Genomic DNA, 45,894 nt, shown 5'->3' with positions numbered 1-45,894 from the left:
AAACAGAATTTAGAAAAGGAAATTAAAGATGGCTGCTAAAGACGTTAAATTTGGTAACGATGCACGTATTAAAATGCTAGAAGGCGTTAATATTCTAGCCGATGCAGTAAAAGTCACCCTTGGCCCTAAAGGCCGTAACGTTGTGATAGATAAATCGTTTGGTTCACCTATTATCACCAAAGATGGTGTCACTGTTGCGCGTGAAATTGAACTGGAAGACAAATTCCAGAACATGGGTGCACAAATGGTGAAAGAAGTTGCTTCTCAAGCTAACGATGCAGCGGGTGACGGAACGACAACCGCAACGGTATTAGCGCAAGCGATCATCACTGAAGGCTTGAAAGCTGTAGCAGCGGGTATGAACCCAATGGATCTTAAGCGTGGCATCGACAAAGCTGTCGTGGCGGCGGTTGAAGCGTTGAAAGAGCTTTCAGTACCTTGTTCAGACACTAAAGCGATTGCGCAAGTGGGTACTATTTCTGCAAACTCGGATTCAAGCGTGGGTAACATCATTGCTGAAGCGATGGAAAAAGTGGGCCGAGATGGCGTTATCACTGTTGAAGAAGGCCAAGCACTGCAAGATGAACTCGATGTAGTGGAAGGTATGCAGTTTGATCGTGGTTACCTATCTCCTTACTTCATTAATAACCAAGAAGCGGGCAGTGTTGATCTAGATAGCCCATTCATCCTATTGGTTGATAAGAAAATTTCTAACATTCGCGAACTGCTTCCTGCACTTGAAGCGGTAGCAAAAGCTTCTCGTCCACTACTGATTGTGGCGGAAGATGTTGAAGGTGAAGCATTGGCGACGCTAGTTGTGAACAATATGCGTGGTATTGTAAAAGTTGCTGCCGTGAAAGCACCTGGTTTTGGTGATCGCCGTAAAGCGATGCTACAAGACATTGCTACCCTAACGGGCGGTACTGTGATTTCTGAAGAGATCGGTCTTGAGCTTGAAAAAGTGACCTTGGAAGATCTAGGCCAAGCGAAGCGCATCTCTATCACTAAAGAAAACACCACCATCATTGATGGTGCAGGTGAAGAGCAAGCCATTAAAGGTCGCGTTGCACAAATTCGTCAACAAATTGAAGACGCAACTTCAGATTACGACAAAGAAAAACTACAAGAACGCGTGGCCAAACTGGCAGGTGGCGTTGCAGTGATCAAAGTCGGTGCAACCACTGAAGTTGAAATGAAAGAGAAGAAAGATCGTGTAGAAGATGCACTGCATGCAACTCGCGCAGCCGTTGAAGAAGGCGTGGTTGCGGGTGGTGGTGTTGCACTGATCCGTGCGGCTGCTAAAGTTGCGGGCCTTGAAGGTGACAACGAAGAGCAAAACGTAGGTATTCGTGTTGCACTACGTGCGATGGAAGCACCAATTCGTCAAATCGTGAAAAACGCGGGCGAAGAGGATTCTGTTGTGGCTAACAATGTTCGCGCTGGTGAAGGTAACTATGGTTACAACGCTGCGACGGGTGAATATGGCGATATGATCGACATGGGTATTTTGGATCCAACCAAAGTGACTCGTAGTGCACTACAGTTCGCAGCTTCAGTCGCGGGCCTCATGATCACCACAGAAGCTATGGTGACTGAGCTACCGAAGAAAGAAGCGGCAATGCCTGATATGGGCGGCATGGGCGGTATGGGAGGGATGATGTAATCATCCTCTCTCAATAAGAAACCGGAGCTTGCCTCCGGTTTTTTTTCGCATAATTAGCTCAATCCTGACGTTTGAGTGATCCGACTCTTCTAGACTTCGTCTCTTCACTGATCACAATTTGGTGATGATGTGAGTGAAATAGCGTGAACAAACCCAATATTAACGGTTTCATTGGTCAATGGAGATCTTTATGAAAAAAGTACTTTCAGCACTAGCCGTAGTGGCTGCGTTATCTTCTTCTGTTGCGATGGCTGGCACTCCAGTTATGTTTTCTTCCATTAATAACTTCAATGCGCCGGATGAAAATGCGGTATCAGGTGTTCGTGTTGCGGCTCTTTACGGTAAAGTGAATGAAGTTAAAGGCTTAGATCTCGCCGTTGTTGGATTATCTGAAACTGACTCTACGACGGGTGTAAATTTAGGTCTTTTAGGGGCATCGAAAGTCAATCAAGAGATGACTGGTGCTTCACTCGGTTTGTTAAACTGGAATACAGGGCAAACCGTGGGTGCTAACGTGGGTGTAGTGAATCTGACCAACAATGTACAAGGTGCTAACGTCAGTCTAGTGAACTACTCTGAAGGTAATACCATGGTTGATGTTGGTGCAGCAAACTTCTCTGATACATCGAAAGTGCAAGTGGGTTTGTTCAACAAAACCACAAAAATTGAAGGTGTTCAGGTCGGTCTAATTAACTGTGCGGATAACGGTTTCTTTAAGTGTTTTCCTATCATCAACTTTGCTAAATAGCCGATGAATTGAAATCGAAAGAGCAGCATCAAGCTGCTCTTTTTTCACCTTATGTACGACGACGAAAGCGTTGATGGACACCACGGCGCAAACTTTGAAAGCTATTTTCTACCTTATCCACGCCATACAACACACACAATGCTAATACCGTGATAATGATGGATTGCTGTAAGTAACCAAGACCGATCATCAATCCCAGTGATGCCAGTACCCAAATAACAGCGGCTGAAGTGACGCCATGGATTTTCCCATCTTGAGTCATCATCACGCCTGCGCCTAAAAAACCAACCCCAGTAATAATTTGTCCAAGCACGCGAGCTTGATCTAAGGTGTTAGGGGACAGTGATACGGCCATCGCTAGAAAGAGATAAGTCCCTGAGATGATTAATATTGATGTGCGAATGCCCACAGGTTTACCACGGGTTTGGCGTTCAACGCCAATCAGTAACCCATTGATAGCACAGCACAATAATGCAGACCAACTGAATGGACTAAGATCAAGAAATTGTCCGAGAGATTGCATGATGGTTTTCCCAAAAGTATGAAGGTAAGAGTTCGTTGATTGACACCGAACCGCTCTTTTGAAGTTCTGTAATTACTCAAGATGCAGATCGAGTGGCGTTTTACTGGCTCTGCCACCGATTTCTCGAGTTAGCTTAGCAACAAGATAGCCCGAGACTCGCTCAATGACACCTGCCATTATTTCTTTTGCTTTTTGATCACTAACAAAAAAGTGCGCTGCGCCTTGCACTTTATCCAGCACATGCAAGTAATAAGGCAAAATTCCTGCATCAAATAAGGTTTCGCTGAGCGCGACTTGCGCGTCAACGCTATCATTAACACCTTTTAACAATACACCTTGGTTGAGTAAGGTAACATTGATGGCGCGCAGACGACTCATCTGCTGTTTGAATTCTAGATTGATTTCATTGGCATGGTTAATGTGCGTCACCAAAATGACTTGTAAGCGAGTTTCACGCAGCAGATCACACAATGCATCGGTGATTCGAGCGGGGATCACCACGGGTAAGCGCGAGTGAATACGCAACCGTTTAATATGAGGCACGCTGCTGATTGCATCGATGAGCCAACGCAGTTCTTCATCTTTTGCCATTAACGGATCACCGCCCGATAAAATGACCTCATTGAGTTCGGGATGCGCGGCAATATAGTCGACACTTTGCTGCCACACCTGCTTTGAGCCTTTATTCTCTTGGTAGGGGAAATGACGACGAAAGCAGTAACGGCAGTTAATCGCACAACCACCTTTGACTATCATTAGCACTCGGTTGCGGTATTTATGCAGCAATCCCGGAATGGCATTGTTTTGTTCATCAAGCGGATCATTTGAGTACCCATCATGCCATTCAAACTCTTCATTGAGTGGTAAAACTTGACGCAACAGGGGATCGTAAGGGTTTCCTTTTTCCATGCGATCGACAAAACTTTGTGGCACTCGTAGTGCGAAGAGTTTGCGTGCGGCAAACCCGTTTTGCCAAAGTGCAGGATCAATCTCTAACTGCTGGAGAAGCTCGGCAGGGTTTGAGATCGCATTCGTTAATTGTTGAAGCCAGTTTTGCTCAACAGAATCAAGTTTTCGGGTTATTATATGCGGCATTGAATTTAACTCGAAGAATGGTAAGAGGAAAAAATGGCTACTGTTAGCACGAATGAATTTAAAGGCGGTCTCAAAATTATGCTTGATAATGAGCCTTGTGTCATTCTCGAAAATGAATATGTGAAACCAGGTAAAGGCCAAGCCTTCAACCGTGTCAAAATCCGTAAACTTCTTTCTGGCAAAGTGTTGGAAAAAACATTTAAGTCAGGTGATTCAGTAGAAACGGCTGACGTAATGGATATCGATCTTGATTATCTCTATAACGACGGCGAATTCTACCACTTTATGAATAATGAAACATTCGAGCAAATTGCGGCGGATAATAAAGCGGTGGGTGAAAGCGCAAAATGGCTAGTGGAAAACAACACCTGCATGTTGACGCTTTGGAACGGTAACCCAATTGCGGTAACGCCACCAAACTTTGTTGAACTTGAAGTGGCTGAAACTGATCCAGGCTTGAAAGGCGATACGCAAGGTACGGGTGGTAAACCCGCTACGTTGGTCACAGGTGCTGTGGTACGTGTGCCACTGTTCATCTCTATCGGTGAAGTGATCAAAGTGGATACCCGCTCTGGTGAATACGTAGGTCGAGTCAAATAATCACCTTAAAGTAAGTAAGAAGGTCGCTCGGTAAGCGGCCTTTTTTATTGCTCCAAAGCTGAGTGAGTGCCGTAATAAAAAAGAGCTGCCGAGGCAGCTCTTTGATGTCATCACTTTTCTATCTTTAAATCATAAAGATAAAAACGACTGCGAGCGCGGAAATCAGCCCAGCAAACGCATAACAAGCGATTTTACCCACTAAACCGGTGTGGAATTTTAGGTCATGCATACCGTGATGGACACGGTGCATGGCATGCCACATCGGTAAGGCTAATGTGCCAATGATGAACAGCGCGCCGATGATGCTAGTCGCAAAACTCGAAACGCGTTCATAACTCATTGCTTCAGCATCGATAATGCCTAATGGTGCTAAAATACCCAACACGAGAATGGTGATCGGGGTAATCATCGCAAACCATGTTCCACCGGCACCAAACAGCCCCCACCAGATAGGTTCATCAGAACGTTTTGGCGTGCGATTTACCTTATAATTGTTGTTCATGACTATAAGCTCCTACACCACGATGAGAACAATCAGTGAGATAAACGCAACCGCTGCCCACTGAGTTAATACGATGATTTTCTTGTCGATTAGCTTACCCTTCAAGCGGATTGGCATCACTTGCGGCATCATGCTAAAGAAGGTTTGTGCATGCAGCAAACTCCCCGCCAACGCGACAATATTGATTGCGACCACAATTGGGTTTGCCATAAAGCTTAGCCAGCCTTCCCATGCTTCAGGGCCTTTAACCAAGCAGCCCAAGCCAAAGGTAAGGAATAAGGTAAAGAATATCAGTGGCAGTACCGTGGCTTCACGCAACATGTAGAAGCGGTAGAATGGGTGATCTTTCCACCAAGTACGTGTCATTTCACGAACGTAAGGTTTACGGTTACTCATCCTTATCCCTCCACTTTCTTTGGTGAACCGTCAGGTTTTAGCATGGCAATCACGAAGTCCATTGAAGATTCAACTTTGCCTTGGTTGACGGCTGCCGCTGGGTCAACGTGTTTTGGACACACTTCAGAGCAGTAACCAACAAAGGTACAACCCCAAGCACCGTTATCACCATTGATAAGCTTCATACGCTCGGCTTTACCATGGTCACGGCTATCTAAGTTGTAGCGGTGAGCAAGGGTTAATGCTGCGGGGCCAATAAACTCAGGGTTCAAACCAAACTGAGGGCAGGCCGCGTAGCAAAGACCGCAGTTAATACAACCAGCAAATTGTTTGTATTTGGCCATTTGCTCTGGCGTTTGTAAGTTGGTGCCATCTTCAGGTTTGCGATCGTTGCCAATGATGTAGGGTTTAATGGCTTCAAGACGCTCGATAAACGAAGTCATATCCACGATCAAATCTTTTTCAATTGGAAAGTTGGCTAAAGGTTCAATTTTCACGCCATTAGGGTAATCGCGCAGGAAGCTTTTACAAGCCAATTTAGGTACGCCATTAACCATCACACCACACGAACCGCAGATCGCCATACGGCAAGACCAGCGATAAGAGAGATCCTTATCGAGGTTATCTTTGATGTAGCCAATTGCGTCGAGCACTGACATGGTGTCATCAAAAGGAACTTCAAACGCTTGCAGGTGTGGCTTAGCATCTTTTTCTGGGTCGTAGCGCAAAATGTCTACTTTTTGAATGCGATTTGCTGACATTATTTTTGCTCCTCTGCGCTTTTCTCTTCTGCCGCTTTTTCCGCAGCGGCAGCCTGTTCTGCCGCTTCACCATAGAGACGAGCTTTCGGCTGAGATTTCGTGATCTTAACCGCGCTGTAGTCGATACTTGGAGCGGCATCAGGTTGATAGAAAGCTAAAGAGTGCTTGAGGTAGTTCACATCATCACGCTCAGTACAACCTTCGTCTAAACGCTGATGCGCACCGCGAGATTCTTTACGCAAGATAGCTGAGTGAACCATAGCTTCAGCCACTTCAAGGCCATAACCGACTTCGATAGCGTACAGAAGGTCGGTGTTGAACACTTTGCCTTTATCTTTAATGCTAATGTTCTTGTAGCGTGCTTTTAGCTCGGTGATTTTATCAATCGTCGCTTGCATTAAATCTTCTTGGCGGTAGATACCACAACCCGCTTCCATGGTGTGACCCATCTCAGTGCGAATGGTGGCCCAGTTTTCATCACCTTCTTGGTTCATTAACGCTGCAATACGCTCTTCTACGGCTTTGACTTGTTTGGCGATAGATTCATCGTTCCAACCTTTGAATTCCGCTGCGCGTTTCACTGCACTTTCACCCGCAACGCGGCCAAAGACCACAAATTCAGCTAACGAGTTAGAACCCAAACGGTTTGCACCATGCAAGCCAACCGAGGCACATTCGCCGACAGCAAACAGACCTTTGATGCGCGTTTCACATTGTCCATCCGTTTCGATACCACCCATGGTGTAGTGTACGGTTGGACGAATTGGGATCGGCTCTTTTGCTGGATCAACGTTGACGTAAGCTTTCGCCAATTCGCAGATAAACGGCAAACGCTCTTGTAAGTACTCTTCACCGAGGTGGCGAAGATCAAGCAGCACCACATCACCAAGCGGATGTTTGATGGTGTTGCCTTTCTGTTGTTCATGCCAGAAAGCTTGAGAAACTTTGTCGCGAGGACCGAGTTCCATGTATTTGTTTTTAGGCTGACCCACCGGAGTTTCTGGGCCCATACCGTAATCTTGCAGATAACGATAGCCATTTTTATTGACGATGATACCACCTTCACCGCGGCAGCCTTCCGTCATCAAAATACCCGTGCCAGGTAGGCCAGTTGGGTGGTATTGCACGAACTCCATATCGCGTAGAGGGACGCCATGACGATAAGCCATCGCCATACCATCGCCGGTTACAATGCCGCCGTTGGTGTTGCAGTGGTACACACGGCCGGCGCCACCAGTGGCTAATACCACTGATTTCGCTTTGATGGTTACTAGCTCACCTTCGGACATATGAATCGCGATAAGCCCTTGAACTTCGCCATCTTCAACAAGTAGATCCACCACGAAATACTCATCAAATCGATTGATTTGTGGGTACTTCATTGAAGTTTGGAAGAGGGTGTGCAGCATATGGAAGCCTGTTTTGTCAGCCGCAAACCAAGTACGCTCGACTTTCATGCCACCAAAACGGCGTACGTTGACTTCGCCATTTTCTTTACGGCTCCATGGGCAACCCCACTGTTCCATTTGCACCATCTCGCGGGTCGAGTTGGCCACAAAATATTCAACAACATCCTGTTCACATAGCCAATCTCCACCACCAACGGTATCGTTGAAGTGGTTGTCAAGGCTATCTTCTTCCTTGATAACTGCTGCTGAGCCTCCTTCCGCTGCAACCGTATGAGATCGCATAGGATAAACTTTAGAAATCAGAGCAACTTCTAAATCAGGGTTTGCTTCAGCGGCTGCAATTGCAGTGCGAAGACCAGCGCCGCCTGCGCCGATGACTGCGATATCTGTGGTGATAATTTGCACAGTTATCCTCCGGTGTGTGATGCGGAAAATCCGCTTGTTATAGTTAAAGGTTCGTAAGCCTTAAGTGGTACGGGTAGTGTAGAAGAGCTGTGTAAGGAAAAAATTGATTCTGTTAGGTTTTTGCTTCGGAAGTGCAAGCGCGAGCATACTTATTTTTCTTTGTGTGATAATAATCACGTTAGAATTTGGAATTACGCTTTAAGTCAGTAAAATTCATATCATCCAAACTTATGTGTGCGAGAACATGAATAGAAAAAACTGGATGCCAACCGCATCAATATCACAACTCAAACAGCGTGCTCAGTTACTCAAGCAGATCCGCCATTTCTTTGAACTACGAGATGTATTGGAAGTCGACACACCAGCCATGAGTCATGCCACGGTAACCGACATTCATTTGCAAACCTTCCAAACCCAGTTTGTTGGCCCAGGCTATGCTGATGGCCGTCAACTCTATTTAATGACTAGCCCAGAGTTTCATATGAAACGACTTTTGGCGGCGGGGAGTGGTTCGATTTATCAGATCAATAAAGCGTTTCGCAACGAGGAAAATGGCCGCTATCACAACCCAGAATTTACGATGTTAGAGTGGTATCGGGTTGGTTTTACTCACCATGATTTAATGGATGAGATGGATCAATTGCTGCAACTTATTTTGCGGTGTGGAGCGGCGCAGAAGATGAGTTACCAACAAGCATTTTTGCAGGTACTTGGGGTTTGTCCGTTAGAAGGCTCAATGAACGAGTTAAAAGCGGCTGCGAGCCGATTAGGTCTAAGTGACATTGCTGAGCCAGAAGAGGATAGAGATACCTTACTGCAACTGCTATTTAGTGTCGGTGTTGAGGCGGAAATTGGTCAACAGGTACCCGTTTTTGTTTACGATTTTCCTGCATCACAAGCGGCACTAGCTAAGATTAACCGGCAAGATCATCGTGTTGCGGATCGCTTTGAGGTCTACTTCAAAGGGATTGAACTTGCGAATGGTTTTCATGAGCTGGACAACCCACAAGAGCAACTGGCTCGTTTTGAAGCGGATAACCAAAAGCGTAAAACGATGGGGCTGGTCGAACAGCCGATTGACTACCACTTGATAGCAGCATTAGAGGCTGGCTTGCCTGAATGTTCAGGAGTAGCGCTTGGTATTGATCGCTTGATTATGCTGGCGTTAGGCCAAGATCATATTGATAACGTGACGGCTTTTCCTTTTCCGATAGCTTAAGCTTTTAAGCTGATGTGGATTGCGCGCTTGCAGTGCGATGAGCGCGCTGAAAAACGGCAACAGTTTCTTATTATGCAATGTAAGCCCTCGCGTCTGGCTGACAACCTCGTTATACTCCTTGTCTGATTTTAAGCCCACATTGCAAGAGCACAGAATATGCAAGAGTACATCGAATTTTTCCAACACAATATGATTCTATCTTTGGCATGGGTAGGTATTCTCGTCGCCTTAATCATGAGCATCGTGAAATCAACCACGGCAGCCTATAAAGAGATCACCGCTTCACAAACGACGCTTTTAATGAATCGTGAAAACGGTGTGGTTGTCGATATCCGCACGAAAGATGAGTTTAAAAAAGGCCATATTACCGATGCGGTTCACATTTTGCCGTCGGATATTAAATCCGGTAACTTGGCTAGCCTTGAAAAGCATAAGTCTGACCCAATCATTGTGGTATGTAAAACGGGTCAAACCGCGCAAGAGAGTGCCAACCTGCTTGCTAAAGCTGGGTTTGAGAATGTGAATCTACTGAAAAATGGTCTTGTAGCTTGGAATGAAGCGAACTTGCCATTGGTTCGTGGCAATAAATAATTCACTGATCGCGGTTATCTTGAACTGAGTGTGCTGGCTGAAAAGCCAGCATTTGATGCTAAGAGTTGTGATGTTTTCCACGTAATCGTGAGCTCATCTAGTCATTCGAAATCAGCTCGGTTAGTCTAAAAGCAACACTGAATTTGTAAGTATTTAAGGATTTAATCATGGCTGAAGCCGCACAACAAAATTTCGCAATTCAACGTATCTTTCTAAAAGATGTCTCTTTTGAAGCGCCAAACTCACCTGTTATGTTCCAAAAAGAGTGGAATCCAGATGTGAAGTTGGATCTTGACACTCAAAGTCGTGATCTGGGTGAAGGTGTGTATGAAGTCGTATTACGCCTAACGGTGACAGTGAAAAACGCGGAAGAAATCGCGTTCTTATGCGAAGTGCAACAAGGTGGTATTTTTACTGCTGAAAAAATGGAAGCGGGTCAACTTGCTCATTGTTTAGGTGCATTCTGCCCGAACATTCTGTTCCCATATGCACGTGAAACGATTTCTAGCTTAGTTGTTAAAGGGACATTCCCACAACTTAACCTTGCACCAGTGAACTTTGATGCATTGTTTATGAACTACCTACAACAACAAGCGACTCAAGGCGAGCAAGCAGAAGCTTAATCGTTAATGACGTTAGATCATTAACGTTGGCGTTCCACGTCAGACTTTGATGATAAAAAATGCACAAAGCATCCCAGATAATGATGGTGCGTTGTGCATTTTTTGTTTATTTCGAATGCCAATACCTCCGTTCCTTGTTACTCCGTATTGAAAGCTGTATCGGAAGGAATTTAGGTATAACATGACAACACGAATAGCAATGGACGAAACAATGACAGATCCTAACAGTATTTACGGTAAAGCGATCACCATGACAGTAGTTGGTGCGGGTTCTTACGGCACATCTCTGGCGATTTCTTTAGCACGTAACGGTGCTAATGTTGTCCTTTGGGGACACGATGCTAAGCATATGGCTCGTCTTGATGCTGATCGTGCTAACCAAGAATTTTTACCCGGTATTGATTTTCCCGATTCGCTGATTGTGGAAACCGATTTGAAAAAAGCGGTACAAGCGAGCCGCGATTTGTTGGTTGTCGTTCCGAGCCACGTATTTGGCCTTGTTATGAACAGTTTAAAGCCTCACTTGCGTGATGATTCCCGTATTTGTTGGGCAACCAAAGGGCTTGAACCTGAAACGGGGCGGTTACTGATGGATGTGGCCTATGACACCATTGGCGAGCGCTATTCATTGGCGGTGTTATCTGGGCCGACTTTTGCTAAAGAGCTGGCGATGGGAATGCCTACCGCAATTTCTGTTGCCTCGCCTGACGCGCAGTTTGTCGAAGATCTGCAAGGCAAAATTCACTGCAGCAAAACTTTCCGCGTTTACGCCAATAGTGATTTTATTGGCATGCAGCTAGGTGGTGCGGTGAAAAACGTGATTGCAATTGGCGCTGGCATGTCCGATGGGATTGGCTTTGGTGCGAATGCGCGTACTGCATTGATTACGCGCGGTCTGGCCGAAATGTGCCGTTTAGGTGCGGCGTTAGGTGCTCAGCCAGAAACTTTTATGGGGATGGCTGGATTGGGTGACTTAGTGCTCACTTGTACCGATAACCAATCACGTAACCGTCGCTTTGGTTTGGCGTTGGGACAAGGAAAAGATGTGGACACGGCGCAGCAAGAAATTGGCCAAGTGGTTGAAGGTTATCGCAACACCAAAGAGGTGTGGTTATTAGCGGCGCGCATGGAGGTTGAAATGCCAATAGTTGATCAAATCTATCAAGTGCTGTATCAAGGAAAAGATGCGCGTGTTGCAGCACAAGATTTGCTGGCTCGTGATAAAAAAGCAGAACGCTAATTCATTGCTCATGATTAGGCACAAAGCCTATTAGCAATCTACATTGACGCTCTAGAGATTGGATGAGGAAGGGTGATCAACCAACGATGAAACATTGCGAAAAACTCAAAGTGTGGCAAGCCATAGTCAAAGAGGCGCGCGAGCAGTCAGAACAAGAACCGATGCTGGCCAGTTTTTATCATGCCACTATTATTAAGCATGATAGTTTAAGCTCGGCCTTGAGCTACATTCTTGCCAATAAGCTGAATACGGCCTCAATGCCTGCGATGGCGGTGCGTGAAGTGGTCGAAGAGGCATTTGCCGCAGACCCCAGCATTATGGAAGCGGCGGCGTGTGACATCTGCGCGACTGTCAATCGCGACCCCGCGGTATCTATGTTTTCAATGCCTCTACTTTATCTCAAGGGCTACCATGCCTTACAAGGCTATCGCGTCGCGAACTGGTTATGGAAGCAAGGTCGAGTGGCGTTGGCTACCTATTTTCAAAACCAAATTTCGGTAGCTTGCCAAGTGGACATCCATCCTGCTGCACGTATTGGTCGCGGCATCATGCTTGACCATGCCACAGGTATTGTGATCGGTGAAACTGCAGTGGTGGAGAATGACGTCTCTATTTTACAAGATGTAACGCTAGGTGGAACGGGTAAAGAGTGCGGCGATCGCCACCCGAAAATTCGTGAAGGTGTGATGATTGGCGCGGGTGCCAAAATTCTCGGTAATATTGAAGTGGGCGAAGGGGCGAAAATTGGTTCTTGTTCGGTGGTATTGCAAGCGGTGCCTCCGCACACTACCGTCGCTGGAGTGCCAGCCAAAATTGTCGGTCGTCCGCAAACCGACAAGCCTTCGTTAGATATGGACCAACAATTTAATGGCCGCTCTCAAAGTTTCATTGCCGGTGATGGTATTTGATTTGGTCGCGGAAAACAAAAAGGGTGATGCTCACAGAGCATCACCCTTTTTTATGGTTGGCATTAAGCCATTGCATCGAGTTCAGCAAGCACTTCTTCAGCCCAATCAACCCACGCTTGGCGAACCAGTAGGTTGCGGCGTAGTGTTAGACGCTCAAGGCGCTGTAGCTTATCGAGAGTAGCTGGTGTTGCATAGTACGCAGACTCAATCTCTTTGTAGTGAGCAACCAGTTTTTTCGATTCTTCAACCAATTCACCCAGTTGAATTCGGTAAGGTGTTGCTGGTTGTACCGCGCAAGCGATCAATTTAGCGCTAAATTCATCACGTACGGTTGGGTGAGCTGTAGGTTGGTCAAACCATTCACCTAAAGCGCTGCGACCTGCATCGGTGATGGAGTAAACTTTACGATCTGGCTTGCCATCTTGCGGTTCTAATACACAAGTGACTAGGCCTTGTTGACCCATTTTATTCAGTTCGCGGTAAACTTGTTGGTGGCTGGCTTTCCAAAAATAGCCAATGCTCGAAGAGAACTCTTTTGTGATGTCGTACCCTGTGGCATCGCGAGTGCTCAAAACAGTGAGGATAACGTGTGGTAATGACATGTCTTTAATCCAAATGGTTAATAAACTCAAAAACAACTTGCTCAAACTCGTGTTGTGCTTCTGATGGCATCAATCATGAATGAGTTTAAGCAACACCCACCGTTCTATTGACGGAGTGGGTTGTGTCACCTTAAAAAGCCGTTTATCACCTAGGATTATATGCGTGACGCATATCGACCTGCGATTTGTTATGTTTGTATGCTACCGCAGAGGAGCAGTAGTATATCTAAATAATAAGCATAAAGTAGAATACTTTGTTAGTTTAGCTTAAAAAACTGATAATATGCTCAATAATTTTTGTGATTTAAAATAAAAAGCCGCACAGAGGCGGCCTTTTAGCTAGTTTGTGAAATAAAATGCTGTTACTTAGCCTGTGTTACGCATTCCTGCTGCAATACCCGCGATAGTCACCATTAAGGCTTCTTCTAACTCTGCTGGTGCGGTTTCGGTTTGGCGGGTGCGGTACAACAGCTCTGCTTGCAGCATATTTAATGGCTCAACATAGATATTGCGCAAACGGATTGACTCTTGACCCCAGGGATCGCTTTGCATCAAGTTCTCATTGTTTTCTACATTTAACACCGCTTTGATGTCTTTCTGTAATTGAGAACGCAAACGCTCACCGAGCGGGCGTAACGATTCATCGACTAAGCGTTCATCGTAATAGCGTGAGATTTCAATGTTGCACTTGGAGTAAACCATCTCTAGCATGCCTAAACGCGTTGAGAAAAATGGCCATTCACGGCACATCTCTTCCAGCAGTGCTTGGTGTCCTTTATCGATAGAAAACTGAATTGCTTCTCCCGCACCTAGCCAGGCTGGTAGCACGAGGCGGTTTTGGCTCCAAGAGAAGATCCACGGGATTGCACGTAAGCTTTCGACCCCACCATTAGGGTTGCGTTTAGCCGGACGTGAACCGAGCGGCAATTTACCCAGCTCTAGCTCTGGCGTTGCTTGGCGGAAGTACGGGACAAAGTCCGGCTCGCCGCGAACAATATGGCGATACGCTTCGCAAGAGACTTCAGACAATACCTCCATTAAGTCGCGCCAATCTTGTTTTGGCTCTGGTGGTGGCAGCAGGTTAGCTTCTAAAATGGCGCTGGCGTACATCGTAAAACTATTGACCGCTACTTCTGGTAGACCAAGCTTAAAGCGGATCATTTCGCCTTGCTCCGTCACACGCAAGCCACCTTTTAAGCTTTTGGGTGGCTGTGAAAGCAGTGCCGCATGTGCTGGAGCGCCCCCGCGGCCAATGGTGCCGCCGCGTCCATGGAATAGTGTCAGTTCAATTCCGGCCTCTTCACTGACATTAACCAAAGCTTCCATCGCGCTGTATTGCGCCCAACCAGCGGACATTACACCTGCATCTTTAGCCGAATCAGAGTAACCAATCATCACCATCTGGTGGTTTTGAATAAAGCCACGATAGAGATCAATGCCCATTAGTTGGCGGATCACCGTTTCTGCGTTGTTTAAATCATCCAAAGTTTCGAACAGTGGACAAACGTCCATGCGATAAGGACAGCCACACTCTTGCAACAATAGATGTACGGCAAGTACATCTGATGCGGTACGAGCCATCGAAATCACATAAGCACCAAAGGCTTCGCGAGGCTGAGAAGCAACGATTTTACAGGTGTCGATCACCTCTTGTACCGCTTCTGAAGGCTGCCAGTCACGAGGTAACAAAGGACGTTTTGAGCTCAACTCATTGGTGAGAAACGCAATTTTGTCTTGCTCGCTCCACTGGTCATAATCACCAATGCCTAAATAACGGGTGAGCTCGGAGATCACATCAGAGTGACGAGTGCTCTCTTGGCGAATATCCAAACGTACAAGATGCACACCAAACGCTTTAATCCGGCGCAGAGTATCAAGCAGCGAGCCATCGGCAATGACGCCCATGCCGCATTGATGTAAAGATTGGTAGCAGGCATAAAGCGGTTCCCACAACTGTGCGATATTTTGCAGTGGTGCTTTGCGTGCCAGTTGTTGGCCATTGATCTTGGCATCCAACACTTCCAGTGTTTCGCTGAGTAGTTCACGCAGGCGTTTGAGAATAGCGCGATAAGGTTCGTGTTCATCTATGCCAGCCAAATCGCGTAGCGCGTCACTGCATTTGGTCATCGACAATTCGCTGACCAGCTCATTGATATCACCTAGGTAGAGATCGGCCGCTTTCCAGCGAGAAAGCAGCATTACTTCACGGGTGATTTTATGAGTCACAAAGGGGTTACCATCACGGTCGCCGCCCATCCACGAAGAGAAATGCACAGGGCGTGCATCAATTGGTAGTCCTTCACCTAAGTAGTTGGTGAGGTGCTCATCAAATTCACGAAGAAAATCAGGCACGGCTTGCCATAGAGAATTTTCCACCACCGCAAAGCCCCATTTTGCTTCATCCAGTGGCGTAGGGCGCTGCTTACGAATCACATCTGAATGCCAGCTTTGCGCGATCAACTGTTCTAAACGGCGTTCGGTTTTTTGGCGCTCTTTAAATGAAAGGTCACTGAGTTCAAGCTTGGAGAGACACTCGTTAATTTTCACCAGCTTGTTGATCATCGTGCGGCGTGTAATTTCGGTTGGGTGAGCCGTTAGCACTAACTCGATATTGAGATCGCGTACCGCTTGAGCAGCATCCAATTTACTGATTTTATTTTGATTCAGTTTAGTAAACAGTAAATTAATCGCATCAGGCTCACACACATGTTCTTCACAGTGACGTGAAATGGTGTGGTACTGCTCGGCCATGTTGGTTAAGTTAAGAAATTGGTTGAATGCCCGCGCTACTGGGGTGAGCTGTTCGTTGGGAAGGTTTTTGATCTCTTCAACCAAGCTGTCTCGGTCGGCTTGATTGCCATTACGGGCTGATTTTGAAAGTTTTCGGATGGTTTCCACTTTCTCTAAGATAACGTCACCATGGGCGTCCTGAATGGTGTTGCCCAGCAAACGGCCAAGCATGCTCACGTTACTTTTGAGCGCAGCGTATTTTTCGTTCATTGTCATCCTGCCTTGTAAAAAAATTACATCCATTGTTCCTTGCTAAGTACACAATCTAGCGAAAAGATCCCTGTAGAGTCAAATAAAGCCGACTATTTTTACGATTATTGCTGAATGTTATTGAACGTGATCATTTGGTGAATAATTGGCGTAAATTACTGAAATTTTATTACAAAAATGCCCGACCGTAGAAACCCGGTCAGGCATTTATCGCTTGAGTAAGCTTGGTAGGCTAGAAGCAGTATTTATACATTGCTTTGGACAAAATCGAGATGGTTGGATCAATAAATTCAAACGCTAGGAATTCATCCGGTTGATGCGCTTGATCGATCGAACCTGGGCCGAGTACTAGTGTTGGGCATAATTGTTGTAAGAACGGTGCTTCAGTACAGTAATTCACGGTTTGTGAAGCGGTATTGCAAATCTCTTCAATGTTGCCAATAAAGGGGTGATCATGCTGACATTCATAACCCGGAATCGCATCATGCAGCGCGGTAATCTCAATGCGACCGGGCCATTTTGCACTGACTTCATTCAGTGCATTGCGCAGCAAGTTATCGAGCCCATCTAGACTCATGCCGGGCAGCGGGCGCACATCGTAATGCAATTCGCAGCAGCCACAAATGCGGTTTGGACTATCGCCACCGTGGATATGACCGAGGTTCAAAGTAGGGTGAGGAATGGCAAAGCCTGGGTGATGGTACTCTTTGATCAATTTGTCGCGCAGTTGCATTAACGCGAACAGCACTTCATGCATGATTTCGATGGCATTTACGCCCAGAGCAGGATCTGACGAGTGGCCCGATTTTCCTGTCACTCGAATAGCGTTGGCTACGTGGCCTTTATGGCCGCGGATGGGCACAAGGCTAGTCGGCTCACCAATAATGCAGTAATCCGGTTGAAATGGTGCATGTTCAGCGAAATGACGCGCGCCGAGCATGGTGGTTTCTTCATCACTGGTCGCCAACACATACAGCGGTTTACTCTGTTTACTCCAATCGACTTTTTTCACCGCTTCGTAGATAAAAGCAAAAAAGCCTTTCATGTCTGCCGTGCCTAAGCCATAGAAACGATCATTGGCTTGCGTTAACGCGTGTGGTTCAAAATTCCAACGCCCTTCGTCAAATGGAACGGTATCACTGTGCCCCGCGAGCAGTAGGCCACCTTCGCCGCACCCTTTCTTCGCCACTAAATTGTATTTTCCCGGCGCGACTTCAATGGTGTCGACTACAAACCCTAAGCTGGAAAACCAGCTTGCCAATTTATCAATCACACTTTGGTTACCTTCGTCCCAACGAGCATCTGTGGAGCTGATGGAAGAGGTCGAAATCAGACCTTGGTAAACCTCAAGAAAACTGGGTAATTGCATATTATCTTTGCTCCTAGTATTGACAGAGTAATTGCGAGAAGGTAAAACACATATTAAATCACTTTGTGTGAATAAAAAACCGAGTTAAGTGTCTTTTTTGAAATTTATAGTCATTTTTAGATTGTCTTTTTTACCTTGAAATTGGATGTCACGAGATGTTGAAAACCACAATTATCGGAGCTAGCGGTTATACCGGCGCTGAGTTGGCGTATATGGTGCAAAAACACCCACAACTCACGCTATCAGGTTTATACGTTTCCGCCAATAGCCTAGATGCTGGAAAACCAATGGCTGAGCTGCATGGCAAACTCTCCGGTATTGTCGACATGCAGGTACAACCATTAGTGGATCCGGTGAGCGTTGCAAGCCAATGTGATGTGGTGTTTTTAGCTACGGCTCATGAGGTGAGCCATGATCTCGCGCCTATTTTTCTTGCGCAAAATTGTCAAGTTTTCGACCTTTCTGGTGCTTTTCGCGTCAAAGGTGATGATTTTTACCAAAATTACTATGGTTTTAAACATCAACACCCTAAATGGTTAGAAAACGCGGTTTATGGACTGGCGGAATGGAATTATGAGGCAATTAAGCAGAGCCAATTGATCGCTGTTGCGGGTTGCTATCCAACCGCATCGCAACTGGCGATAAAGCCTTTGGTTGAAGCGGGTTTGTTAGATACAACTCAATGGCCGGTGATTAATGCCACCAGCGGTGTCACAGGTGCGGGCAGAAAAGCGACATTAACCAATAGTTTTTGTGAAGTGAGCTTACAGCCATACGGCGTGTTTACTCATCGCCACCAACCTGAAATCGTCGCCCATTTAGGATGTGATGTGATTTTTACGCCTCACTTAGGGAATTTCAAACGCGGTATTTTGGCCACCGTGACGATGAAGCTTGCATCAGGTATTTCAGAGCAACAAGTCAGCCATGCTTTTGAGAAGGCGTACGCTAACAAACCAGCGGTTCGGCTCAAATCAACCTTGCCGAGCATCAAAGATGTTGAATTTACGCCATTTTGCGACCTCGGTTGGCGAGTGCAAGGTGAGCATATTATCGTCGTGTCCGCGATCGATAATTTATTAAAGGGGGCATCGAGCCAAGCGATGCAGTGTTTAAATATTCATTACGGTTTTTCTGAGCTAACGGCTTTGGTGTAACGCACCAAGCGTAAGGGTTAAATATGACAGATACAAAGCAAAATCCATTAGTGATTAAGTTAGGCGGCGCGGCGCTGTCTTGTTCTGAAACGCTAAGCAAACTGTTTGGCGCAATCGCACTGTATCAAGCCCAAGCTCAGCGACGAATTGTCATCGTGCACGGGGGCGGTTATCTCGTCGATGACCTGATGGCGAAATTACAACTAAAAACCGTGAAGAAAGAAGGTTTGCGTGTCACGCCTTATGACCAAATTCCGCTGATTGCAGGCGCGCTGGCTGGGACAGCCAACAAAATGCTGCAAGGGCAAGCGATTAAAGATGGCTTAAATGCGGTTGGTTTATCGCTCGCTGATGGCGGGTTATGCAAAGTCGAAGAGTTGGATCCAGAACTCGGCGCAGTGGGCAAGGCTTCTCCTGGTGATTCACAAATCGTGCAAGCGATTTTAGCCGCTGGTGGTTTGCCTATTATCAGCTCGATTGGCCTGACCGCTGATGGTCAAATGATGAATGTCAACGCCGATCAAGCAGCCGTTGCAGTGGCTGGCGCATTGGATGCAGAGCTCGTTCTGCTTTCCGATGTGAGCGGTGTGCTGGATGGCAAAGGCCATTTGTTGTCGAGCCTCAATGAGCAGCAGGCCAATGCGCTGATTAAAGGCAAAGTGATCACGGATGGCATGATTGTCAAAGTGAAAGCGGCGCTGGAAGCGGCAAATGATTTAGGTCGCCCGATTGAAGTGGCGACATGGCGTTACCCAGATAAGCTCAGCAAATTGTTTGCGGGCGAAAGTATCGGGACCCAATTTTTACCTCAATAAACGCATTTAATCAGTTGTTGATAACAGCTGTAAGTAATTAATCACCCAGAGCACTGACCGCCAAGCGCAGCGCCGGGAAATGGAGAAAGTAAGATGAGCAAGGTTCAAGTCAATAAAGTCGTTGTCGCATACTCTGGCGGTCTAGATACCTCGGTAATCATTCCGTGGTTAAAAGAAAACTACGATTGTGAAGTGGTTGCCTTTGTTGCCGATGTCGGCCAAGGTGAAGAAGAATTGGTCGGCATTGAAGAGAAAGCGAAAGCGTCTGGCGCGTCAGAGTGTTATGTGGTCGATCTTAAAGAAGAGATGGTCGCTGAATACATCTACCCAACACTAAAAACAGGCGCTTATTACGAAGGTAAATACCTGCTTGGGACGTCAATGGCTCGCCCAATCATTGCCAAAGCGCAAGTCGAAGTAGCGCGTAAAGTGGGTGCTGATGCGCTGTGTCACGGCTGTACGGGGAAAGGTAATGACCAAGTGCGTTTTGAAGGTGCGTTTGCAGCCCTAGCGCCTGATTTACATGTGATTGCCCCTTGGCGTGAGTGGGACATCGTGAGTCGTGAAGAGTGTCTTGATTTCCTTGCTGAGCGTAACATTCCTTGCGCCGCTTCATTGACGAAAATTTACTCGCGTGATGCGAACGCGTGGCACATTTCGACCGAAGGTGGCGTGCTTGAGAGTACTTGGAATGCCCCTAATGAGGATTGCTGGGTATGGACAGTAGATCCAGAACAAGCACCAAATGAACCAGAGTTTGTCACACTGCAGGTCGCGAAAGGCGAAGTCGTTGGCGTCGATGGTGAGCTGATGACGCCTTACAACGCACTCGTTTACCTTAATGAGAAAGGCTCTAAACACGGCGTTGGTCGTATCGACATCGTCGAAAACCGTTTGGTTGGTATGAAGTCTCGTGGTTGTTATGAAACCCCAGGAGGCACCATCATGATGGAAGCGTTGCGTGCTGTTGAGCAGTTAGTGCTCGATAAAGCCTCATTCGAATTTCGTGAAGAACTGGGTGTCAAAGCGTCGCATCTTGTATACGATGGCCGTTGGTTCACTCCGCTGCGTAAATCCATCATGGCTGCAGCCGATGAGCTGGCACAGGATGTTAATGGTGAAGTGGTTGTGAAGCTTTACAAAGGGCAAGCGACAGTGACGCAAAAACGTTCGGAAAACAGCTTGTACTCGGAAGAGTTTGCGACCTTTGGTGAAGATGTTGTGTATGACCAAAGCCACGCAGGCGGCTTCATTCGTCTCTATTCGTTGGCAAGCCGGATCAGAGCGTTGAACGAAGCGAAGAAGAATAAAGCCTAGGTTAACACCCAAGGTAGAGACACAAAAATAACAATAAAAGATCGCTCTAGTAGCGATCTTTATTATAAAAATGATTGAGCAATTTGATGTGGTCACGCTCAGTCGCGACCTAAGAGCAGGAGATACGCAATGGCATTATGGGGCGGTAGATTTACCCAAGCAGCAGACACGAGGTTCAAAGAGTTCAACGATTCACTTCGCTTTGATTACCGATTGGCTGAACAAGACATTGTGGGCTCTATAGCATGGTCAAAGGCGTTGGTGTCAGTGAATGTTTTGGGCGAAGAGGAGCAGCAAAAACTAGAACTTGCGCTCAACGAACTCAAACTGGAAGTGATGGAAGATCCTGAGCAGATCTTACGCTCTGATGCAGAAGATATTCATTCTTGGGTTGAGCAGCAGTTGATCAGCAAAGTGGGTGATTTAGGCAAAAAGCTGCACACTGGGCGCTCTCGTAATGACCAAGTCGCGACCGATTTAAAATTGTGGTGCCGCCAGCAAGGTCAGCAATTACTGTTGGGGTTAGATCGTCTGCAAACGAAACTAGTGTCGGTTGCTCAGCAGCACCAAGCGACGGTTTTGCCCGGTTATACCCACCTGCAACGTGCGCAACCAGTGACCTTTGCGCATTGGTGTTTGGCCTATGTTGAAATGTTTGAGCGTGATTACTCTCGTTTAAATGATGCGATTAAGCGCCTTGATACTTGTCCACTTGGCTCCGGCGCGCTGGCAGGTACGGCCTATCCGATTGATCGTGAACAGCTTGCTCATCATTTAGGGTTTCGCCGTGCCACGCGTAACTCGCTCGATTCAGTATCTGACCGAGATCACGTGATGGAATTGATGTCGGTGGCGTCGATCTCGATGCTGCATTTATCGCGCTTGGCGGAAGATATGATCTTCTACAACTCGGGTGAGTCTGGTTTTATCGAACTGGCTGACACCGTGACTTCGGGTTCATCCTTGATGCCGCAAAAGAAAAACCCTGATGCATTAGAGCTGATCCGTGGCAAAACTGGCCGTGTTTATGGCTCGCTTGCGGGCATGATGATGACGGTCAAAGCCTTACCATTGGCTTATAACAAAGATATGCAAGAAGACAAAGAAGGGCTGTTTGACGCGCTGGATACTTGGAACGACTGCATGGAAATGGCTGCGCTTTGCTTTGATGGCATCAAAATTAAAACCGAACGGACTTTAGAAGCGGCCAAACAAGGCTATGCCAATGCTACCGAATTAGCTGATTATTTAGTCGCCAAAGGGATCCCTTTCCGTGAAGCGCACCATATTGTGGGCGTCGCGGTGGTTGGCGCGATTGCGAAAGGGTGTGCGCTTGAAGAACTGACCCTTGCCGAGCTTAAAGAGTTTTCGTCGGTCATTGAAGATGATGTTTATGCGATCCTCACCATCGAATCTTGCTTAGAAAAACGCAGCGCTTTAGGCGGCGTTTCGCCAAAACAAGTGGCCTATGCGGTTGATCAAGCTAAAGCGCGTTTAGACAAACGTGACACCACGGCGGTGAAAGTTCGTCCTGCCCGTTTGACGGATATTGAAACGCTAGAAAGTATGGTCACTTATTGGGCGAATATGGGAGAAAACTTGCCCCGTTCACGCAATGAGTTGGTGCGCGATATTGGTTCATTTGCCGTGGCGGAACACCATGGTGAAGTGACGGGATGCGCCTCGTTATATGTCTATGACTCTGGGTTGGCTGAAATTCGTTCGCTTGGTGTAGAAGCAGGTTGGCAAGGTCAAGGACAAGGAAAAGCGATCGTCTCGTATTTGGTGAATAAAGCGCGGCAAATGGCGATTAAGAAAGTGTTTGTTCTGACTCGAACGCCAGAGTTTTTCATGAAGCATGATTTTATTCCAACCTCAAAAAGCTTACTGCCAGAGAAAGTGCTTAAAGATTGTGAACAATGCCCACGGCAGCACGCTTGTGATGAAGTGGCGCTTGAGATCAATTTGGTTGAGCAGATCATCAAGCGAGTCAACGTCGCTTAATGCTTTGATTACCAACGCGATCATTGCCGTTAATGAGGCCTTGGAAAAAGATCTCAAAAAGATCGAATGATCACGGAACAATTTAAGAAAAGCGTGGTCTATAACTGTACCACTGCTTTTTCTTAGAAGAATCTAAGAAGGCCCCAAACCTACTATTGGTTCTGGGGCTTTTTCTTTTGTGCTCTTTGGCTTTTTATTTGTCGCGCCCTTGCCGCTTACGCCAAGGGAGTACCACAAACTTCATCCACAGATGTAAAAACAGCAAACCGTTAAAGGCAAAGCCCGCTATTAGCAAGCTGATCGATTCAATGGTTTTAGGGTTCTCCCTGCATAACCACCACCACACAAGCCAGCACCCAACAGACAAAACAGTGAGCTGATCCATACAACGTTGGCAGCGGCCGATTTTTTTCCAAAACCACGAAGATTGGCAGTTATTGCAAGGCATAAGCGCGTTCATTAAAGAGAAAATAACGGCAGTATAACGTGCGCGAAGGTGTGAGTCTAAGGCGTGGCTGAAACTAAAGCGTATAAAAAACGGCCGCACAAGGGCGACCGCATGAATGGATGTTGAAAATTAACAGCCCGGACCGCAGTCCATGCAATGCTTTATCATCTCAGGACCTAAATGCAGTTTAGCGTTTAGATCACGCAGCGCGGTGCGCACGCCTTCTTCAATTACGGGGTGATAAAAAGGCATATCCAACATCTGTGAAATCGTCATCTGATTTTGATGTGCCCACGCCAGCAAATGAGCCAAGTGCTCTGCATTCGGCCCCATCATTTCAGCGCCTAAAAATCGCCCTGTTCCTTGTTCGCCATACACATGCAATAACCCTTTATTGCGCAGCATGACGCGTGAACGGCCTTGATTTTCAAACGACACAGTACCGATAGCAAAACAGCCACAATTTCCCAAACGAGTGGTTAGCTGTTTGTAGGATTCACCGACCATCGCAATTTGTGGGTCTGAAAAAACCGCTGAGATAGAAGAACGACGAAGCCCGGCGCGAATATCTGGGTAGCGGCCAGCGTTATCCCCTGCAATACGACCTTGATCGGCTGCTTCATGAAGCAGTGGCAGTTGATTACTGGCATCACCAGCAATGAAAATACTGTCTACAGAGGTTTGCAGCGTATAGTGATCGGCCGTTGGTACGCCGCGCGCATCAAGGGCTACATCGGTATTTTCAATTGCCAATTTATCTACGTTCGGGCGACGACCGGTTGCCGCCAACACATAGTCAACGACAAATGTCTCGAGCTGCCCTTCACGGTTGATGAATTGGATTTCAACTTTGTCGTTTTGGCCTGTTGGAGAAGCAAGGCGTTTCATGCTTTCCACTTTAACGTCAGCGTCTAAATAGAATTCTTCCTTAAACGTTTTATCAGCGTAAGCCATTACATCAGGGTCGGTTAATGGGCCAACTTGTCCACCAATGCCGAACAGCTTCACTTTTACCCCTAAGCGATGTAAGGCTTGACCTAGTTCTAAGCCAATAACTCCCGGGCCAAATACGGCAACAGATTCCGGTAAGTCGTCCCACTCAAATAGGTCATCATTAATGATTAAGCGATCGCCAAGTTCATGCCATACCGCGGGGTAGGCTGGGCGAGAACCGGTAGCAATCACGATCCGCTTGGCGTTGATTTGGGTATGGTTGTCGACCTGTAGGGTGTGGTTGTCGATAAATTGGGCGTAGCCTGAGATTTTGTCTTCAGCGGGGATCTCCTCAACGCCTTCAAGCACAAATCCGACAAAGCGGTCACGTTCACGTTTTACCCGCGCCATCACTTCACGCCCATTAATGACAATTTCACCTTGAGGATGAATACCAAAAGCAGGAGCTTTGTGGATGTGATGGACGCTTTCAGCGGCCGCAATCAGTAACTTAGATGGCATGCAGCCGACGCGAGCGCATGTGGTTCCGTATGGGCCACCTTCGATCATGACGACACTAGTCGTATGTGCTTTTGCTGCACGATAAGCGCCGAGTCCTGCGGTCCCACCACCAATAATGGCTACATCAACGTTTAACTGTTTCATCATCGCTTTCTCTAAATTTGGAATGTGGATAGTCGATGGCAACATTTAATAATGCTGTCATTGAGTCTAAATGAGGAGGATGCCCTAGGAAGATTTTCCTAGGGCAGGCGTGATTAGCCCAGGTAAGCTTCTAGCTCTTCGCTGCCGCCGATGTGTTTACCACCAACGAAAACTTGCGGAACGGTGGTACGGCCTGTGATAGCTCGTAAGCTCACTGTGGTTGCATCTTTACCCAATACCACTTCTTCATATTGAAGACCGTGGTCAATCAAGAGTTGTTTTGCTTTAGTACAGAATGGGCAACCTGGTTTAGTAAATACGGTAACCGATTCTTGTGTTTTATAGTTAGGTGCAATGTATTTCAGCATAGTGTCAGCATCTGATACTTTGAACGGGTCACCCGGTTCATCAGCTTCGATAAACATTTTTTCGATGATGCCATCTTTGACTAGCATGCTGTAACGCCATGAACGTTTGCCAAAACCGATTTGGCTTTTATCAACTAACATACCCATACCGTCAGTAAATTCGCCATTGCCATCAGGAATGAAAGTAATATTCTCTGCTTCTTGGTCTGCTTTCCAAGCATTCATCACAAAGGTATCGTTCACCGAAACACATAGGATGTCATCAACGCCATGCTCTTTAAACACCGGGTACAGTTCGTTGTAACGCGGCAAGTGGCTTGATGAACAGGTTGGGGTGAAGGCACCTGGCAAGCTAAATACGATAACGGTTTTACCTTTGAATAATTGATCTGTTGTGAGATTAACCCAAGCATCACCTTGACGAGTAGGGAAAGTGACTTGTGGTACCGCTTGGCCTTCTTTAGATACTAACATTCTATTTTCCTTGTGATTTTCTAAGTTAGGTTATGATTTTAAGAGCCGCTGCTCTCATTTGTTGAAGCCATTATGGAAGAAAACCTTTGATAGCTCCAATCGTTTGATGCTATGGTTTTAATAGGTGGATTCTATTGAGATTGAAGATGAACATTCGTGATTTTGAGTACTTAGTATCATTAGCTGAACATAAACATTTTCGTAAAGCAGCAGAAGCTTGTTTTGTGAGCCAGCCAACACTCAGTGGCCAGATCCGCAAACTGGAGGATGAGCTGGGAACAGTATTATTAGAGCGCAGCAGTCGCCGAGTATTGTTCACCGATTCGGGCCTGCAATTGGTCGATCAGGCCAAGCGTATTTTAAGTGAAATCAAAACCTTCAGAGATATGGCTAGCGGCCAGGGTGGCTCGATGAGTGGTCCTATCCATATTGGATTCATTCCCACTTTAGGCCCCTACCTTTTGCCGCGTATTGTGCCTTTTTTAAAAGAGCAATTTCCTGAACTGGAGCTCTATTTACACGAAGCGCAAACCCAACAGCTTGTGCGCCAGTTAGAAGATGGAAAACTCGATTGTTTAGTGTTGGCCTCCGTTGCGGAAACGGCTCACTTTAAAGAGATTGATCTGTATGACGAAGCATTGAGTATTGCCGTGCCTAGTGGGCATGAATGGGCTGCAAAAAGTGAAGTAAGTATGTTGGATTTGAAAGGGCGAACGGTATTGGCTTTAGGTGACGGTCATTGCTTACGCGATCAAGCCTTAGGTTTCTGTTTTGCGGCAGGCGCAAAAGATGACGAACGTTTTAAAGCGACCAGCTTAGAGACGCTGCGTAATATGGTCGCAGCGGGTGGGGGAATTACCCTGTTACCTGAACTCTCTTTACCAGATGTCAAAGAGAAGGATGGCGTTTGTTACCTTAAAGCGGTCAACCCGCAGCCTTCACGCCGCTTAGTATTAGCTTATCGGCCGGGATCGCCATTGAGGCAGCGTTTTGAGCAGTTGGCTCACGCAATCAAAACAAAGCTAAATGAGAAATAAAAAAAGAGGCTAAATTTAGCCTCTTTTTACTGAGCTTTAGAATAGCTCTTCACCTGTAGGTGAAGAGTAGATGTTGTCAGAGACACTCTCTGCGACATACTCGGTTGGCTCTGTGCCTTGAATGAAGTATTCAAACATCGAGCTTGAATCAAACTTATTGGTTAACAAGCCGGTATCGATATCGATTCTTACCCGCACAATATTGGCGGGAATGGGTTTGTCTTGCGCTGGCACATCGACCAGTACTTGACGCATAAAATCAATCCAAGCAGGTTGTGCCGTTTTTGCTCCCGCTTCCGCACCGGATACACCATCGTCATCTACATTGCTGTTTTCGGTTGTCCTACCTAAGTTGCGGTTATGATCATCAAATCCGACCCAAGCAATAGCGACCATGCCCGGTGCATAGCCGTTGTACCACGCATCTTTGGAGTCATTGGTCGTTCCTGTTTTACCACCAATATCACGACGCCCCAGCTTTTGTGCACGCCAGCCTGTACCATTCCAACCCGTTCCTTCACGCCAATTTCCGCCACCCCAAATATTGCTGTACATCATCTCTCGGACAAGAAATGCGTTTTGTTCGGAAATGACTTGTGGAGCATAGTGCGATGCAACATCTTGCTCATCGAACTCATTTGTGTCTGGGGTGCACTGCTGTTGGCAAACGACTTTTGGTGTGGCTTGATACTCAAGTTTGCCAAAGGGATCTTCAACTTTGCTGATGTAATAGGGTTCAACATAATAGCCACCATTGGCAAACACGGAATAGCCTTGCGCCATCTTAACCGGCGTTAAGCTTCCCGCACCTAAGGCAATGGTTTCTGAGCGTGGTACTTGGTCAATATCAAAACCAAAGCGAGTGAGATACTCACGTGTTTCATCCAGCCCAACAGCGCGTAGCACTCTCACCGCCATCACGTTTTTGGATTGAGCCAAGCCAACGCGAAGACGAGTTGGGCCAATATAAGTCGGTGGTGAGTTTTTAGGACGCCATGCTGTACCTTGGCTTTGGTCCCACTGGTTAATCGGCGCATCATTAATGAGTGTCGCTAAGGTCATGCCTTTATCGATGGCGGCAGAGTAGATAAAGGGTTTAATACTTGAGCCGACTTGGCGCACCGATTGAGTCGCACGGTTAAATTTATTGTGCACAAAGTTAAAGCCGCCAACCAGCGCCAGTACCGCACCATTTTCTGGGTTCATGGCAACAAAGGCAGTGTTGGCATTGGGTACTTGGCTTAAGTACCACTGTGGTACTTCGTCGGTGGTATGCTCATCACTGTATTCAGCACGATTACGTACCCAAATTTGTTCACCAGCGGCGATGATTTCCGTCGCTGTACTCGGAACCGGTCCTTGTCGAGAATCAGTTAAGAAACGGCGAGCCCAGTTCATGCCTTGCCATTCAATGGTCTGCAATCCTTGATTCTTAACCCAAACCGTAGCCGATTGGCTGCTTACGTGGGTAACGACGGCTGGTAATAAATCTCCATAAGTCGGCTCATTATTTAAGTGCTCGGCCAGTTGCTGTTCATTCAATGGCGTTTGGCCTTCTTTCCAAACTACTTTTTCAGCACCGCGATAGCCATGACGCTCATCATAGGCGAGTAGGTTATTGATTGCAGCTTTACTCGCGGCTTGCTGCTGTTTGGAATCTACTGTTGTGGTGACAATCATGCCAGAGGTATAAGCCGACTCTTCACCATAGCGCTCCACCATCCATGAACGGGCGATTTCTGCCACATAAGGTGCATTAAGTTCAATTTCAGCACCGTGGTATTTCGACATTAAGGGCTCAGAGCGGGCTTGCGCATATTGCGCTGGGGTTATGTATTTCTCATCAAGCATTCTCTGTAGCACCACGTTACGGCGGTTAGTCGCGCGATCTAGAGAATAGATAGGGTTCATGGTTGAAGGTGCTTTGGGAAGTCCTGCAATCAGGGCAATTTCACTCAGTGTTAAATCTTTGACTTCTTTTCCAAAATAAACTTGGGCTGCCGCTCCAATTCCATACGATCGGTAACCGAGATAAATTTTATTGAGATAAAGCTCTAGGATTTCTTTTTTCGTCAGCAATTGCTCGATATGAATAGCGATAAAAATCTCTTTGATTTTTCGCATGATCTTCTTCTCATTAGAGAGATAGAAGTTACGAGCAAGCTGCTGAGTAATGGTACTTGCACCTTGTTTAGCGCTACCTGAGGCGATCACAGCGACCGCAGCACGAGTGATACCAATTGGGTCAAAACCATAGTGTTCGTAGAAGCGGCTATCTTCGGTGGCGATAATCGCTTCGATAAGTTCAGGCGGGATCTCTTCAATACGCAACGGAACTCGGCGCTTTTCTCCAAATTGGGCGATGAGCTTGCCATCTTGACTATAGACCTGCATCGGTGTCTGCAATTGTACATCACGTAAAGTCGCTACATCGGGGAGGTCTGGCTTCACGTAAAAATAGAAGCCAAATATCGTAGTGACTCCAAGAATAATGCAAATCAATGAAAGTAATAACAATCGCTTTATGAACTTCACCGGATAATCCCTGTTTAGTTAAGGCTGCCCTTATGCAAACCCTTGTACTCTAGGCTAAAAATTTAGCTCTAAAAATAAATTGTGGCTTATTTAACCTCAAAATAAGCAAATCGAGCTAAGCCTAAGCAGCGTTACTGGAGCTAAGCCGTATGGGTAAATCATTGGTTACGGGTATAGATATTGGCCACCATAGTATTAAAGCGGTGGTGTTAAAGCTAGCGGGTGATTCATATGCACTCGTCGGTTATAAAGAATTATTTATTACTGAGGACATATTCTCCGATAACCACACGCTGGATTATCAGAAAATTGTAAAGAAACTCAAAGAACTAAGAAAGGGTTTACCACTATTTAGTCGCAAAGTCGCCATATCGGTACCGGACAATGCGGTAATAAGTAAGGTATTACAGATAGATAGTGACCTGCAGGCGCGTGAAAAAGAGTTTGCTATTTATCAGGCATTTTCTCATCAGTCACCGTTCCCGATAGAAGAACTGAGTCTCGATTTCGTCAAAGTGATGGAAAAAAGCGTAAGTCGCAGTAGCACCGTAAGTTATCAAGTTTACGCCACTCGTAAAGACGTCGTGGAAAGCCGTGCGTTAGCGGCTCAAAAAGCGGGCTTTTTACCGATCGCGGTTGATGTGCAAATACACAGTTTGTTAAGCATCTGGCAGTTGGCGAGCAGGGCACAACATCGCAGCGATTGGATGCTCATGGATGTGGGCCATACCCAAACGGCGCTCTGTATTGATTTTACTGATAAAGCCCCTTTTCATAAAGAGATCCCTCTCGGTTGTCAGTGGTTGTCCCAAGACAGCGCGATGTCGGGCACCAATGCGGAATTAGCCGATAAAAACGAGCGCTTTGTGCATGAGTTGATCGAGCGACTTCAACGTCAGTTGCAGCTTTTCACCTCCGTCAATGGCGCGGGCAGTTTAGCAGGCATTTGGCTCTCAGGTGGTGGCGCAGATACTCCGATGTTGGCGCAAGAGATCTCGCGGCGTCTCAAGCTTGAGTGCGAGATTCTCGATCCCTTCCTTCTGTTTAACAATAAGTTAGCGAAACGCCAGCGAGGTAAGCAGTCTGGGCAGAGTTTTAGCACCGCAGCAGGCCTTGCACTGCGTGGTATCGAGTGGTTGGAGTCTTCTCATGTTGCATAGCATTAACTTACTGCCTTGGCGAGAGGAACAAAGAGCGGCGCATAAGCGTCGTTTTATGGGCTTGGTCGTCTTAGGTGTGATGAGCGCTGTTGGTATTCAATGGGGTATCGGTTTGTATTTCTCTGGGCAAGCGCAGCAGCAAGAGTCTCGTCTGGCCTATTTGAATCAATACATTCAGCAGCTTGATAAACAGATCAATGCATTAAAAATGACGGAACAAGAACACAAGGCACTATTAACTCGCTTATCGGTTGTTGAGTCATTGCAAAGCCAACGCAATAAAACCACCGAGTTGATGAACCTGATGCCACAGCTTATGCCTGAAGGAGTCTACGTCGATAAGATCAAAATGAATGGTGAAGAAATTGAAATTACGGGCATCAGTGACAGCACTGCGCGTCTTGCGACCATGCTCGATAATTTTGAAAAATCAGCCTTACTTTCCGATGTCAACATGCACTCTATCGTGCACGGTAATAAGCGATTTGGTAAGGAGTTTCAGACGTTTAAAGTGTCATTTATGTTTCATTCCCCGACACCACAGGGCGCTGTGCTAACCAAGATTCGGCCTACAGGAGCTGTCCATGACTAGTTTTCAAGATCTTGATATGGATGAAATGGCTGAATGGCCGTTGCTGCCTCAACTGCTGGTTATTTTGGTGTTGATGCTGATTATTCAAGGCGTTGGCGCGTGGTTCTATCTTATGCCTCAAAATGAGCAATTGCAGAACTTAAAACAGCAAGAAGAGGTGTTGAAATCGACCTTACGGATTAAGGCTAGCAAAGCCGCCACCTTACCCCAGTTGCAAGCTCAACTGGATGAATTAACTGAACGTTATGATTTTTTATTACGCCAATTACCCGTGCAAAAAGAGCTCGCAAGCATGCTCGCATCGGTCAATGAACTAGGGCTAGATAACGCGTTAACCTTTACACGTATTGATTGGGGAGAAAAACAGAATAAAGAGTTTCTGTATCGTTTGCCGCTCAATATTGAATTAACTGGGAATTACCACGACATTGGTGATTTCTCAGAGGCGATCGCGAAATTGCCCCGCATTATTAATTTCGATGATGTTGATTGGCAACGGGTTAGCCAGGAAAGCAGCACGTTACATTTTAGGGTGCGCGCTTATACCTATCAATTCAAGCAAGAGGTGGACGATGAAAAACAATAATCTGCTGCTGATGGTGTTGTTTAGTACCAGTGTATTGGTTGGTTGTAAGGCGAATCAAGATTCATTGAAGGTTTATGTGGAGCAGGTCGAGGGGCAAGCACGCAAAGAAGTCTCCAAATTAAAACCCATTATTCAATTTGAAGTTGCTCATTATGCGCAACATGAATCCCGCGAACCTTTTGTGCTGCCTAAAGAAGCGATTGTACAAAATCAGCCTGTAGTGAAGGCAGACTGCTGGCAACCTCCGGCTCGCAGTAAAAATGGCCAGCTAGAGCGCTATCCGCTTAATCAACTTCGATTAAAAGGCGTGATGAGTAGCGGGGGCGCGGTATCGGCATTAGTGCAAACGCCCCAAGGCAAGGTCGTCAACGTGAAAGCGGGACAATATTTAGGTTTGAATCACGGCAAAGTTACTCGAGTTGATTCCAATTATCTGCTGATCAATGAAACCTTGCCAGACGGCTTAGGTTGTTGGAATCAACGTAACGTCAAATTGGCTCTGAAATAGAATTTGAATTTAGAGAAATCACTATGATTAAAGGACTACAGACACAAATGACTATGGTATTTCGAAGCCTCTTATTTGGCTTATTATTGAGTGTGGCAGGGCTAAGTGTGGCGGCAGAAACGGCGCAGACCAACGAGCTTAAAGGCATTGATTTTCGAGTCAATAAAAACAAAGACGCTGTATTGATTGTTGAACTCGCATCACCTTCGACGGTAGTTAATGTGCAGAAAGTGGCTGACGGTTTACAAATTGAACTGCTTAAGACGGATGTCTCCAATGAGAAACTGTATGTCTTGGATGTCAAAGATTTTGCAACCGTTGTTGAGAGTATCGAGGTATTGCGCAAAGAGCCAAGTACACAGTTACTGGCGACCATTCATGGCGAGTTTAAGTATGATTACAGCTTGAAAGGGAAATACCTTGAGGTGGTAATTGGCAAACTGAAAGAACAAGAAAAACCTAAGCCGAAGAGCATTCTTGAGAAAGAGGGCAAGCTTATCTCGATTAACTTTCAAGATATTCCTGTGCGAAATGTTTTGCAGCTTATCGCAGATTATAACGCGTTTAACTTAGTCGTCTCAGATTCGGTCACTGGTAACTTGACGCTACGGCTTGATGGCGTTCCTTGGCAGCAAGTGCTCGATATCATTTTGCAAGTCAAGGGATTAGATAAACGTGTTGACGGCAATGTGATTTTAGTGGCACCTAAAGAAGAGTTGGATTTACGTGAAAAGCAGCAGCTTGAAAAGGCACGTTTGGCTGAAGAGTTGGGCGATCTGCGTTCTGAAATCATCAAAATTAATTTTGCTAAGGCGTCTGATATTGCGCAGATGATTGGCGGCGAAGGGGCAGTCAGCATGTTGTCTGAGCGAGGTTCCATCAGTATCGACGAGCGAACCAACTCACTGCTGATCCGCGAATTGGCTGAGAATATTGTGGTGATACGCCAAATTGTTGAATCGCTCGATATCCCGGTCAAACAGGTACAGATTGAAGCGCGCATTGTTACGGTCAACGAAGGTAATTTGGATGAACTTGGCGTACGCTGGGGCTTTACTTCGACCAATGGCAACAACACCGCAGGCGGAAGTATTGAAAGTAATTTATTCCAAGTGGGCAAGTTGGGGGAAAGCACATTGCCCGTTGATGACTTCCTTAACGTAAACTTAGCGGCGACCTCCGCTAACGCCTCAAGTATTGCCTTCCAAGTGGCTAAGTTGGGGTCGGATATGTTGTTGGATTTAGAGCTTTCAGCGCTACAACGTGAGTCGAAAGCGGAGATCATTTCCAGCCCTCGTTTGATCACGACCAACAAGAAACCCGCTTATATCGAGCAGGGTACGGAGATCCCTTATTTGGAGTCTTCTTCCAGCGGGGCAACGACAGTCGCCTTCAAAAAAGCAGTGCTGAGTTTAAAAGTGACGCCACAGATAACGCCGGATAATCGTTTAGTGTTAGATCTCAGTGTCACTCAAGACCGGCCTGGGGATATTGTAAAAACAGGGACGGGAGAAGCGGTTGCAATTAATACTCAGCGTATTGGCACTCAAGTATTGGTCAATAATGGAGAAACCGTGGTCCTTGGTGGAATATTCCAACATAGCGTCAACAATACGGTTGATAAGGTACCATTGCTTGGTGATTTGCCATTACTTGGTGCATTGTTCCGCCGTTCCTATGAGCAAGTGGGCAAAAGTGAGCTGCTGATTTTCGTGACACCGAAAGTCGTCATTCAATAACTTACGGCTGATATTGCGATTGGTTAAAAAATAAAGTTGCATTAGTGGCACCATATCTAGATAATTTCGGGTCTTATCACGAATCATCTGTGAGGAATAGGTGCCACGAGCGTCTTAACGGTCAGTATTATACTGGCTAATCTTGTGGCGATGTCATTGAATTAACGTTGTAAATTACTGCTAAACATGGCTGAGAAACGCAATATTTTCCTTGTTGGCCCAATGGGCGCCGGCAAAAGTACAATTGGTAGACATCTTGCTCAACAACTGCATATGGAGTTTTTAGACTCAGATACAGTCATTGAAGAGCGTACAGGCGCAGATATCGCATGGGTATTTGACGTCGAAGGTGAAGAGGGCTTCCGTAAACGTGAGGAAGCTGTAATTAATGACCTAACCGAGAAACAAGGTATTGTACTCGCAACAGGCGGTGGTTCTGTTAAGAGTAAAGAAAACCGTAATCGTTTATCTGCTCGTGGTATTGTGGTCTACCTTGAAACGACGATTGAAAAACAACTTGCACGCACGAACCGTGACAAAAAACGGCCATTGCTTCAAACAGACAATCCACGTGAAGTCTTAGAATGCTTGGCTGATGAACGTAACGATCTTTACGCTGAGATCGCTGATTTTACGGTTCGTACTGACGATCAAGGTGCAAAAGTGGTAGCCAACGAGATCGTAAAAATGCTAGAAGAACATTCCTAAGTTCTTTATTTTGGAGTGCAAACCATGGAACGGATTACGGTCAGTTTAGATGAGCGTAGCTACCCAATCTCAATTGGCGCCGGATTATTTAATGATCCGGCCCTCCTTTCTTTCTTATCGGCCAAACAAAAAGTCGTCGTCATCAGTAATGTGACGGTCGCGCCTTTGTACGCGGATAAAATCTTCGCCCTTCTTGCACCGCATGGTTGTAACGTCTCCTTGCTTGAACTGCCAGATGGCGAGCAGTACAAAACTTTAGATACATTTAACACGGTGATGAGTTACCTGCTGGAAGGTAATTACAGCCGTGATGTGGTGATCATCGCTTTAGGTGGTGGCGTGATTGGTGATTTAGTTGGATTCGCCGCAGCCTGTTATCAGCGCGGAGTCGATTTTATCCAAATACCGACCACGCTGCTTTCGCAAGTGGACTCCTCCGTTGGCGGTAAAACCGCAGTCAATCATGCTTTAGGTAAAAACATGATTGGTGCATTTTATCAGCCGAAAGCCGTCATTATTGATACTGAATGTTTGGCGACTTTACCAGAGCGAGAATTTGCCGCTGGTATGGCGGAAGTGATCAAATATGGCATCATTTACGATCATGATTTCTTTGTCTGGTTGGAAGAGAATCTCGATAAACTCTATGCCTTAGATGAGCAAGCGCTAAGTTATGCCATCGCTCGCTGCTGTCAAATTAAAGCCGATGTGGTCGCTCAAGATGAAAAAGAGTCGGGAATTCGCGCGTTGTTGAACCTAGGTCATACATTTGGTCATGCGATTGAAGCGCAGCTCGGGTATGGTAATTGGCTACACGGTGAAGCGGTTTCTGCCGGAACGGTGATGGCCGCTAAAACGGCGCAGTTACAAGGTTTAATTAACGATCAGCAAGTTGAGCGGATTGTTTCTATACTCAAAAGAGCAAATTTACCGATTCATACGCCCGAAAGCATGTCGTTTTCTGACTTTATGCAACACATGATGCGTGATAAAAAAGTGCTTTCAGGCGAACTACGTTTGGTGCTACCAACCAGTATTGGTACATCACAAGTAGTGAAAGGTGTACCCGAAGCGGTCATTGAACAAGCGATTGACTTCTGCCGCACCCTGTAAATCTTCATTGATACTAATTTGACAGTTGTCTGTCAGTAGGACGGCCTAATGAGTTTGGCGAATGAATTACGTATATTGGAATTAGATTCGCAAGTCGAGCTACTTGAGCGTTTGCAATTATTGACCAATTTTGGCTCAAATGTCATTACCGTTGGTGGTGGATTAGGTTTTGGTAAATCTTGGTTAGCGCAGCGTTATTTAGAAGCGTGGGCCGAAGATAAAAACCAATCGCTGTTGCTGTGCCATCCCAATCAAGATGACCAGCAGCGTCGAGCGACCATTCTTACCCAAATCGTTTCAGGCCCGTTATTTAATCCTCACGATACACTTTCTGACAGCTTAGCTCGCCTGCTTGATGGTGGCGGTTGTGATGTGGTGATTGTTGTTGATGACGCTCATCTACTCTCCGAAACCTTAGTGTCTGAGCTATGGATGCTGGTGTTAGAAGCACAAGCCAATCCATTGTGGACCATCAATGTCGTATTATTTGCACAAGCCAATAGCCTTGATGCTTTGCTGACTCGTTTAAGCTACGGACAAGAGCATAAACCCGTAGAGCTTGAGATTGAAGCCCTAAGCAATGAAGAAGCGGATCGCTTTTTTGAAAATCTGGTCATGCGTTATGTACCCGATGAGATGGAGCGCCGCGTACGCAACGCTTACAAAAAGGTGAAACGCGTGCCTGGGGAAATCATGGCATTAGGAGAGCAGAAAATGGAAAAAAGGATCATCATCCGTTCGATTATCGGTTCTCCTGTGCAGATCGCTGCCTTGGTTTTACTGCTTCTGCTCATCATCGGTGGTGGTTACTGGTGGCTATTTACCCAGCCCTCACCCGATGAGCAAGCGTCGCAAATTACAGGCACACTCGAGCAGACGGTGATTCCGACGCTAGGGGATGCTGCTGCACCAACAGTCAATACGCTTAACGATGACTCAGCAACTGACGCCACCAATAATGGGAAGGAGCTTGCGAAAAGTGACCCGAGTTATTTAGATGCTGAAGATGATTCCAGTTCGTTACCACCCGATGTGATGGAGAATTCAGAGAGCGTGGGCATAATTGACAGCGATCAGCAACGAGTGGTGATTGAGTCTGATGTTGTGGATGCGCTTTTGGAAGGCAATTCGACCAAAGCCGATACGTCAGTGATTAATAATGCACTTGCTGATGCACAAAACCGCACGGCGCAAACTGTGCCCGTAAGTGAGACTGCCACTGCTGCTGCGCCAACGAAAATCACTTTCTCCTTTGCGAGAGAAGAACTCAAAGCCTTTTCGCCACGCAGCTATACTTTGCAATTAGCGGCAGTCAGTTCGCTTGCTGAAGCACAAAACTTTATTAACACCTACGCGCTGCAAGAAAAGGTGCGTATTTATCCGACAGCACGCAATGATGTGGAGTGGTACATCATCACCTATGGTAATTATCCAACCATCCAGTTTGCGCGTGATGCCGTTGAAACCTTACCGAAAGCGTTGCAATTGCAAGGCCCTTGGGCCAAATCACTCAGCCAAGTACAGCGAGAGATTGATCGTGCGAAATAACGCTGAGCTTGACGCAAAAATATGTTACATTCCGCAGCCTTATTTCGTGGTTGAAAGATAGAGCAGTAAATGAAGAAGCAGCGTGCCTTTCTTAAATGGGCTGGTGGTAAGTATGGCCTAGTCGAAGAGATTCAACGTCACCTGCCGCCAGCGCGTAAACTGGTTGAACCCTTTGTTGGTGCTGGCTCTGTGTTCCTCAATACTGATTTTGAACAGTATTTGTTGGCCGATATCAATCCTGATCTCATCAACTTGTACAACCTGATCAAAGATCAACCTGAACTGTACATCACCGAATCTAAGCGTTGGTTCACGGCCGATAACAACCGTAAAGAAGCGTATCTCGATATTCGCAAAGAGTTCAATAAAACCGATGACGTACTGTATCGTTCGTTGGCGTTTTTATACATGAACCGTTTTGGTTTTAATGGTTTATGTCGCTATAACAAAAAAGGCGGTTTCAATGTGCCTTTTGGTTCTTATAAAAAGCCTTATTTCCCGCAAGCAGAATTGGAGTTTTTTGCCGAGAAAGCCAAGAAAGCGACCTTTATTTGCGAAGGATACGAAGAGACGTTTCGTCGTGCTCGCAAGGGCTGTGTTGTCTATTGCGATCCGCCATACGCGCCACTCTCTACTACCGCCAATTTTACTTCTTATTCTGGTAATGGCTTTTCATTGGATGATCAAGCCTCATTGGCCGATGTTGCCGAAAAAGCCGCCAATGATCGTGGCATACCGGTACTGATTTCCAATCATGACACTAAGTTAACGCGCCGTTTATATCATGGTGCAGAACTTAACGTGGTCAAGGTTAAGCGCACCATTAGCCGTAATGGAGCAGGGCGCAACAAAGTAGATGAGTTGTTGGCGCTGTTCAATACAGCGGAATGCGAAGGTTAACATTTCGCAGTTAAATCGGGTGTCGCGCTAGGATATCTTGGCCAGCTTAGGTAGAATTGCGGGCGAATTTTGCTCATCACGCATTTGCGCCCACTAGCCTAAGAGGTCAGGTATGAAAGATTTCCTAATTGCCCCATCTATACTCTCAGCAGATTTTGCTCGTCTTGGCGAAGATGTTGAGAAAGTGCTTGCCGCTGGGGCAGACGTTGTCCATTTTGATGTAATGGATAACCACTACGTTCCCAACTTGACCTTTGGTGCTCCGATTTGTAAGGCGCTGCGTGACTATGGTGTTACGGCACCGATTGATGTCCACCTGATGGTTAAACCGGTTGATCGCATCATTCCTGATTTTGCCAAAGCAGGGGCTTCGATGATCACTTTTCATGTGGAAGCTTCTGATCACGTTGATCGCACATTGCAATTGATCAAAGAGCACGGATGCCAAGCGGGTGTAGTGCTCAACCCAGCTACGCCACTTGCGCATCTCGAATTTATTATGGATAAAGTGGACCTCATTTTGCTGATGTCGGTTAACCCTGGTTTTGGTGGTCAATCTTTTATTCCGCATACGTTGGATAAACTGCGCGCGGTGCGTCAATTGATTGAGCAATCGGGTCGTCATATCCGCCTTGAGATTGATGGTGGGGTCAAAGTCGATAACATTCGTGAAATTGCGCAAGCGGGCGCAGATATGTTTGTCGCAGGCTCGGCTATTTTTGGTCAACCTAATTACCAAACGGTGATTGATGAGATGCGCGCAGAATTAGCCAAAGTGGCGCGCTAAGTCATAATACTGACTACACCTCAATAATCACTACGCAACATACTTATAACGCAACAAGGGGCTTTGTGCCCCTTGTCTATTATTCGGAAGTTAAGATGTCTTTAAGCTCAATTAAATTAATCGCCTTTGATCTCGATGGTACCTTGCTCGACAGCGTGCCAGATTTAGCCGTAGCCGCCGACCAAGCGGTACAATCGTTAGGCTATTCATCAGTATCAGAAATGCAAGTGCGTGATTACGTCGGCAATGGTGCAGATGTGCTGATCGCTCGCTCACTTAGCCAAAGTTTAACCATCAACCCTGATCTTAGCGATGAGATCAAAGCCACCGCTCGTGAGCGTTTTGATGAATTTTATGCCCAAACGGGCCATAAACTGAGCCATTTATATCCCCAAGTGAAAGAAACCTTAGCGCAGCTGCACAGCGCTGGGTTCACATTAGCTTTGGTGACCAATAAACCGTCTAAGTTTGTACCTGACGTATTGGTACAACATGGTATTGAGCACTTTTTTAGTGATGTGATTGGTGGTGATACCTTCCCGATCAAAAAACCTGATCCAATGGCGCTTAACTGGCTATTGGATAAACATCAACTAACGGCCAAGGAAATGTTGATGGTTGGGGATTCGAAAAACGATATTTTAGCGGCTAAAAATGCGGGTTGTTATTCGTTTGGTTTGACTTATGGCTACAATCACGGTGAGCCCATTTCAGCTTCCAACCCTGATTACGTGGCGGACTGTATCGACCAATTGCTTGATGTGTTGCGAGTTTCAGCATAAAAGTTCACACAATGCGCTAGTAAAATACTCGTCAATGAGTACACTGCATAAACCGCGTTATCGCTAAATCAAGTATCACTTAGCGAATAAGCGCGGTTTTTTTTCACAGACATTTTCAGTCTTATCTCATTTTAAGTAGCAAGGAAATCATCCCTATGAGCAAACCCATTGTATTGAGTGGTGTTCAACCGTCAGGTGAACTAAGTATCGGTAACTATTTGGGTGCTCTACGTCAATGGCAACAGATGCAAGATGACTATGATTGTCAATACTGCGTGGTTGACCTGCATGCGATCACGGTTCGTCAAGATCCGAAAGCACTGCATGAAGCCACGTTAGATGCATTGTCAATCTGTCTTGCAGTTGGTGTTGACCCTAAAAAGAGCACGCTATTTGTTCAGTCACACGTACCAGAGCATGCTCAATTGGGTTGGCTTCTCAACTGCTACACGCAGATGGGTGAATTGAGCCGCATGACTCAGTTCAAAGACAAATCAGCACGTTATGCGAACGATGTGAATGCAGGCTTATTCGGTTATCCTGTGTTGATGGCGGCCGATATTCTACTTTATGGCGCGCACCAAGTACCCGTGGGCAGTGACCAAAAGCAACACTTAGAACTTGCGCGAGATATCGCGACTCGTTTTAACAACATCTATAGTCCTGAAAAGCCGATCTTCACCATTCCAGAGCCTTACATTCCTCAAGTGAACGCGCGAGTAATGAGCCTGCAAGATGCGACGAAAAAGATGTCTAAGTCAGATGATAACCGTAAGAATGTCATCACTTTGCTGGAAGATCCAAAGTCGATTATCAAGAAGGTCAATAAGGCTCAGACAGATACTGAAACGCCACCGCGTATCGCTTTTGATACCGAAAACAAAGCGGGCATCTCCAACTTGATGAGTTTGTACTCTGCGGCGACAGGCAAAAGCTTTGCTGAGATTGAAGCGCAATATCAAGGTGTTGAGATGTACGGCCCTTTCAAGAAAGATGTTGGCGAAGCGTTGGTTGCCATGCTGGAGCCTGTACAAGCTGAATACGCGCGCATTCGAGAAGATCGCGCGTATCTTGATTCAGTAATGAAAGCGGGTGCAGAAAAAGCCTCGGCCCGCGCTGCGATCACCTTGAAAAAAGCATTTAAAGCGGTAGGGTTTGTCGAGCGTCCTTAGTTTTTCCTGCGACAATCTAACTCTTTTCGCATTAAATAAAGCTAGGTTTTCCTAGCTTTATTTTTTACTTCTGCTTAATAAAATTTGATCTTTCTCTTTGCATTGTAGGCTTAGGTCTACACTTTAAATCATAACCATGATGATGAGTTTTGAACATGAGACGACTGCTGTTATTAGGATTGATGTTCATCTGTAGTGCCGCCGCCGCAGAGCCAGTTCGTATTTGTGTTGGTGATGTGAATGTTTGGCCCCCGTTCACCTATTGGCAGGGGAGCTCGTATCAAGAAAAAGCCGATTCCTTGACTGGCTCAGCCACAACGCTGGTGTTGGACGCATTAAAATCTCACAACATCGATTACCAGTTTTATTTTATGCCTTGGGCGCGAGTCCAACATGAACTGACGCAAGAGCGCGGTCGCTGCGATTTGACATGGGATGCAAGTTATCGCGCAGAAAGGGCTGAGTACAGCTATTTTTCGGTCCCACTTTATACGATTCAACTCGGTTATTTTACGCTGCCAGACAACCATGAAGATTTAAAAGACCCATCCGTTGATGGCGTATTATGCGGAGTTAATGGCTTTAATTATGAGAATTTTGCACTGTCTAGAGAACCCTCTCTCTATTTAAATTCCGTACAGCAAGCGCTGAATATGCTGCAAAAAGAGCGGTGTGATTGGTTTGTGAGTGAAATTGAACCCATTTATGGTGGAATTCAGTTGGGTCTATATAAAATTGATCGGCCAATCGTTCATCATTTTCTCGCTAGAAACAAGCCGTACCACGTGCAAGTTCGCCGTAGCTTAGAAAATTCGATGCCGCTGTTAAATCAGCTTAATGACTATTTTCTCGATGCGCAGCAAACTGGTCGCGCGCAGGCGGTCTTTGATCGCTACCTCTCTTTTAGCCAGCCACAATAATCAAACTAAGGTGTTTGTCGTGTATGGAGCACCTTGTTTGCTTTTCTTTTTAGAAAAATAAGACTTTTCACCTCACTGCAATATAACTGTCGAAAACCCCCTTTACCTTCTTTGTTGAAAGTTTGCGCTTAGTTCAAGTATTTGCTCTAGCTATGCGATGTTGATCTCGATATGAATGGTGAATGTTTTTATCTTTCATTTAAAAACACAACACTGTACGCGCAAATGGAACCAATCCCCTTTATAAACGTGATTTACAACACCTTGCTTACCACTTCGGTTACAGAGCAGGGAAAGAGGTGAACAATGGAATCGACACGAATTAAACCCTTTGGCCGAACATTACTCGCTGCGGCGATAAGCTCCACATTGGCTGTATCAGCTCAAGCTGAGATTATTATTTCTCAGTATGTAGAAGGCAGCAGCTTCAATAAGGCCATCGAAATTGCTAACACTAGCAATGCATCCGTCAGTTTAGACAATTTCATTTTAGCGAAATCAAGCAATGGCGGTGGGAACTGGGATACACAGTTGCCCCTGACTGGGCGAGTAATTGCTGCGAACGATGTGTTAGTGATTTCTCATACCAGCGCCAATAGTGCTATCCAAGCGGTGAGTGATGGAAATGATGGCTCGGTGATTAATTTTAACGGTGATGATCCGGTGGCGCTGCTAAACAGTGATGGTAGCGTACATGATGTGTTGGGAGTGATGGGCGGCATTAACTGGGGCAAGGACACCACTTTAGTGCGTAATAGCGATAGCCTCACGCCCTCAGCGGCTTATCAAGCTGCGCAGTGGAGCGCGCTAACCAAAGATAATATTGAAGGGTTAGGCGCACTCGATGCCGTTGAGCCACCGGCTGAATTTACCTGTACTCAAGAGGGATCTGAGCCCACCTTCACCTCTATTCAAGCGATCCAAGGCGAAGGGCAAACCTCTCCTTTTATTAGTGGCTACCCTTACATCACCGACCAAGAATATTTTGTCAAAGGTGTCGTGAGTGCAATTACCACAGGGTTGACTAAAGGTTTTTATCTGCAAGCGTTGGAAGATGATTACAACTTAAATACCTCTGAAGGTTTGTTTGTTTTTACCGATCAATCAAGCTCAAGCTCAAGTTTAAAACCGGGGGATGTGGTTTGTGTGAAAGGTAAAGTACAGGAGTATTACAACCTCACACAGCTTAAAGTCGAAAACAACCAATGGCTAAAGCAAGGTGAGCAAGAGGCTCCACAAGCGACCGCGATAGAGATTTTGCCCACCGATGAGAACTTTGAGCACACATTAGAGCGTTATGAAGGCATGTTGGTAAAAACCACACCAGAGCTGGATATGCGTGTGACGCGCACCTTTGGTTATGACTATGCTTCTCGTCGCAATAACATGGTGTTAGCGCAAGGTCGTATTAACATGCAGCCGAACCAGCTATTCGCTGCGGGCTCTGAGCAAGCCAAACAGCAGAGCATCGAAAACGCGCAGCGCCGCTTGTTTATTGAATCAGATGCGAAAGCCGCCGATGGCCAAATTCCGTACTACCCAGAGTTTGGTCGCAGTGATATTGATCAAAATGGTTCGACGGAAGATTACATCCGCATTGATGACAGCATCATAGGTTTAGAAGGTGTGCTCTCATACGGTTACAACGAATATCGTCTGATTGTGACTAATTCGCTCAACCAAGAGAATTTCGTGCGCAATGATCCTCGCAGCGAGAAACCGGATATCGATGAAGGCGATCTGCGCATTGCCACATTCAACGTGCTTAACTATTTCAACTCGCCGTTTGGCGGTGATGCAAATCAGCATGGTGATAATCGTGGTGCTAATAACCTTGCAGAATTTGAATTGCAGCAAGCGAAGATCGTTAATGCGATTGTACGTTTGGATGCCGATATTGTCGGTTTGATGGAAATTGAGAATAACGGTTTCGGTGCAGGGTCGGCGATTGCGCAATTGGTCAATCAGATTAACAGCCAGATCTCGGATAAGAAAAAGCATTACCGTTTTGTCGCGATTGACTCAAATAATGATGGCGTGACCGATGAACTTGATTCTATTGGCACGGATGTGATCACTACAGGAGTGATTTATCGTGAAAAAGTAGTGAAGTTGACAGAGAATCGTGTAATTCCAATGCCAAGCCAGCAAGCACCAGAAGTGTTGGATGGCAAAGGCAAAGTGATTGAAGATGGTAAAAATTACCAGCGTGACACGCTTGCACCGACCTTCAAAGTTAAAGGTGGCAATGAGAAAATTACCGTCGCGGTTAACCATCTAAAATCCAAAGGCTCGGCATGTTGGGAAGATGCCGCACCAGTTGAACAAGGTGGGCAAGGCGGCAAAGATCTTGATTTTCAAGGTGCATGTGAACAATTCCGTGTCGCAGCTGCAGTTGCTTTAGGTGAAGCGTTACAAAAAATAAAAGGGCATAAAGTCATTTTGGGTGATATGAACTCTTACGGTATGGAAGACCCGATGCTCGTATTGACGGACTACAGCCCAGAGAAGTATGGCAAAACCATTCGTGCGGCACGTAATACTTACATTGCAGGTACTCCTCAATTTGGTGATGATGGCGCGTTGATTACTCACAATTATGGGTACCTTAACGCCGTGGCGATAAAACACCCAGAGAGCTGGAGTTACTCATTTAATGATGAAGTTGGCGCACTGGATCATTTGCTGGTCAGCAAAAGTTTGAAAGGCAAAGTAGTGGATGCGACCGATTGGCACATCAACGGTGGTGAATCGACACTGTTTGATTACAACAGTGAATTCAAAGGTGATTTGCCCAAATATCAAGATCATTTCCGCGCATCTGATCATGATCCTGCCGTGTTAGAACTGAACATCTACGGCGGTTCATTCGGCCTAGGAGCACTCTTCTCATTACTCGGCTTTGGTATGTGGCGACGTCGTCGTTAAGGCTTAAAGTGCGCCCCGTTAACTGACGGGGCGTTTTTGTTTTGCTCACACTCGGATTTTTTCAATTAAATAATCAATAAATAGCCTTACTCGTGGCGCAAGGTGGTGACGGCTCGGGTAAAGAATGTTCATGGTGTTATCTGATAGATAATAATCTGGAAAAAGCCTGACGAGGTTAGGATCATTGATTTCGTCAGCGAGAAAATTGGCAATCAAGCCGATCCCCATGCCTTGTTGTACCATTGACATCGCACCAAGCGGCGCATTGCAGATATGTTTAGGGCGGGTTTTGATGTCGCATCTCACTCCCTTTGGATTGATTAGCGTGACTTTATCTTGAGGAAGATTCAATAAAGTTAACGCAACCCATGGGTGCTGCTCTAAATCTCGTAGTTTCCTTAATAAAGGTGCACTAGCTAAGTATTTTTTACTGGCGTATATCCCCATTTTAAAAGGCATTAATTCGCGGCCAACCATTGAGCAAGATGTCAGTTCACCCATTCTGATCAGCACATCTAATTGTGTGGCTACTGGATCTTGTAAACCATCTTCGAGTTGAATATCAAACAGCACATTGGGGTAACTCTCAGAAAATGTTGAAATCAGCGGACTTAAAATATAGCTGCCGACATCAATGGTTGTACCGATCCTAATCACGCCTGCCACATCGGTAGACAAATGCTGGACGGCCCGTAGCGCGTCTTCTGCCAGCGGTAAGAGGCCATTGGTATGTTGATAAAATGCGTGCCCTTCAGTCGTTAGGCTAACTTTACGGGTAGAGCGATGCAGTAAACGTACGTTAAGATGTGATTCTAGCAAGCTAACTTGCTCGCTCACTTTCGATTTTGCTATGCCTAACGATTCACCAGCCGAGGTAAACGAACCGTATTCAACCACTTTATTAAAAATGGCAATACGTTTTAACTCACTCAACATAATTGTTCCCTTATTGGTAACCTTTCGTTCTTGTTTTGTTATCTAGTCAACCTTTGTCATTCATCAAATAATGACAGCTCTAATTAGAGAGATATAAACCATTTTGG

At 46.1% G+C, this 45,894-nt stretch carries 41 protein-coding genes; 27 read left to right on the top strand and 14 right to left on the bottom strand.

The window, feature by feature from the left end; translation table 11 throughout:
- Positions 1-28: 28 nt before the first annotated feature.
- Both groL and B9J87_RS16365 read left to right on the top strand, forming a co-directional pair.
- Positions 29-1,663: a chaperonin GroEL gene (groL, locus tag B9J87_RS16370; protein ID WP_013855861.1), complete on the top strand. Its 1,635-nt coding sequence runs from the start codon at positions 29-31 to the stop codon at positions 1,661-1,663.
- Between the two features lie 190 nt (positions 1,664-1,853).
- Complete coding sequence (locus B9J87_RS16365) at positions 1,854-2,411, top strand: VC2662 family protein (RefSeq protein WP_026027420.1); 558 nt, start codon at positions 1,854-1,856, stop codon at positions 2,409-2,411.
- A gap of 49 nt (positions 2,412-2,460) precedes the next feature.
- On the opposite strand, the gene B9J87_RS16360 is transcribed toward B9J87_RS16365, so the two are convergent.
- Both B9J87_RS16360 and epmB read right to left on the bottom strand, forming a co-directional pair.
- Positions 2,461-2,934 carry an MgtC/SapB family protein gene (locus B9J87_RS16360; protein WP_013855863.1) on the bottom strand — a complete coding sequence of 158 codons (474 nt, stop codon included), beginning with the start codon at positions 2,932-2,934 and terminating at the stop codon, positions 2,461-2,463.
- 72 nt (positions 2,935-3,006) lie between these two features.
- Positions 3,007-4,029: an EF-P beta-lysylation protein EpmB gene (epmB, locus tag B9J87_RS16355; RefSeq protein ID WP_019282863.1), complete on the bottom strand. Its 1,023-nt coding sequence runs from the start codon at positions 4,027-4,029 to the stop codon at positions 3,007-3,009.
- A gap of 33 nt (positions 4,030-4,062) precedes the next feature.
- Here epmB and efp point away from each other — a divergent pair, with 33 nt between their 5' ends.
- Positions 4,063-4,629: an elongation factor P gene (efp, locus tag B9J87_RS16350; RefSeq protein ID WP_017043203.1), complete on the top strand. Its 567-nt coding sequence runs from the start codon at positions 4,063-4,065 to the stop codon at positions 4,627-4,629.
- Between the two features lie 124 nt (positions 4,630-4,753).
- Here the strand turns inward: efp and frdD are convergent, their stop codons facing one another.
- Genes frdD through frdA form a run of 4 tightly spaced genes read right to left on the bottom strand, consistent with a single transcriptional unit; the run spans position 4,754 to position 8,102 of the window.
- Positions 4,754-5,131, bottom strand: a complete 378-nt coding sequence (gene frdD / locus B9J87_RS16345; protein WP_010317640.1) for a fumarate reductase subunit FrdD — start codon at positions 5,129-5,131, stop codon at positions 4,754-4,756.
- A gap of 12 nt (positions 5,132-5,143) precedes the next feature.
- Entirely contained in the window at positions 5,144-5,527 is a 384-nt protein-coding gene (gene frdC / locus B9J87_RS16340; protein WP_017043204.1) for a fumarate reductase subunit FrdC, read from the bottom strand.
- A 2-nt stretch (positions 5,528-5,529) separates the two neighbouring features.
- On the bottom strand, positions 5,530-6,288 hold the full coding sequence (locus B9J87_RS16335) for a succinate dehydrogenase/fumarate reductase iron-sulfur subunit (RefSeq protein ID WP_013855867.1): 759 nt from the start codon (positions 6,286-6,288) through the stop codon (positions 5,530-5,532).
- Positions 6,288-8,102 carry a fumarate reductase (quinol) flavoprotein subunit gene (gene frdA / locus B9J87_RS16330; RefSeq protein WP_013855868.1) on the bottom strand — a complete coding sequence of 605 codons (1,815 nt, stop codon included), beginning with the start codon at positions 8,100-8,102 and terminating at the stop codon, positions 6,288-6,290. Before frdA ends, B9J87_RS16335 begins: the two co-directional genes overlap by 1 nt.
- Before the next feature lie 244 nt (positions 8,103-8,346).
- Here frdA and epmA point away from each other — a divergent pair, with 244 nt between their 5' ends.
- The 5 genes from epmA to cysE all read left to right on the top strand — a co-directional run bounded on the left by epmA (position 8,347) and on the right by cysE (position 12,683).
- Positions 8,347-9,321, top strand: a complete 975-nt coding sequence (gene epmA / locus B9J87_RS16325; RefSeq protein ID WP_029626814.1) for an elongation factor P--(R)-beta-lysine ligase — start codon at positions 8,347-8,349, stop codon at positions 9,319-9,321.
- Between the two features lie 156 nt (positions 9,322-9,477).
- Positions 9,478-9,912: a rhodanese-like domain-containing protein gene (locus B9J87_RS16320; protein ID WP_010317649.1), complete on the top strand. Its 435-nt coding sequence runs from the start codon at positions 9,478-9,480 to the stop codon at positions 9,910-9,912.
- 167 nt (positions 9,913-10,079) lie between these two features.
- On the top strand, positions 10,080-10,535 hold the full coding sequence (secB, locus tag B9J87_RS16315; RefSeq protein ID WP_094151734.1) for a protein-export chaperone SecB: 456 nt from the start codon (positions 10,080-10,082) through the stop codon (positions 10,533-10,535).
- A gap of 181 nt (positions 10,536-10,716) precedes the next feature.
- Positions 10,717-11,775, top strand: a complete 1,059-nt coding sequence (gpsA, locus tag B9J87_RS16310; protein WP_017043209.1) for an NAD(P)H-dependent glycerol-3-phosphate dehydrogenase — start codon at positions 10,717-10,719, stop codon at positions 11,773-11,775.
- An 86-nt stretch (positions 11,776-11,861) separates the two neighbouring features.
- Positions 11,862-12,683, top strand: a complete 822-nt coding sequence (cysE, locus tag B9J87_RS16305; RefSeq protein ID WP_010317654.1) for a serine O-acetyltransferase — start codon at positions 11,862-11,864, stop codon at positions 12,681-12,683.
- 62 nt (positions 12,684-12,745) lie between these two features.
- Here cysE and B9J87_RS16300 read toward each other — a convergent pair whose 3' ends face one another.
- From B9J87_RS16300 to argE, 3 genes are all read right to left on the bottom strand, one after another.
- Positions 12,746-13,285: a PadR family transcriptional regulator gene (locus B9J87_RS16300; protein ID WP_010317655.1), complete on the bottom strand. Its 540-nt coding sequence runs from the start codon at positions 13,283-13,285 to the stop codon at positions 12,746-12,748.
- A gap of 366 nt (positions 13,286-13,651) precedes the next feature.
- Positions 13,652-16,285, bottom strand: a complete 2,634-nt coding sequence (gene ppc, locus B9J87_RS16295) for a phosphoenolpyruvate carboxylase (protein ID WP_026027891.1) — start codon at positions 16,283-16,285, stop codon at positions 13,652-13,654.
- Positions 16,286-16,517: 232 nt separating this feature from the next.
- Positions 16,518-17,654, bottom strand: coding sequence for an acetylornithine deacetylase (gene argE, locus B9J87_RS16290; protein WP_094151732.1), 1,137 nt, complete (start codon positions 17,652-17,654; stop codon positions 16,518-16,520).
- A gap of 155 nt (positions 17,655-17,809) precedes the next feature.
- Here argE and argC point away from each other — a divergent pair, with 155 nt between their 5' ends.
- The 4 genes from argC to argH all read left to right on the top strand — a co-directional run bounded on the left by argC (position 17,810) and on the right by argH (position 22,947).
- Positions 17,810-18,811, top strand: coding sequence for an N-acetyl-gamma-glutamyl-phosphate reductase (gene argC / locus B9J87_RS16285; protein ID WP_081245068.1), 1,002 nt, complete (start codon positions 17,810-17,812; stop codon positions 18,809-18,811).
- Positions 18,812-18,834: 23 nt separating this feature from the next.
- Complete coding sequence (gene argB / locus B9J87_RS16280; protein WP_010317663.1) at positions 18,835-19,626, top strand: acetylglutamate kinase; 792 nt, start codon at positions 18,835-18,837, stop codon at positions 19,624-19,626.
- 93 nt (positions 19,627-19,719) lie between these two features.
- Positions 19,720-20,943, top strand: coding sequence for an argininosuccinate synthase (locus tag B9J87_RS16275; RefSeq protein ID WP_017043213.1), 1,224 nt, complete (start codon positions 19,720-19,722; stop codon positions 20,941-20,943).
- Between the two features lie 129 nt (positions 20,944-21,072).
- Positions 21,073-22,947 carry an argininosuccinate lyase gene (argH, locus tag B9J87_RS16270; RefSeq protein ID WP_013855879.1) on the top strand — a complete coding sequence of 625 codons (1,875 nt, stop codon included), beginning with the start codon at positions 21,073-21,075 and terminating at the stop codon, positions 22,945-22,947.
- Between the two features lie 193 nt (positions 22,948-23,140).
- On the opposite strand, the gene B9J87_RS16265 is transcribed toward argH, so the two are convergent.
- From B9J87_RS16265 to B9J87_RS16255, 3 genes are all read right to left on the bottom strand, one after another.
- Positions 23,141-23,395 (bottom strand): DUF3624 domain-containing protein, encoded by a 255-nt coding sequence (locus B9J87_RS16265; protein WP_013855880.1) that lies wholly within the window; start codon positions 23,393-23,395, stop codon positions 23,141-23,143.
- A gap of 129 nt (positions 23,396-23,524) precedes the next feature.
- A complete protein-coding gene (locus B9J87_RS16260) occupies positions 23,525-24,994 on the bottom strand; it encodes a dihydrolipoyl dehydrogenase (protein ID WP_094151736.1) in 1,470 nt (489 codons plus the stop codon).
- Between the two features lie 113 nt (positions 24,995-25,107).
- Positions 25,108-25,836, bottom strand: coding sequence for a redoxin family protein (locus B9J87_RS16255; RefSeq protein WP_013855882.1), 729 nt, complete (start codon positions 25,834-25,836; stop codon positions 25,108-25,110).
- Positions 25,837-25,982: 146 nt separating this feature from the next.
- Between B9J87_RS16255 and oxyR the strand changes: the two genes are divergently transcribed.
- Entirely contained in the window at positions 25,983-26,873 is an 891-nt protein-coding gene (oxyR, locus tag B9J87_RS16250; RefSeq protein ID WP_026027425.1) for a DNA-binding transcriptional regulator OxyR, read from the top strand.
- A gap of 36 nt (positions 26,874-26,909) precedes the next feature.
- Here the strand turns inward: oxyR and B9J87_RS16245 are convergent, their stop codons facing one another.
- On the bottom strand, positions 26,910-29,408 hold the full coding sequence (locus tag B9J87_RS16245; RefSeq protein WP_094127500.1) for a penicillin-binding protein 1A: 2,499 nt from the start codon (positions 29,406-29,408) through the stop codon (positions 26,910-26,912).
- 149 nt (positions 29,409-29,557) lie between these two features.
- On the opposite strand from B9J87_RS16245, the gene pilM reads away from it, so the two are divergent.
- From pilM to B9J87_RS16175, 14 genes are all read left to right on the top strand, one after another.
- Positions 29,558-30,568, top strand: a complete 1,011-nt coding sequence (pilM, locus tag B9J87_RS16240; protein WP_094151730.1) for a type IV pilus assembly protein PilM — start codon at positions 29,558-29,560, stop codon at positions 30,566-30,568.
- The gene (locus B9J87_RS16235) at positions 30,558-31,160 is read left to right on the top strand and encodes a PilN domain-containing protein (protein ID WP_064625964.1); all 603 of its coding nucleotides are present in this window, start codon (positions 30,558-30,560) and stop codon (positions 31,158-31,160) included. Before pilM ends, B9J87_RS16235 begins: the two co-directional genes overlap by 11 nt.
- Complete coding sequence (locus B9J87_RS16230) at positions 31,153-31,746, top strand: type 4a pilus biogenesis protein PilO (RefSeq protein ID WP_013855887.1); 594 nt, start codon at positions 31,153-31,155, stop codon at positions 31,744-31,746. The genes B9J87_RS16235 and B9J87_RS16230 overlap by 8 nt, the downstream gene beginning before the upstream one ends.
- Positions 31,733-32,254, top strand: coding sequence for a pilus assembly protein PilP (locus B9J87_RS16225; RefSeq protein ID WP_017047272.1), 522 nt, complete (start codon positions 31,733-31,735; stop codon positions 32,252-32,254). Before B9J87_RS16230 ends, B9J87_RS16225 begins: the two co-directional genes overlap by 14 nt.
- A gap of 53 nt (positions 32,255-32,307) precedes the next feature.
- The gene (locus B9J87_RS16220; RefSeq protein WP_370685857.1) at positions 32,308-33,993 is read left to right on the top strand and encodes a type IV pilus secretin PilQ; all 1,686 of its coding nucleotides are present in this window, start codon (positions 32,308-32,310) and stop codon (positions 33,991-33,993) included.
- Between the two features lie 186 nt (positions 33,994-34,179).
- The gene (gene aroK / locus B9J87_RS16215) at positions 34,180-34,701 is read left to right on the top strand and encodes a shikimate kinase AroK (RefSeq protein ID WP_010317691.1); all 522 of its coding nucleotides are present in this window, start codon (positions 34,180-34,182) and stop codon (positions 34,699-34,701) included.
- Between the two features lie 24 nt (positions 34,702-34,725).
- On the top strand, positions 34,726-35,814 hold the full coding sequence (gene aroB / locus B9J87_RS16210; protein ID WP_094151728.1) for a 3-dehydroquinate synthase: 1,089 nt from the start codon (positions 34,726-34,728) through the stop codon (positions 35,812-35,814).
- Between the two features lie 48 nt (positions 35,815-35,862).
- On the top strand, positions 35,863-37,362 hold the full coding sequence (locus tag B9J87_RS16205; RefSeq protein ID WP_013855891.1) for an SPOR domain-containing protein: 1,500 nt from the start codon (positions 35,863-35,865) through the stop codon (positions 37,360-37,362).
- A gap of 69 nt (positions 37,363-37,431) precedes the next feature.
- Positions 37,432-38,262 (top strand): Dam family site-specific DNA-(adenine-N6)-methyltransferase, encoded by an 831-nt coding sequence (locus B9J87_RS16200; protein ID WP_013855892.1) that lies wholly within the window; start codon positions 37,432-37,434, stop codon positions 38,260-38,262.
- 112 nt (positions 38,263-38,374) lie between these two features.
- A complete protein-coding gene (rpe, locus tag B9J87_RS16195) occupies positions 38,375-39,049 on the top strand; it encodes a ribulose-phosphate 3-epimerase (RefSeq protein ID WP_013855893.1) in 675 nt (224 codons plus the stop codon).
- 95 nt (positions 39,050-39,144) lie between these two features.
- Complete coding sequence (locus B9J87_RS16190) at positions 39,145-39,831, top strand: phosphoglycolate phosphatase (protein WP_026027427.1); 687 nt, start codon at positions 39,145-39,147, stop codon at positions 39,829-39,831.
- A 155-nt stretch (positions 39,832-39,986) separates the two neighbouring features.
- Positions 39,987-41,003: a tryptophan--tRNA ligase gene (gene trpS, locus B9J87_RS16185; protein ID WP_013855895.1), complete on the top strand. Its 1,017-nt coding sequence runs from the start codon at positions 39,987-39,989 to the stop codon at positions 41,001-41,003.
- Positions 41,004-41,158: 155 nt separating this feature from the next.
- Positions 41,159-41,923 (top strand): substrate-binding periplasmic protein, encoded by a 765-nt coding sequence (locus tag B9J87_RS16180; protein ID WP_088718007.1) that lies wholly within the window; start codon positions 41,159-41,161, stop codon positions 41,921-41,923.
- 306 nt (positions 41,924-42,229) lie between these two features.
- A complete protein-coding gene (locus tag B9J87_RS16175; RefSeq protein ID WP_094151726.1) occupies positions 42,230-44,851 on the top strand; it encodes an ExeM/NucH family extracellular endonuclease in 2,622 nt (873 codons plus the stop codon).
- 45 nt (positions 44,852-44,896) lie between these two features.
- Here the strand turns inward: B9J87_RS16175 and B9J87_RS16170 are convergent, their stop codons facing one another.
- Complete coding sequence (locus tag B9J87_RS16170) at positions 44,897-45,787, bottom strand: LysR family transcriptional regulator (RefSeq protein WP_094151724.1); 891 nt, start codon at positions 45,785-45,787, stop codon at positions 44,897-44,899.
- Positions 45,788-45,894 lie beyond the last annotated feature (107 nt).

The organism is Vibrio sp. V19_P1S1T109, from assembly GCF_002241375.1.
In the GTDB taxonomy this organism is placed as follows: domain Bacteria; phylum Pseudomonadota; class Gammaproteobacteria; order Enterobacterales; family Vibrionaceae; genus Vibrio; species Vibrio anguillarum.
Note: the sequence above shows the minus strand (reverse complement) of the source record. Positions and strands in the feature narration are given on the sequence as shown.

Bases quoted from the DNA above. Each gene is read 5' to 3' on its own strand.
- groL (WP_013855861.1), top strand. From the start codon at position 29: ATGGCTGCTAAAGACGTTAAATTTGGTAACGATGCACGTATTAAAATG.
- B9J87_RS16365 (WP_026027420.1), top strand. From the start codon at position 1,854: ATGAAAAAAGTACTTTCAGCACTAGCCGTAGTGGCTGCGTTATCTTCT.
- B9J87_RS16360 (WP_013855863.1), bottom strand. From the start codon at position 2,934: ATGCAATCTCTCGGACAATTTCTTGATCTTAGTCCATTCAGTTGGTCT.
- epmB (WP_019282863.1), bottom strand. From the start codon at position 4,029: ATGCCGCATATAATAACCCGAAAACTTGATTCTGTTGAGCAAAACTGG.
- efp (WP_017043203.1), top strand. From the start codon at position 4,063: ATGGCTACTGTTAGCACGAATGAATTTAAAGGCGGTCTCAAAATTATG.
- frdD (WP_010317640.1), bottom strand. From the start codon at position 5,131: ATGAACAACAATTATAAGGTAAATCGCACGCCAAAACGTTCTGATGAA.
- frdC (WP_017043204.1), bottom strand. From the start codon at position 5,527: ATGAGTAACCGTAAACCTTACGTTCGTGAAATGACACGTACTTGGTGG.
- B9J87_RS16335 (WP_013855867.1), bottom strand. From the start codon at position 6,288: ATGTCAGCAAATCGCATTCAAAAAGTAGACATTTTGCGCTACGACCCA.
- epmA (WP_029626814.1), top strand. From the start codon at position 8,347: ATGAATAGAAAAAACTGGATGCCAACCGCATCAATATCACAACTCAAA.
- B9J87_RS16320 (WP_010317649.1), top strand. From the start codon at position 9,478: ATGCAAGAGTACATCGAATTTTTCCAACACAATATGATTCTATCTTTG.
- secB (WP_094151734.1), top strand. From the start codon at position 10,080: ATGGCTGAAGCCGCACAACAAAATTTCGCAATTCAACGTATCTTTCTA.
- gpsA (WP_017043209.1), top strand. From the start codon at position 10,717: ATGACAACACGAATAGCAATGGACGAAACAATGACAGATCCTAACAGT.
- cysE (WP_010317654.1), top strand. From the start codon at position 11,862: ATGAAACATTGCGAAAAACTCAAAGTGTGGCAAGCCATAGTCAAAGAG.
- B9J87_RS16300 (WP_010317655.1), bottom strand. From the start codon at position 13,285: ATGTCATTACCACACGTTATCCTCACTGTTTTGAGCACTCGCGATGCC.
- ppc (WP_026027891.1), bottom strand. From the start codon at position 16,285: ATGAACGAAAAATACGCTGCGCTCAAAAGTAACGTGAGCATGCTTGGC.
- argE (WP_094151732.1), bottom strand. From the start codon at position 17,654: ATGCAATTACCCAGTTTTCTTGAGGTTTACCAAGGTCTGATTTCGACC.
- argC (WP_081245068.1), top strand. From the start codon at position 17,810: ATGTTGAAAACCACAATTATCGGAGCTAGCGGTTATACCGGCGCTGAG.
- argB (WP_010317663.1), top strand. From the start codon at position 18,835: ATGACAGATACAAAGCAAAATCCATTAGTGATTAAGTTAGGCGGCGCG.
- B9J87_RS16275 (WP_017043213.1), top strand. From the start codon at position 19,720: ATGAGCAAGGTTCAAGTCAATAAAGTCGTTGTCGCATACTCTGGCGGT.
- argH (WP_013855879.1), top strand. From the start codon at position 21,073: ATGGCATTATGGGGCGGTAGATTTACCCAAGCAGCAGACACGAGGTTC.
- B9J87_RS16265 (WP_013855880.1), bottom strand. From the start codon at position 23,395: ATGCCTTGCAATAACTGCCAATCTTCGTGGTTTTGGAAAAAAATCGGC.
- B9J87_RS16260 (WP_094151736.1), bottom strand. From the start codon at position 24,994: ATGAAACAGTTAAACGTTGATGTAGCCATTATTGGTGGTGGGACCGCA.
- B9J87_RS16255 (WP_013855882.1), bottom strand. From the start codon at position 25,836: ATGTTAGTATCTAAAGAAGGCCAAGCGGTACCACAAGTCACTTTCCCT.
- oxyR (WP_026027425.1), top strand. From the start codon at position 25,983: ATGAACATTCGTGATTTTGAGTACTTAGTATCATTAGCTGAACATAAA.
- pilM (WP_094151730.1), top strand. From the start codon at position 29,558: ATGGGTAAATCATTGGTTACGGGTATAGATATTGGCCACCATAGTATT.
- B9J87_RS16235 (WP_064625964.1), top strand. From the start codon at position 30,558: ATGTTGCATAGCATTAACTTACTGCCTTGGCGAGAGGAACAAAGAGCG.
- B9J87_RS16230 (WP_013855887.1), top strand. From the start codon at position 31,153: ATGACTAGTTTTCAAGATCTTGATATGGATGAAATGGCTGAATGGCCG.
- B9J87_RS16225 (WP_017047272.1), top strand. From the start codon at position 31,733: ATGAAAAACAATAATCTGCTGCTGATGGTGTTGTTTAGTACCAGTGTA.
- B9J87_RS16220 (WP_370685857.1), top strand. From the start codon at position 32,308: ATGGTATTTCGAAGCCTCTTATTTGGCTTATTATTGAGTGTGGCAGGG.
- aroK (WP_010317691.1), top strand. From the start codon at position 34,180: ATGGCTGAGAAACGCAATATTTTCCTTGTTGGCCCAATGGGCGCCGGC.
- aroB (WP_094151728.1), top strand. From the start codon at position 34,726: ATGGAACGGATTACGGTCAGTTTAGATGAGCGTAGCTACCCAATCTCA.
- B9J87_RS16205 (WP_013855891.1), top strand. From the start codon at position 35,863: ATGAGTTTGGCGAATGAATTACGTATATTGGAATTAGATTCGCAAGTC.
- B9J87_RS16200 (WP_013855892.1), top strand. From the start codon at position 37,432: ATGAAGAAGCAGCGTGCCTTTCTTAAATGGGCTGGTGGTAAGTATGGC.
- rpe (WP_013855893.1), top strand. From the start codon at position 38,375: ATGAAAGATTTCCTAATTGCCCCATCTATACTCTCAGCAGATTTTGCT.
- B9J87_RS16190 (WP_026027427.1), top strand. From the start codon at position 39,145: ATGTCTTTAAGCTCAATTAAATTAATCGCCTTTGATCTCGATGGTACC.
- trpS (WP_013855895.1), top strand. From the start codon at position 39,987: ATGAGCAAACCCATTGTATTGAGTGGTGTTCAACCGTCAGGTGAACTA.
- B9J87_RS16180 (WP_088718007.1), top strand. From the start codon at position 41,159: ATGAGACGACTGCTGTTATTAGGATTGATGTTCATCTGTAGTGCCGCC.
- B9J87_RS16175 (WP_094151726.1), top strand. From the start codon at position 42,230: ATGGAATCGACACGAATTAAACCCTTTGGCCGAACATTACTCGCTGCG.
- B9J87_RS16170 (WP_094151724.1), bottom strand. From the start codon at position 45,787: ATGTTGAGTGAGTTAAAACGTATTGCCATTTTTAATAAAGTGGTTGAA.